Source organism: Stutzerimonas sp. LR2, assembly GCF_055755175.1.
Window position 1 is genome coordinate 605,741 of the sequence record NZ_JBVTRR010000002.1, and the last position, 56,569, is coordinate 662,309.

Genomic DNA, 56,569 nt, shown 5'->3' on the forward strand with positions numbered 1-56,569 from the left:
GTCGGACAGTTTTTCGCGAGGTGCCGGCACCTCACTGGAGTGCGTTACCTGATGATCGTCGATCTGCATTGCCACAGCACTGCCTCCGATGGCGTGCTGGCGCCAACCAAGCTGGTGGAGCGTGCCCATGGGCGCGGGGTCCAGCTGCTGGCGCTCACCGACCACGACACCGTCGATGGCCTCGCCGAGGCTCGGGCGGCTGCGTTGGCGCTGGGGTTGCAGCTGGTAAACGGCATCGAACTCTCGTGCCTGTGGAACGGGGCTACCATTCATGTACTGGGCTATGCCTTCGCCGCCGATGCGCCAGCGTTGCAGCAGGCGATCACGCAGCTGCACGAAGGGCGCTGGCGGCGGGCCGAACAGATCGCCCAGCGGCTCGAGGCCAAGGGCATGCCAGGCGCGCTGGAGGGCGCACGGGCGATCCAGCAGGAGCTGGGCGACAGCGGCAACGCGCCGGCTCGTCCCCACTTCGCGGAGTTCCTCGTGCGTGCCGGCCATGTCCGCGATCGTGCCGAGGCGTTTCGCAAGTGGCTCGGCTCCGGCAAGCTCGGTGACGTGAAGCAGCACTGGCCGAGCCTCGAGCAGACGGTTCGGACCTTGCGCGAGGCGGGTGCCTGGATCAGCCTGGCGCATCCATGGCAGTACGATTTCACCCGCAGCAAGCGCCGTCGCCTCGTCGTCGATTTCGTCGCGGCGGGCGGCCATGCGCTTGAAGTGGTCAACGGCATGCAGCCGCTGGAGCAGGTTGGCGGTCTGTCGATCCTGGCGCGCGAGTTCGGCCTCATGGCCACCGTGGGCAGCGACTTCCACGCACCGGGCGACTGGTCGGAGCTGGGGCTGTATCGCAACCTGCCGGAGGATCTGTCACCACTCTGGAGACATTTCGACCATGAGCGCCGCCTACCTGCTGCCAGCTGAACAGGGAGTTCCCATGAGCCAGTTCTTTCAGATCCATCCGGACAACCCGCAACCGCGCCTGATCAAGCAGGCCGTGGAGATCATCCGCAAGGGCGGGGTGGTGGTGTATCCCACCGATTCCAGTTATGCCATCGGCTGCTCGATGGGCAACAAGGCCGGCATCGAGCGCATCCGCCGGCTGCGTCAGCTCGACGACAAGCACAACTTCACCCTGGCCTGCCGCGACCTGTCGCAGCTGGGCCTGTTCGCCAAGGTCGACACCGCCGCCTTCCGCCTGCTCAAGGCGCATCTGCCCGGGCCCTACACGATCATTCTCACGGCGACGCGCGAAGTGCCGCGCATGCTGCTGCATCCCAAACGTCGCACCATCGGGCTGCGCGTACCGGCATTGCCGATCGCCCAGGCGTTGCTGGAAGAGCTCGGCGAGCCGCTGATGAGTGTCAGCCTGATCCTGCCGGGCGAAGACCTGCCGATGAGCGATCCGTACGAGATGCGCGACGCCCTGGAGCACCAGGTGGACCTGATCATCGATGGCGGGTACGGTGGCCTCGAGGCCTCGACCGTGGTCAGCCTGGTCGATGATCAGCCGGAGGTGGTGCGGGTCGGCTGCGGCGATCCCGAACCCTTCATGGCCTGAGCCTGAATGGCATGTATGCCGGTACAACATCATCTGGCCTGGGCGGTGAGTGGATTGAGGCAGGTTCGATGAACATGTCTCCGAGACCAGGCGCTGCGACGAGTCATGGCCGGCTATGGCAAGGTGCCGCGATGGGCTACGGGCGCGAGACTTGACCAACTGAACCTACCAAACAGGCCAATTAAGCAAGGACACTCTTTTGAGCTCCATGGATTCACAGCGGCGTGTGGTTTCCGGTATGCGCCCCAGCGGCCGACTGCACCTTGGCCACTACCACGGCGTATTGAAGAACTGGGTCAGGCTGCAGCACGAGTACGAATGCTTTTTCTGCATCGTCGACTGGCATGCGCTGACCACCGACTACGAGAGTTCCGGCGAAATCTCGCAGAACGTCATGAGCATGGCGGTGGACTGGCTGGCCGCCGGGGTCAGCCCGAGCTCGGCCACGCTGTTCATCCAGTCGCAGGTGCCCGAACACGCCGAGCTGCACCTCTTGCTGTCGATGATCTGTCCGTTGGGCTGGCTGGAGCGGGTGCCGTCGTACAAGGAACTGCAGCAGAACCTGCAGGACAAGAACCTCGACACCTACGGCTTTCTTGGCTATCCGCTGCTGCAGGCGGCGGACATTCTGCTGTACCGCGCCGGACTGGTGCCGGTCGGGGCCGACCAGCTGCCGCATATCGAATTCGCCCGCGACGTGGCGCGCCGCTTCAATCACCTCTACGGCCGTGAGGACGACTTCGAGAGCAAGGCGGAGGCGGCGATCCGCAAGCTTGGCAAGAAAACCTCCAGGCTCTATGTCAGCCTGCGCAAGAGCTATCAGGAGCAGGGCGACGTCGAGGCGCTGAATACCGCGCGCGCGGTGATCAAGGAGCAGCAGACCATCACCATCGGCGACCAGGAGCGGCTGTACGGCTACCTGGAGGGCTGCGGCAAGCTGCTGTTGCCCGAGCCGCAGGCGCTGCTCGGCGAGGCGCCTAAGCTGTCCGGGCTCGACGGCGGCAAGATGGCCAAGTCCAACAGCAACGCCATCTATCTGCGGGATACGCCGACCGAGATCGAGGAGAAGATCCGTCGCATGCCCACCGACCCGGCGCGCGTGCACCGCAGCGACCCCGGCGAGCCGACGCGCTGCCCGGTGTGGCAGATGCATCTGGCGCATTCCGAGGAGGCAGTGTGTCAGTGGGCCGAGCAGGGTTGTCGCAGCGCCGGCATCGGCTGCCTGGAATGCAAGGCACCGCTGATCGATTCGATCAAGGCCGATCTTGCGCCGCTGCAGGAACGCGCGCTGGATTACGAGCAGAACCCCGATCTGGTACGCAGCATCCTGGCCGAGGGAGCCGAGCGCGCCCGCGACGAAGCCCGTGAGACGCTGATCGACGTGCGTCAGGCGATGGGCCTGAATTACCGCTGACGCGCCCGCGCAGCTTCGAGGAAGACCATGCAGACCGAACCCCAGAGCCACGAAGCGACTCAGCCCGGCGAGCAGCTGCGCCTGGCGCTGGTCTATGGCGAGGCGGTTACCGAGCTGCCGCTGGACCTGTACATACCGCCGGATGCGCTGGAAGTCTTTCTCGAAGCGTTCGAAGGCCCGCTGGACCTGCTGCTCTATCTGATCCGCAAGCAGAACATCGACATCCTCGACATCCCGGTGGCGGAAATCACCCGCCAGTACATGGGCTACGTCGAGCTGATGAAGTCGGTGCGTCTGGAACTGGCCGCCGAATACCTGGTGATGGCCGCCATGCTCGCCGAGATCAAGTCGCGCATGTTGTTGCCGCGCTCGGCCGAAGCCGCCGAAGAGGAAGACGACCCGCGCGCCGAGCTGATCCGCCGGCTGCAGGAGTACGAGCGCTTCAAGGCCGCCGCCGAGGATCTGGACGAGCTGCCGCGGGTCGGTCGCGACCTGCAGGTGCCACGCCTCGATGCCCCGGATGCCAGGGCGCGCAAGCTGCTGCCGGATGTCAGCCTGGAGGAACTGCTGGTATCCATGGCCGAGGTGCTGCGCCGTGCCGACATGTTCGAGAGCCACCAGGTGACCCGCGAGGCGCTGTCGACCCGCGAGCGGATGAGCGAGGTGCTTGAGCGTCTGAAGGGGGGCGGTTTCGTCCCCTTCGTGGCGCTGTTCCATGTGGAAGAAGGGCGCCTTGGCGTGGTGGTGACCTTCATGGCCGTACTCGAGCTGATCAAGGAATCGCTGGTCGAGCTGGTGCAGAACGAGCCCTTCGCGCCTATCCATGTGCGCAGTCGAACCGAATAGATATTTGCAGGAGTCAACCGTGGACCTGTCCGATCCCAAGGATCTCGCTTCGCTGCTCGAAGCCTTTCTGCTCGCGTCCGGCAAGCCGCTCTCCCTGGAGCGCCTCGGCGAGCTGTTCGAGGAGCATGAACGACCCTCGTCGGCGCAGCTGAAGAAGGCCCTCGAAGTCCTGGACAAGTCCTGCAAGGGGCGCGCCTTCGAACTCAAGGAGGTGGCCAGCGGTTATCGTCTGCAGGTGCGCCAGCGCTTCTCGCCCTGGGTCGGGCGGCTCTGGGAGGAGCGTCCGCAGCGTTATTCCCGGGCGCTGCTGGAAACCCTGGCGCTGATCGCCTACCGCCAGCCCATCACCCGTGGCGAGATCGAGGACATTCGCGGCGTTGCGGTCAACAGCCAGATCGTCAAGACATTGCAGGAGCGCGAGTGGATTCGCGTGGTCGGTCATCGTGACGTGCCGGGGCGCCCGGCGATGTTCGCCACCACCCGACAATTCCTCGACCATTTCAATCTGAAGAACCTCGACGAACTGCCGCCGCTGGCCGTGCTGCGGGAAATGGAGCCCGAGCTGCGCCCGTTGCTCGACGACGATGCGGCCGTGCCGGTCGCCCTGCAGGCCCGCGCCGACGAGACGTTGGACGAGCCGCAGGCGCCCGCGCGCGAGCAGACCAGCTTCCGTAGCCTGCTGGCTGAACTCGATGGCATGGAACAGGGGCTCAAGACCGACTTCGACGACCTGCTCGAAGCGCAAGCCGCGGATATCGACTCCGACGAGGAGCAATCGACCCCCTGAGCCCAGGCATGTCGCCGGGGCGCCGGCGGCCTCGCTGCAGCCGGCCGCTGGGGGCATAGCTCTGCAGCTGCATGTCGTGCGCAACCATTGGCCTTGCGTCCTGTCCGAACGCCAACCGACTCCGGATGGTTTATGGTTGTCGAAGAACAAAATTCCGCAGCAGGAGAGACGCATGCACCCGCGAGTTCTGGAAGTCACCGAGCGCCTGGTCGAGCGCAGCCGCAAGACGCGTGAGCGTTACCTCGCGATGATGGCCGCCGCTGCCAGCGAGGGCCCTCAGCGAGGCGGGCTGCAATGCGCCAACTTCGCCCATGGCGTCGCCGGCTGCAATTCCACTCAGGACAAGCAGAGCCTGCGCCTGATGAACGCGGCGAACGTCGCGATCGTGTCGGCATACAACGATATGCTTTCGGCGCATCAGCCCTACGAGCATTTTCCGGAGATGATCCGCCAGGCGCTGCGCGAGATTGGTTCGGTCGGCCAGTTCGCCGGCGGCGTGCCGGCAATGTGCGACGGCGTGACCCAGGGCGAGGCGGGCATGGAGATGAGCCTGGCCAGTCGCGAAGTGATCGCCATGAGCACCGCGGTGGCGCTGTCGCACAACATGTTCGACGCCGCGCTGATGCTCGGCATCTGCGACAAGATCGTCCCCGGGCTGATGATCGGTGCGCTGCGCTTCGGCCATCTGCCGACGATCTTCGTACCGGGTGGGCCGATGCCATCGGGCATCCCCAACAAGGAAAAGGCCGCGGTGCGCCAGCGCTACGCCGAAGGCAAGGCGAGCCGCGAGGAGCTGCTGGAATCGGAAATGAAGTCCTACCACAGCCCGGGCACCTGCACCTTCTACGGCACCGCCAACACCAATCAGGTGGTGATGGAGATCATGGGCCTGCACCTGCCGGGCTCCTCGTTCGTAAATCCTTACACGCCGCTGCGCGATGCGCTGACCCGCGAAGCCGCGCAGCAGGTCACCCGCCTGACCCATCAGGCGGGCAATTACACGCCGCTGTGCCAGGTGGTCGACGAGAAGTCCATCGTCAACTCGGTGGTCGCGCTCAACGCCACCGGCGGTTCGACCAACCACACCCTGCATATTCCGGCATTCGCCCGCGCCGCCGGCATCCAGCTGACCTGGCAGGACATGGCCGACCTTTCCGAGGTGGTGCCGACCCTGGCCAAGGTCTACCCCAACGGTCAGGCCGATGTGAACCATTTCCATGCCTGCGGCGGCGTGCCCTTCATGGTGCGCACGCTGCTCGACGCCGGCTTGCTGCATGAGGATGTGCACACGGTGGTCGGCAAGGGCCTGCGCCGCTATATCCAGGAGCCGTTCCTCGACGGTGACAAGCTGGTCTGGCGCGATGGGCCCGCTCAGAGCCTGGACGAAACCATCCTGCGCCCGGCAGAGCGGCCCTTCTCGCCGGAGGGCGGCCTGCGTGTGCTGGAAGGCAACCTGGGACGCGGCGTGACCAAGATCTCGGCCGTGGCGCCGGAGCATCGTGTGGTCGAGGCGCCGGCACGGGTGTTCATCGACCAGAGCGAGCTGGCAGCCGCTTTCAAGGCCGGCGAGCTGGAGCGCGATTTCATCGCCGTGGTGCGTTTCCAGGGGCCGAAGGCCAATGGCATGCCGGAGTTGCACAAGCTCACGCCCTTCCTTGGCGTGCTGCAGGACCGCGGCTACAAGGTGGCGCTGGTTACCGACGGGCGCATGTCCGGCGCCTCCGGCAAGGTGCCGGCGGCCATCCATGTCTGCCCGGAGGCGCTGGACGGTGGGCCGCTGGCGCTGGTCCGTGATGGCGACATCATCCGCGTCGATGGCGAGACCGGCGAGCTGCGGGCGCTGGTCGACCCGGCCGAATGGGCGACGCGCCAGCCGGCCATCCGCCCGGAAGACATGGGTATCGGTTGCGGTCGCGAGCTGTTCGCCTTCATGCGCGCGTCCTTCAGCACGGCGGAGCAGGGCGCCAGCGCGTTCACCGAGAGTCTGGAGGCGCTCAAGTGAAGACAGCGCTGGTTGGCGACATCGGTGGTACCAATGCACGCTTCGCGCTGTGGCGCGATCAGCGGATCGAGCAGATTCGCGTGCTGCCCACGGCAGACCATGCGCGTCCGGAGCTGGCAATCCGCGCCTACCTCGACGAAGTGGGCCAGCCGCTGGATGCGCTGGAAGCAGTATGCCTGGCCTGTGCCGGGCCGGTGAGCGGCGATCACTTCCGCTTCACCAACAACCACTGGCAGCTGAGCCGACAGGCGTTCTGCCGCGAACTGGGCCTGAAGGATCTGCTGCTGATCAACGACTTCACCGCCATGGCTCTCGGTATGACCCGGCTGCGCGATGACGAGCGCGTCACGGTCCGCGAGGGCGAGCCTGAACCCGGCCGGCCGCGTCTGGTCATAGGCCCCGGCACCGGGTTGGGGGTCGCCGGGCTGCTGCCGCTGGTGGGCGGCGGCTGGCGCGCGTTGCCGGGCGAGGGCGGGCATATCTGTCTGCCGATCGGCAGCGAGCGCGAGGCGGCGATCTGGACGCAACTGCACCGCGCACAGGGCCACGTGAATGCCGAAGCCGTGCTCAGCGGGCCGGGTTTGCTGACGCTCTATCGTGCCTGTTGCGCGCTGGATGGCCGAGCGGCCGAACACGACTCTCCGGCCGGGATCACCAAGGCCGCGCTGGCTGGCGAGCCGTACGCCGTGGCCGTGCTGGAGCAGTTCTGCCGCTGGCTGGGGCGCATCGTCGGCGACAACGTGCTGACGCTCGGTGCACGCGGCGGGGTATATATCGTCGGCGGCGTGGTGCCGCGCTTCGCCGAGTTCTTCATGCACAGCGGCTTTTGCGAGGCCCTGTGCGAGAAAGGCCAAATGAGTGGCTATTTCGATCGCCTGCCGGTATGGCTGGTGACCGCGCCTTATCCGGGCCTGGAAGGCGCCGGCGTGGCGTTGCAATCGCTGCTGGAGGGCGTCTAGGCGACTGGCAGGGAAAGGCGACGGGCGATCGGATAACAACAAGAAAAGGGACGTGACGTGAGCCAAGCAGGTAAGAACATCCTTCTGGTCGACGACGATCAGGAAATCCGCGAACTGCTGCAGACCTATCTCAGCCGCTCGGGCTTTCAGGTCCGCGGCGTGCCGGACGGCGCGCAGTTTCGCAGCGCGCTGTGCGCCGAACCGGCCGATCTGGTGATACTCGACGTGATGCTGCCCGACGAGGACGGCTTCAGCCTCTGCCGCTGGATTCGCCAGCACGAGCGGCTGGCCTCGATGCCAATCATCATGCTCACCGCCAGTTCCGACGAGGCCGACCGGGTGGTCGGTCTTGAGCTGGGCGCCGACGATTACCTCGGCAAGCCGTTCAGCCCACGCGAGCTGCTGGCGCGGATCAAGGCCTTGCTGCGGCGGGTCAGCTTCGCCCAGGAGCGCGGCAGCGACGTGCTGGCCTTCGATGAATGGCGGCTGGACATGATCAGCCACCGTCTGTTTCACGCCGATGGCGAGGAAGTCTTTCTGTCCGGTGCCGATTTTGCGTTGCTCAAGCTGTTTCTCGATCATCCGCAGCAGATCCTCGACCGCGACACCATTGCCAACGCCACCCGCGGGCGCGAGGTGATGCCGCTGGAGCGCATCGTCGACATGGCGGTGAGCCGTCTGCGCCAGCGCCTGCGCGACACCGGCAAGTCGCCCCGGCTGATCCGCACCGTGCGCGGCTGCGGCTATCTGCTGGCAACCCAGGTGACGCCGCACCATGAATCTGCGCACTGAGCGGCGACGCCTGCGGCTGGTGCCGCGCTCACTGCTCGGACGCATGCTGTTGCTGACCCTGCTCGCGGTGCTGCTGGCGCAGGGCCTGTCGAGCCTGATCTGGTTGTCACAGCTGCGCGCCAGTCAGATGGAAGGCCTGCTCACCAGCGCCCGCAGCCTGGCGCAGTCGATGGCGGCCAGCGTCAGCTACTTCCGTTCGCTGCCGCTGGGCTACCGACCGCTGGTGCTCGACCAGCTGCGCAGTATGGGCGGCACGCGCTTCTTCGTCTCGCTCAACGACAAGCCGCTGGAGATGAAGATCCTGCCGGAGACGCCGCGCAAGCGTGCGGTGCTGCACGAGGTGGAGCAGGTGCTGCGCCAGCGTCTGGGTGGCGCAGTGGACCTGACCATCGAGTTCGTCAGCCCGGACGATCTGCGCATCTTCAACAGCGGCATCAAGCTCGAGGAGCTGCCGCGCTCCTGGGCCCACTACGCGCTGGGCTTCGAACCGCTGGCGCCACCGGTGCTGGTGACGCAGATCCAGATCGCGCCGCAGGAATGGCTCTATCTCGCCTCGCTGATGCCGGCACCCTACGTCAGCCTGGAAGACGAGGGGCTGCCGGTGCAGCAGCTGTGGTTCATCGTGCTGACCAGCGCCTTCCTGCTGCTGTTCATCGGCCTGCTGGTGCGCTGGCAGAGCCGGCCATTGAAGCGCCTGGCCAAGGCGGCGCGGGAGCTGTCGGTGGGAGGGGAAGTGCGGCCGCTGGCCGAGATCGGTGCCAGCGAGATCGTCGAGGTCAGCCGCGCCTTCAACAACATGCGCGAGCGCATCAGCCGCTATCTGACCGAGCGCGGCCAGTTGTTCAGTGCCATCTCCCACGACCTGCGTACGCCCATCACACGGCTGCGGCTGCGGGTCGAACTGCTGGAGGACGAGGCCCAGCAAGTCAAGTTCAACCGCGATCTCGACGAACTGGAGCTGCTGGTCAAGGGCGCCCTGCAGTGCGTGAAGGACACCGATATCCACGAGAACATCGAGGCCGTGGACCTCAATCTGCTGCTCGAACACATCGTCGAGCCCTACCAGGCCTGCGACCAGACCCGCGTGACCCTGGATGGACGCGCGCTGGCGACTTACCCCGGCAAACCGCTGGCACTCAAACGCTGCATCGGCAACCTGCTGGACAACGCCCTGAAGTATGGCGAGCGCGCCCACCTGCACGTCGAGGATGGCAAGGAGGCGCTGGTGCTGCACGTTGACGACGAGGGGCCAGGTGTTCCGGAGCAGCGCCTGGAGCACGTTTTCGAACCCCATGTACGGCTCTCCGGCCAGCAGCAGGGCTACGGCCTGGGGCTGGGTATCGCGCGCAACATCGCTCACGCCCACGGCGGCGAGCTGAGCATGCGCAACCTGCAGCAAGGAGGGCTGAGGGTGACCCTCACACTACCGCGCTGAAGCCTCCGGGCGTGCCTGTTACCTGTGGAGTGCCTTTGTAACCGGTTGGTGACCATCGGCCATCCCTTCGTTACCCAGTGTCCATTTTTCCGGGCATAGACTCGGTCCATCGCAAGCGACCCACGACTTGCCGGATAAAAACAAGAAGGTACTCCTCCATGAATGCGATCCATCGTCTCGCTCTTTCCGTTTCCCTTGCCCTGCCATTGCTCGCCCACGCCGGCGAGGTCGAAGTCCTGCACTGGTGGACCTCCGGCGGCGAGAAGCGCGCCGCCGACACCCTGCAGAAGATGGTCGAGCAGAAAGGCCACACCTGGAAGGACTTCGCCGTCGCCGGTGGTGGTGGCGAGGCCGCCATGACCGTGCTGAAGACCCGCGCGGTTTCCGGCAACCCGCCGTCCGCCGCGCAGATCAAGGGCCCGGACATCCAGGAATGGGGCGAACTTGGCCTGCTCGCCAACCTCGACGACACCGCCAAGGCCGAACGCTGGGACGAGCTGCTGCCCGAGCAGGTCAGCAAGATCATGCAGTACGACGGCTCCTACGTGGCCGTGCCGGTCAACGTGCACCGGGTCAACTGGCTGTGGATCAACCCGGAGGTATTCGAGAAGGCCGGTGCCACGCCGCCGAAGACCCTCGACGAGTTCTTTGCCGCTGCCGAGAAGCTCAAGGCAGCCGGTTTCGTGCCGGTCGCCCACGGTGGCCAGCCGTGGCAGGACGGCACCGTGTTCGAGGGCTTCGTGCTCAGCATTCTCGGGCCGGACGACTACCACAAGGCATTCGTCGAGCTGGACGAGGACACCCTGACCGGCGACAAGATGGTCCAGGCCTTCACCGCGCTGAAGAAGCTGCGTGATTACCTCGACGCCGATGCTGCAGGCCGTGAGTGGAACCGTGCCACTGGCATGGTCATCGACGGCAAGGCCGGCATGCAGATCATGGGTGACTGGGCCAAGAGCGAGTTCACGGCCGCCAACAAGGTCGCGGGCAAGGACTACCAGTGCCTGCCATTTCCCGGCACTCAGGGCAGCTTCACCTTCAACATCGATTCGCTGGCGATGTTCAAGCTGAGCAGCGATGAGAACCGCAAGGCCCAGGAAGACCTGGCGCGCGCGGTGCTGCAGCCGGAGTTCCAGACGTTCTTCAACCAGAACAAGGGCTCCATCCCGGTTCGCCAGGATCAGGACATGAGCGAGTTCGACGCCTGCGCCCAGCAGTCGATGAAGGACTTCAAGGCGGCGGCCCAGGGCAGCGGCCTGCAACCCAGCCTGACCCACGGCATGGCCGCTTCGAGCTACGTGCAGGGCGCGGTGTTCGATGTCGTGACCAACTTCTTCAACGACCCCAAGGCCGATCCGCAAAAGGCGGCCAGGCAGCTGGCGGCGGCGATCCAGGCCGTGCAGTGACGCCAAGGGCGGACCGCGTCCGCCCGATTTCCCGAACCGTTGTCCCGGTACAGGCCAAGGCCCGTGCCGAGGGCGACGACATCCCGGATTCTGACGAGGGATCACATCCATGAGCTCCATCGCGCTTCCCGCCAGGCCCGCCAAGGTCTCGCCGCTCGATGCCCTGCAGCGCTGGCTGCCCAAGCTGGTCCTGGCGCCGAGCATGCTGATCGTGCTGGTCGGCTTCTACGCCTACATCGGCTGGACCTTCCTGCTGTCGTTCACCAACTCGCGCTTCATGCCCAGCTACAAGTGGGTCGGTCTGCAGCAGTACCAGCGCCTGTGGGACAACGATCGCTGGTGGGTGGCCAGCCAGAACCTGCTGGTGTTCGGCGGCCTGTTCATCGCCATCAGCCTGATCATCGGTGTCGTGCTCGCCGTGCTGCTGGACCAGCGCATCCGCCGCGAGGGGCTGATCCGCACCATATACCTGTACCCCATGGCACTGTCGATGATCGTCACCGGTACCGCCTGGCAATGGCTGCTCAATCCCGGCCTGGGTCTGGACAAGCTGCTGCGCGACTGGGGCTGGGAAGGCTTTCGCTTCGACTGGCTGGTCGATCCGGACCGGGTCATCTACTGCCTGGTGATCGCTGCCGTATGGCAGGCCTCGGGCTTCGTCATGGCGCTGTTCCTGGCCGGTCTGCGCAGCGTCGATCAATCGATCATCCGCGCTGCCCAGGTGGACGGTGCGAGCCTGCCGACCATCTACCTGCGCATCGTGCTGCCGAGCCTGCGTCCGGTGTTCTTCAGTGCGTTGATGATCCTGGCCCATATCGCCATCAAGAGCTTCGACCTGGTGGCGGCGATGACCGCCGGTGGCCCGGGTTATTCCAGCGATCTGCCGGCGATGTTCATGTACGCCCACACCTTCACCCGCGGCCAGATGGGCCTGGGTGCGGCGAGCGCCATGCTGATGCTCGGCGCGGTGATGGCGATCATCGTGCCCTACCTGTACTCCGAGCTGAGGAGCAAGCGCCATGTCTGATTTCGCGCAACCGCGCCTGACGCTCGGGCGCCTGACCATCCACGCTACGCTGCTGCTGGCTTGCGCCGTCTACCTGGTGCCGCTGATCGTGATGTTGCTGACCAGCTTCAAGACACCGGAAGACATCCGTACCGGCAACCTGCTGAGCTGGCCGGAGGCGTTCACGGCCATGGGCTGGCTGACAGCCTGGGATGCCGTCGGTGGCTACTTCTGGAACTCGGTGAAGATCGTCATCCCGGCGGTGCTGATCTCCACCGCGCTGGGCGCCATCAATGGCTACGTGCTGTCGATGTGGCGCTTCCGCGGCTCGCAGCTGTTCTTCGGTCTGCTGTTGTTCGGCTGCTTCCTGCCGTTCCAGGTGATCCTGCTGCCGGCGTCCTTCACCCTCGGCAAGCTGGGCCTGGCCAATACCACCACCGGTCTGGTGCTGGTGCACGTGGTATACGGCCTGGCGTTCACCACACTGTTCTTCCGCAACTTCTACGTCAGCGTGCCGGAAGCGCTGGTGCGGGCGGCGCGGCTGGATGGCGCCGGTTTCTTCACCATCTTCGGGCGCATCCTGCTGCCGATGTCGGTACCGATCATCATGGTCTGCCTGATCTGGCAGTTCACCCAGATCTGGAACGACTTCCTCTTCGGCGTGGTGTTCGCCAGCGGCGATACCCAGCCGGTCACCGTGGCGCTGAACAACCTGGTCAATACCAGCACCGGCGCCAAGCAATACAACGTCGACATGGCCGCCGCGATGATTGCCGGCCTGCCCACGCTGGTGGTTTACGTGATCGCCGGCAAGTACTTCCTGCGCGGGCTCACTGCCGGCGCCGTCAAGGGTTGAGGAGAACAACGATGGCTTCCCTGGAACTGCGCAACGTTCAAAAGAGTTATGGCAACAGCCAGATCGCAACGCTCAAGGACATCGCGCTGAAGATCGACGCCGGTGAGTTCCTGATTCTCGTCGGCCCCTCCGGCTGCGGTAAATCCACCCTGATGAACTGCATCGCCGGGCTGGAGAACATCACCGGCGGCGAGATCCTCGTGGACGGCGAGGACATCAGTCAGGCCAGCCCGAAGGATCGGGACATTGCCATGGTGTTCCAGTCCTATGCGCTCTATCCGACCATGAGCGTGCGCGACAACATCGCCTTCGGCCTGAAGATGCGCAAGGTGCCGGCGACGAAGATCGAGGAGGAGGTGGCACGGGTCGCCAAGCTGCTGCAGATCGAACCGCTGCTGGAACGCAAGCCGTCGCAACTGTCTGGCGGTCAGCAGCAGCGCGTGGCCATGGGCCGGGCGCTGGCGCGGCGGCCGAAGATCTATCTGTTCGACGAGCCGTTGTCGAACCTCGACGCCAAGCTGCGGGTGGAGATGCGCACAGAGATCAAGCTGATGCACCAGCGGCTGAAAACCACCACGGTGTATGTCACCCATGACCAGATCGAGGCAATGACCCTCGGCGACAAGGTCGCGGTGATGAAGGACGGTGTGATCCAGCAGTTCGGTACCCCCCACGAGATCTACAACAACCCGGCCAACCTGTTCGTCGCGAGCTTCATCGGCTCGCCGCCGATGAACTTCGTGCCGCTGCGCATTCGTCAGCGTGACGGCCGCTGGGTGGGCGTGCTCAACAGCGAGCAGGGCAGTTGCGAGCTGCCGCTGCCGATCACCAGTGACGAAGGTCTGCGTGACCGGGAGCTCATTCTGGGCATTCGCCCCGAACAGATCGGCCTGTCGAATGGCTCTGCGGCGGACCTTTCGCTGCTGGTGGATATCGAAGTGGTGGAGCCGACCGGCCCCGATACGCTGGTCGTCTTCGCGCTCAATCAGGTCAAGGCCTGCTGCCGGCTGGCGCCGGATCAGGCGCCGCGGGTGGGGGAGACGCTCAACCTGCAGTTCGATCCGCGCAAGGTCCTGCTGTTCGACGCCCAGAGCGGCGAACGGCTGGGCCTGGCGCAGCCTGCAGCCACGCGCGAAAGCAAGGTCACCCGGCTGGTTTCCAACGGAGCGGGGCCGGTGCAGTGAGGTACCGGCCTGCCTTGCCAGCAGGCTGGGGATAACGGAGACAGGAACCAACGGAGCCGAACAGGCTCGATCCAGCGATCAATAACAACAAAAGCGGAGTGGATATGAAAAAAACACTGACAGCCCTGAGCGTTGCCAGCGCCATTGCGGGTCTGACGCTGCCTGTGGGCGCCCATGCACTGGAGTTCACCGGCTACATGCGCAGCGGGGTCGGCGAATCGGTCAACAGCGATTCGCAGTCCTGCTTCCAGTTGCCCGGCGCGCCGACCAAGTACCGCCTGGGTAACGAGTGCGAGCAGTACGCCGAGCTCGATCTGCGTCAGGACCTCTACACCTTCGCCGACGGCTCGGTACTGAGCCTGGAAGGCATGGCGGCGCTCTACAACCAGTACAACCACACCCCTGAGTTCACAGGCGATCACGGCTGGGCGCGAATGGTCCAGGCCTATGCCGAGTGGAGCAAGGTGCCGGCGTTGTACAACGGCTCGTTGTGGGCCGGGCGGCGCTTCTACAAGCGCAACGACATCCATATCTCCGACTTCTACTACTGGAACCAGAGCGCCACCGGTGCCGGCGTGGAGGACATGGAGATTGGCGGGCTGAAGTACAGCTATGCCTTCTCGCGCAAGGACAGCGTGTTCCAGAAGGACTACGTCACCCGCCACGACTTCAACGTTGGCGGCTTCGACAGCAACCCGGGCGGTGAGCTGGAGTTCGGCCTGAGCTACCTCGACAAGCCCAGCCGTGACGACGCCAACAGCGGTTGGGCCGTGACGGTGCAGCATGTGCAATCCGACTTCCTCGGCGGCAAGAACACCCTGGCGCTGCAGTATGGCGAGGGCCCGGGCACCGGCCTCGGCTATACCGGCGACGTCACCCTGGACAACAGCGCCAAGAGCTGGCGAGTGGTGGAGTATTTCGACTGGCAGCTGACGCCGCGCTTCGGCGGCCAGTTCCAGGTGGTATACCAGAAAGACAAGCGCGACGACGGCGGCGACCAGGACTGGTGGTCGGTGGGCGCGCGTCCGGTCTATGCGTTCAGCGAGCAGTTCAAGCTCGTCGCCGAGGTGGGTCACGACCAGATCGATACCACCGACGGCACGCGCAAGCTCAGCAAGTTCACCATCGCGCCGACCTGGTCACCCGCCGGTCCTGGCTTCTGGGCGCGGCCGGAGTTCCGCCTGTACTACACCTACGCCAGCTGGAACGACGCGGCGCAACGGGCGGCCAACGTGATGGCCGAAGGCTCGGCGCTGTCGGATACCGGTGCGTTCGGCAACGCTCGCCACGGTTCGAACTTCGGCGTGCAGGTCGAGCACTGGTGGTAAGCGGCTAGCGGGTCGCCATCCAGATCAGCAGGCCGGCCTGGAACAGCGCCAGCGCAATCAGGCAAACAATGGTGAATCGCAGCGCACCGTCCTCGCGGCGGAAGCGGGCGATACGCTCCTGCAGGTCGCGGATCTGGTTTTCCTGCGCCTGCAGGTTGCGGTCGGCCTGTTCCAGCATCGCCGCCGCATCCTGCAGCTCCACAATCTGGACCTTCTCGCTGTTCCAGTCCGGCCTCAGGCTGCTGGCGCGCGGCGCGCCGTAGGTCGCCTTGCCCGCCTGGTCCTTTGGGTAGTCCACATCGAACCCCTGGGTGCGCAGGCAGTGGTCACGCCGTAGGCGCTGGTCGTCGCTCGTCACATCCTTGGGCAGCGATCCGCCCTCGACCAGATAATGTCCCCAACGCTTCTGCGCCCAGGCCGCGCCTTGTGCCAGCAGGAAACGGCCGAGGCCACGGTTGGCGGGTTCCAGATGCAAGCCGCTGTCCGGGCCGAAGCGCAGTTCCTTGCTGCGATGGTCGGCCCATACCTCCAGCACGTTGTACTTGCGCGAGCGCGCCTGCCCCGGGATGTTGACGAACATCCGCAGTAGGCTCTGCTCGGGCGTGTGGCGTTCCAGCTGCGCCAGCTCGACGAAGCGCAGTGGCCGCGCGCCGCCGTCGCGTTCGGTGGGCAGCGGCGCCAGGCGCAGCAGGCGGAAACGATCGGGGCGAAGTTCGGCCCACGGATGCTTCGGCGGCGCCGGTGGCTCTTTCTCTGTGCTCTGGGTGATTTCGGTGTCGGTCATCTGCGCGTTCCTGGGCCTGCGCGGCGGCTCGTTCAGAACTGGTCTCGGCCATCGTCACGGGGCTATCGGCGGCGCGGCGCCTAACTGGAGGCTGGCAGCATGCCATTATCGTTCAGGAAGCGCTGGATGCGTTCGAGCAGGCCGCGGGCCAACGGCAGATCGGGATCGTCGTAAGACGCGAGCTGCGCAGCGCTGGCCGGCACGATGCGCAGCACATGATTCATGCCGTCGATCAGCGCGAGTTCGGCGTCGGGCTTGGCACGGTGCAAGGCCTCGGCGTCATCGATGCCCACCTGGATATCGTGCCGGCCCTGAACGATCAGCGCCGGAACGTTCACCGCCGCGAAGGCCTCGGCCGGATCATAGGCGAAGAGGGAGATCAGATATGGCTGCACGCTGGGGCGGAACAGCACCTGCAGAGGCTCTGGAATGTCCGCGTGGGTGCGACCGGCCTTCAGTTCGTCGATCAGATAATGGCTGGTGGCGAGCAATGCCGGTGGCAGGCGTCCGTGCAGCTGCTCGCGCAGCACCGCGTCGATCGGCCGGCCGCTGCCGGCGATGCTGATCAGCGCCGCGGCACCTGAGCGAGGCGCCGCAAGGCTGGCGATCAGCGCACCTTCGCTGTGGCCGACGAGGATCAGCTCGCCGAAGCGCGGGTCACCCTTGAGCCGTTCGCTCCAGGCCAACGCATCGCTGACGTAGGCTTCGACGCTGAGGTCGCGCTCGTCCGGTGCGGCGGCCAGGCTCGCGCCGACGCCGCGCTTGTCGTAGCGCAGGCTGGCCACGCCCTGCCTGGCCAGGCCCTGGGCCAACCGCTTGAGGCTGTCGTTGTGGCCGGCCGGGTTGTTGCCGTTGCGGTCGGTCGGCCCGGAGCCGGCGATGAGCAGGGCGACCGGCAACGGCCGCTCGCTTTTCGGCAGCAGCAATGTGCCCTGCAGCAGGCCATGGCCGGTGTCGAGGTTCAGCGTCTGCGTGAGCAGGGTCTGCGCATGTACGAATGAGAGGGGCATGGTCAGCAGCAGTAGGATCAGCAGGGCACGCATGGAAGGCTTCGCCGGTTACGGAGCGGGTTTGACGCGAGGATCGGTGCGAGGTTCGCCGCTGCGCCAGTATGCGCGCCGAAGACAGGCAGTGAAACCGCGGCGCCCTCAGGTATACTTCCGGCCCCTGTTTTTTCGGTCGATCGCGGAGCGTCCTGCATGTCCGGCAATACCTACGGCAAGCTGTTCACCGTCACCACTGCCGGCGAAAGCCACGGGCCTGCGCTGGTGGCCATCGTCGATGGCTGCCCGCCTGGGCTGGAGCTGTCGCTGGACGATCTGCAGCGCGATCTCGACCGTCGCAAGCCCGGCACCAGCCGGCACACCACGCAGCGCCAGGAAGCCGACGAGGTGGAAATCCTTTCCGGCGTGTTCGAAGGCAGAACCACCGGTTGCCCGATCGGCCTGCTGATCCGCAATACCGACCAGAAGTCCAAGGACTACTCGGCGATCAAGGACCTGTTCCGCCCGGCCCACGCCGACTACACCTATCACCACAAGTACGGTCTGCGCGACTACCGCGGCGGTGGCCGCTCCTCGGCGCGCGAGACCGCCATGCGTGTCGCCGCCGGTGCCATCGCCAAGAAGTACCTGGCGACGCTGGGCATTCAGGTGCGCGGCTACATGAGCCAGCTCGGGCCGATCGAGATTCCGTTCAAGACCTGGGACAGCGTCGAGCAGAACGCCTTTTTCAGTCCGGACCCGGACAAGGTGCCGGAGCTGGAGGCCTACATGGACCAGCTGCGCCGTGACCAGGATTCGGTGGGCGCAAAGATCACCGTGGTCGCCGAGGGTGTGCCGCCGGGCCTCGGTGAGCCGATCTTCGACCGCCTGGACGCGGAGCTTGCCCACGCGCTGATGAGCATCAACGCGGTCAAGGGCGTGGAGATCGGTGCCGGTTTCGCGTCGGTGGCCCAGCGCGGTACCGAGCACCGCGACGAGCTGACCCCGCAGGGCTTTCTGTCCAACAATGCCGGCGGCATCCTCGGTGGCATCTCCTCGGGTCAGCCGATCGTCGCCCATCTGGCGCTCAAGCCGACGTCCAGCATCACCACGCCCGGTCGCTCCATCGACGTGAATGGCGAGGCGGTGGACGTGATCACCAAGGGTCGCCACGACCCCTGCGTCGGCATCCGCGCCACCCCGATCGCCGAAGCGATGATGGCCATCGTGCTGCTGGATCACCTGCTGCGCCACCGCGCACAGAATGCCGATGTGCAGGTGACGACGCCGGTGCTGGGTCAGCTTTGAGCGGCCATTCGGAGCGCGGCGCGCCGGCGTTGACGCCGCGCGCTGCAACCTGAACGCCTGTTGCCATGACCGCTTCGCTCCCTTACTGGCGCCTCTCCGGGTTCTATTTCTTCTACTTCGCGCTGCTCGGTTCGACGGCGCCGTTTCTCGGCCTGTACTTCGCCCATCTGGGGTTCTCGCCGGAGCGCATCGGCGAGCTGATCGCCATTCCGATGTTGATGCGCTGTCTGGCGCCGAATCTCTGGGGCTGGCTGGGCGACGTCAGCGGCCGCCGGCTGGAGATCGTCCGCCTCGGCGCCCTGTGCACGCTGCTGTCCTTCGGCCTGATCTTCTTCGACAAGAGCTTCGCCTGGCTGGCGCTGGTGATGGCCCTGCATGCGTTCTTCTGGCATGCCGTGCTGCATCACCCTGGCGCATCTGCACGAGCAGCCCGAGCGCTACAGCCAGGTACGGTTGTGGGGCAGCATCGGCTTCATCCTGGCGGTGGTGGGGCTTGGGCTGCTGTTCCAGCGGTTGAGTCTGGACCTGTATCCGACCGCTGTCGCTGCGGTGATGCTGGGCATCGTGCTGAGCAGTGTCTGGGTCCCGAACGCGCAGCCGCGCCAGCGCGCCGAGTCGGCCGGGCAGGGCGGCTTTCTCGCCCAGCTGCGGCGCCCCGGCGTACTGGCCTTCTACGGTTGCGTGGCCCTGATGCAACTGGCTCACGGCCCGTACTACACCTTCTTCAGCATCCACCTGGAAGCGCTCGGCTACAGCCGCAGCTTTATCGGTCTGATGTGGGCGCTGGGCGTCGTCGCGGAGATTCTGCTGTTTCTGGTCATGGCGCGTCTGCTGGAGCGTTTCTCGCTGCGCCAGGTGCTCCTGGCGAGCTTCCTGATCGCCGCGCTGCGCTGGCTACTGCTCGGGCAGCTGGCCGATCATCTCGGCGTACTGCTGATCGCGCAGCTGATGCACGCGGCGACCTTCGGCAGCTTCCATGCGGCGGCCATCCATTTCGTCCAGCGCAGCTTCGGCCATCGCCAGCAGGGTCAGGGGCAGGCGCTGTATGCCAGCCTGTCCGGAATCGGCGGCGCGCTGGGGGCGTTGTATGCCGGATATGCCTGGTCCGGGCTCGGCCCGGGCTGGTCGTTTGCCATCGCCAGCCTGGCGGCGCTGGCAGCAGCCGTTATCATTGCCTTCCGTTTGCAGGAGGATCGCGCGTGACCGCCACGCAGCGCTGGCTTCGAGGCGGCAATCCTGGCTTGACCGGCACCGCTATTGCGTCGGCTGGCTGATCCGCGGCCACGGGTCTGTACACCCGGGGCGAGAAGACGAGCGACGCGCTGCGTCAGATCGAGGCGTTCGAGTTCCTTTTCGAATGCGAACTGAAGATGCGCGCCCTGCACAACAGATGAATTTCTGCCTGGCCGGCAGTGATCGGCCGGGCGATCCTTCGGAGAGCCGAACATGAGTGTCCTCAGTGTCTATCACGAATCCCGCCCCGAGCAGCCGCTCAAGGTCCTGACCCACCTCGAGGACATCGCCGCGACCCTGGCCGAGGTCGGTGTGCAACTGGAGCGTTGGGACGCCAGCGCGCCGGTCGCCGCAGGCGCCAGCCAGGAGGACGTGATCGCCGCCTACCGGCCGCAGATCGATCGGCTGATGGCCGAGCGCGGCTACGTGACCGTCGATGTCATCAGTGTGTCCCGCGATCATCCGCAGAAGGACGAACTGCGCGCCAAATTCCTTGACGAGCATCGTCACGCCGAGGACGAGGTGCGCTTCTTCGTCGCTGGCCGCGGGCTGTTCACCCTGCATATCGAGGACATGGTCTACGCGGTGTTGTGCGAGAAGAACGACCTGATCTCCGTGCCTGCCGGCACCCGCCACTGGTTCGACATGGGCGAGCAGCCGAGCTTCGTCGCCATTCGCCTGTTCAACAATCCGGACGGCTGGACGGCGCAGTTCACCGGCGAACGCATCGCCGATCAGTTCCCGCGCCTGGACGACTGAGCGGCCGATCCAGCGCTCACCCTCACCGAACATACAGCCAGCGAGCACTAGCAGGAGCTGGCCTCCTGCCAGCCCGCGCCAGCGGCGTGCTCGGTAACCGTGAACAATCAGCTAGTCCCTGATCGCTCCAAGGCGCTGCTGAGCCGCTCTGGCACGGGAACTGAACCCTGCCGCCGCGCCGGCATCCTAATTTAGGTACCCACCCAAACAGGAGCGTACCCATGGGAGATGCATTCGGCGGAATTTTCGGCCTGCTCATCCTGATACTGGATATCTGGGCAATCATCAGCATCGTTCGCAGCGACAGTACCAGCGGCAAGAAAGTGCTCTGGGTTCTTTTGATCGTCATCCTGCCCGTGCTCGGTCTTATCATCTGGGGAATCATGGGACCGCGCGGCAATCGCCCCGACGACCGTGGGCCCTTGCGGTAAACACCGATGGAAAGCCTCAGCGCTCCGTTGGCCCTGGTGGTGCTGGTGCTGGATGTGCTCGCCATCGCGCATGTCTGGCGCAGCCCCATCGAGGCTGGTCGCAAAATCATCTGGACGCTGGTGATCGTACTGCTGCCGGTGGTCGGCCTGATCATGTGGGCGGTCGCGGCCGGGCCGTTTGGCAAGGCGCGGCTGTGAAGCATGCGTGGCATCGGCCTGGCGCTCGTCGCGCTGCTCTTCGTCGTAGGCCCGCTGCAGGCCGATGATGGTGACGCCTGGCAGGCATTACGCGAAGGGCGGGCACTACTGCTCCTGCGCCACGCGAATGCGCCGGGGCTGGGCGACCCGCCTGGCTTCGTCCTCGATGACTGCAGCACCCAACGCAATCTTGATGAGCACGGCAGGGCGCAAGCCCGACGCTGGGGCGAGCTGCTGCGCGAGAAAGGCCTGACCAGGGTACGTCTGTTGAGCAGTCGCTGGTGCCGTGCACTGGACACGGCGCAGCAGATGGCACTAGCGCCGGTCGAGCCGCTACCGGCGCTGGACTCCTTTTTCGCCTCGCCGACCAGCGAGCGACTGCAGACCGCCGCGCTGCGCGAAGCCCTCACCGAACTGGAACCCGGCGAGGTAGCGGTGCTGGTCACCCATCAGGTCAATATCACCGCGCTGACCGGCATCTTTCCGCAGTCGGGCGAGGGGCTGATCCTGGCTCGGCCGCTGGCCGTTGCGCCGAAGGTGCTGGCGCGCGTCGCGCCGCCGTAACCGTTTCCTCAGCCGCCCCGGGCGTAGTTATCCCAGATGTGGATGGCTGCGTAGGCCCGCCATGGGCGCCAGGCTTCGGCACGTTCGGCCAGCGCCTTGGCGGTCAGGCCATCCGCTCCCCAAAGCGGCGCCTTGAGCAAACCCAGATCGGCACTGGGAAAGGCGTCCGCCACGCCAAAACCGCGCAGCGCGATGTATTCGGCCGTCCAGGGGCCGATGCCGGGCACCTCGCACAGCCGACGGACCAGCGTATCGGCGCCATCCTCCACATGCAGGTGCAACGCGCCCTCGGCCACCGCGCCGGACAGGCGGCGCAGCGCCTGAGCGCGCTTGGCCGGCATGCCGATGTTCTCCAGCGGGTCGTCGGCGATCGCCCGCGCGGTGGGAAACAGCACCTCCAACCCGATCGGAGCCTGTGCCAACGGCTCGCCGAGACGCTCCACCAGGCGGCGGGTGATGGTCACCGCCGCCTTCACCGTGACCTGCTGGCCGACCACCGCGCGCACGGCCTGCTCGAACGGGTCGTACGCCGCCGGCAGACGCAGGCCGGGTTGTGCCGAGACCAGCGGGCCGAGTGCCGGGTCGCCGGCGAAATGCGCCGCGATCGCCTGTGGGTCGGCATCCAGGTCGAACATCTTGCGCACCCGGGCCACCAGCGGTTGGCTGGCGTGCCGCAGCGAGTCGCTGAGGGTCAGCTCGAGCGCCGGCCGGTCGTGCGCCGCGCTCACACCGAGCCAGCCGCGGGCATCACCCAGGCGCAGCGTACGGGCATAGCCGCGCAGGTCCAGGCGCTCCACGCCCGGCAGCAGACGCAGGGCGAAGTGGCGGTGGAACTGTTGCCAGTCCCAGGGTTCGAGGTAGGGCAGGTGGATGGTTTCGGTCATTTCCAGACCCTAGCGCCTGGGCGCCGCTTTGTCGCCCCGAAGTGTGCTTTCAAACCCTCGCGGTTCCCCCTGTCATCTTGGCCAACGTAGAATGCGCCTCTTTTCGGTGGGCGATTCGATCGCCCGTCCTCAGCCAGCCTGCAGACGTCGCGGCCTTGCGCGCGATGGCTGCCAAGGGAGACACCCATGAGCGACTTTCAGGAAACTCTCTACGATGGATACGGGCAGCGGTTCCAGATCGACAAGCTGCTGCATGAAGTGCGCACCGAACGCCAGCATCTGGTGATCTTCGAAAATGCCCGCATGGGCCGCGTCATGGCCCTCGACGGCGTGATCCAGACCACCGAAGCCGACGAGTTCATCTACCACGAAATGCTTGCCCATGTGCCGATCCTGGCCCATGGCCTGGCACGCCGGGTGTTGATCATCGGTGGCGGCGACGGCGGCATCCTGCGTGAGGTGGCGCGCCATCGTGATATCGAGAGCATCACCATGGTCGAGACCGACCGCACCCTGGTGGAGCTGTGCAAGGAATTCCTGCCGAACCACTCGGCCGGCACCTTCGATGATCCGCGATTGAACCTGGTGTTCGATGACGGCATGCACTTCGTGGCGACCACTGAAGAGCGGTTCGATGTCATCATCTGCGATTCCACCGATCCCATCGGCTCGGGCGAGGCGCTGTTCTCCGAGCACTTCTACCAGGCTTGCCGCCGTTGCCTGAACGAGGGCGGCATCCTGGTCGCGCAGAACGGCACGCCATTCATGCAGCTGGGCGAGCTGCAGACCACCGCCAAACGCATGCAGGGGCTGTTCGCCGACTGGCACTTCTACCTGGCCGCGGTGCCGACCTACGTTGGCGGCGCGATGAGCTTCGCCTGGGGTGCCTGTAACGCCGAGAGTCGCAAGTTGCCGCTGGAAACCCTGATGCAGCGCTATAGCGGCAGCGGGATTGTGACCCGTTATTACAATCCGCACGTGCACATTGGCGCCTTTGCGCTGCCGCAATACCTGCTGCACGCGATTGCCAAGCCCAGCAACGACTGAGCGGGCACGGCCGCATCGCCCTGAACGGCCCGCCCGGCAACGGCGCGGGCCGTTTTGCATTGCCGGCCCGGTTGAACTGCTGCAGGTTCGGCGGGTTCTACTGATGGAGCCCGCGACTCTGGCGCGCGGTGGCGTCGAGCCATCCAGCCCGTGCAGTCAGACGCGTGGCCTGCTAGCTTGTCACTGTGGACACCGTCCACCGCGTCTCTTCGACTAGCTGTTGCGACTCCCGTTTGCCCGATGTCTCGACGACGGAGCCGATCTCCCGCTGAGCTCGTGGCAACTTCATCCAGGTATGAGAGGAGGTTGAATCATGAGCACCACCTTCCATGAGGATGTCAGCAGCACCGTTCTGCGCCGGATGAAAGAGGGCGGTTTCGATTTCGCCCGCGTGCATCCCATCGAGTTCTATGCGGTCTTCCCCGAGCGGGACCGCGCCCAGACCGCCGCCGAGAATTTTCGCGGTGAAACCATCAACACCCAGGTCTTTCCGCGTGAGGACGGAAGCTGGAATCTGCAGGTCAGCAAAGTGATGTATGCGACGTTCGACGGCATCGGCGACTTCGAGCAGGATCTTGAGGATCTTGTCGAACCCCTGGGTGGGGTACTCGATGGCTGGGGCGTCACCCAGGAAATCGAAAGCCAGAGCCTGTGACCGTCACTCCCTTTTCAGACCGCTGTTGAGCGCCTGGTCCCACGGCGGGACCGGGCCGAAGCGGGACTTGAGAAACTCCAGCAGCAGTCGGGTCCGCGAGTCGGCCTCGCGCGTCAGGCGCAGGGCATAGATGCCGCTGGCTTCCGGCTGCGGCAACCCGCCTTCGCAGAACAACGGCAACAGCTCGCCGCGCAGCAGGTACTCGCTGATCAGCCAGGTCGGCAGGTGGGCGATTCCGAGCCCGGCCAGCGCTCCCGCCAGCAGCGCTTCAGCATTGTTGGCCACCATCCGCAGACGCCCCGGGCGCAACAGCTGCGATCGCCCGTTTCGTTCGAAGCGCCAGGCGTGCGGCGGGGCCAGCGCATCCCAGTCGAGGCCATCATGTTCAGGCAACTGCTCGGGGGTCAGCGGCACGCCGCGACGCTCCAGGTAGGCCGGGCTGGCGCAGACGATGCGCACCATCGGCGCCAGGGGCGTGGCGACCAGGCGCGTATCGGCGAGTGGGCCGATGCGCAGCACCAGATCGACCTCGCCGAGGTGCTCGCCATGCAGATCGACGAAGCTGTCGATCAGCCGCAACTGGATATCCACACCGGGATAGGCCTGCAGAAACTCGGCGAGGGCCGGCGCCAGATGTCGCCGCCCGAACGGCGCCGGTGCGTCGATGCGGATGCGGCCTTCCGGTGCACTGTCCAGGGATGTCGCCTCGGCCCGGGCCAGGTGCAGTTCCTGAACGATGCGCCGGGCGCGCTCGGCGAAGGCAAGGGCGGCAGGCATTGCCCGCACGGCATGGGTGCTGCGGCTGAACAGCTGGCAGCCCAGCGCCGCTTCCAGCGCATCGATTCGCCGCGCCACGGCGGAGGGCGTCAGGCCATGCCGGCGCGCGGCAGCGGAAAAGCTGCCGTATTCGAGCACGTCGATGAAGAGTTCGAGCTGAGCGGAAAGGGCGTCTGGCAGCATCGGGTTACCGGCTTGTGCGTAATAGGCAAAGCCATTGTGCGCGGCTGTGCGTATCGACGCCAGCGGCGGCGGCGTAGCATGGGCGCCTCATTGAGGCTGGAGCGCGAACATGCTGTTGGACATCGGGTTGAACGTATTGCTGGGTCTGGCCCTGGGCACGCTCGGCGGACTGTTCGGCATCGGTGGCGGGCTGATCGCGATCCCGGTACTGGGCGTGCTGTTCGGGCTGGATCAGCAACTGGCGCAGGGCACGGCACTGGTGATGGTGGTGCCCAACGTGCTGCTCGCCATCTGGCGTTATCACCAGCGCAATCGCATCGATTGGAGCCACGCGGCGGCGCTGGCTGGCGCCAGCTTCGTCTTCGCGATCGTCGGTGCCGCTGTGGCGGTGTCGCTGGACGCCGGGCGCATGCGCCTGGCCTTCGTCGGCTTTCTCCTGGCGCTGGCAGCCTACACGCTGTTGCGCGTGTTTCTGCGCCCGGCGCCTGGAGATGGCCAGCTGCGTCATTCCTGGCCATGGCTCAGCGTGCTCGGTGCGGGGGCCGGGGCGGCGGGCGGGCTGTTCGGCGTGGGCGGTGCGGTGATTGCCACGCCGATCCTGACCAGCGTATTCGGCACCTCGCAGGTGGTCGCCCAGGGGCTTTCGCTGGCGCTGGCTGCGCCGAGCACTGGCGTTACCCTGGTGACCTATGCGCTGCATCAGCAGGTCAACTGGCTGCTGGGCTTGCCGCTGGCGGTCGGCGGCCTGCTCAGCATCAGCCTGGGCGTGCGCCTTGCTCACGCATTACCGGAGCGCCTGCTGCGCCTGCTGTTCAGCGGTTTTCTGGTGGCCAGTGCGGTGCTGCTGGCGATGGAAAGCTGAGCGGTTTCAGCTCGTCAGGCCGAGCAGGCCGCCGCCGAGCGCACCGGCGATCACCACCAACCACGGTGGCAGCTTCCAGTAGCTCAGCGCCGCGAACGCCAGCACGGCCAGCATGAAGTGTTCCGCGGCCTTGATCGCACTGGTCCAGACCGGGTCGTACAGCGCCGCCAGCAGCAACCCGACCACGGCGGCATTGACGCCCGTCAGCGCCGCCTGGCTGCGGCGATTGCCGCGCAGGCGCTCCCAGAACGGCAATGCGCCGAACACCAGCAGGAAGGAGGGCGCGAACACCGCGAGCAGGCAGATGGTTGCGCCGAGCCAGCCGCTTGGGCCGCTGTTCATCGAGGCCCCGAGAAAGGCCGCGAAGGTGAACAGCGGTCCAGGTACGGCCTGGGCGGCGCCATAGCCGGCGAGGAAGGCGTCGTTGTCGACCCAGCCGGACGGCACGACCTCGGCCTGCAGTAGCGGCAACACCACGTGTCCGCCACCGAACACCAGCGCACCGGTGCGATAGAACGCATCGACCTGCGCCAGCGCTTGGCTGCCGCTGACGCCGGCCAGCACGGGAAGCAGGATCAGCAGGGCAAAGAACGCAGCCAAGGCAGACAGCGCGGTGCGCATCTTGATGCGTACGGGCAGGTCGGGGTGCACCTCGCCTGACGCCGGGCGGAACGCCAGCAATCCGATCAAGCCCGCCACGACGATGATCGCCACCTGGCTCCAGACGAAAGGCAGCAGCAAGACGGCGCTCGCCGCGGCGAGCATGATGGCCAGCCGCGGGCCATCGCTGCACAGCGTTCGCGCCATGCCCCAAACCGCCTGGGCGACGACCGCCACTGCCACGATTTTCAGACCCTGGATGAACCCGCCGGGCAGGGCGTCGCCCCAGCGGGCAATGCCCAGAGCGAACAGCGTCAGCGCGACGGCCGAGGGCAGCGTGAAGCCGGCCCAGGCCGCCAGCGAACCTCGGTAGCCGCCGCGCAGCAGCCCGATTGCCAGGCCGACCTGGCTGCTGGCCGGGCCCGGAAGGAACTGGCAGAGCGCAACCAGATCGGCGTAGCCGCGCTCGTCCAACCAGCGGCGGCGCTGGACGAATTCGTCACGAAAATAGCCCAGATGCGCCACCGGGCCGCCAAAGGACGTCAGCCCCAGGCGCAGGAATATCAGGAAGATGCTCCAGGCTCTCAGAGGCTCGCCGGACGATGGGCGTTGGGCGTCGATGGGCATGCGAATTCGTGCTGGTCTGCAAGGGTGAATCGAGCGGAAATCCTAGCCGGCAATTGTGTCACGCCGATGACGCGCGTGCCGACTCACCGTTGTGCGGCCAGTCGTCCGCCACCAGGAACAGCCGCTCCTGCTCCAGCCAGTCGCCGGATGCGTGGGGTTCGAGACGCACCAGCAGTTGCGCCCGCGCGCGTGCCGGATCTCCGGCCAGCCACTCGGCAAGGCGGTCCGAGGTCCACAGGTCCGGTTGCGGCACGCGGGCAGCAGCCAGCCAGGCGGCACGCGGAAGTGGCTGCCAGATGGTGCCGGCCGCCGCGGCCTGATACACCGGCCAGTCGGCCTGGCGCAGCCAGCGGCCGCTCAGGTGGTGCGGGTTGGCACCATGGGGCGGGGCGCAGCCGTCTGGCCAGGGTTGAAACAGGTAGCCGCTGAGCCAGAAGCTGCTTTGCACCTCCCGCCCGGTAAGCTCGGCGAGCACGGCGCGGGCGGCCGGCTGGTTGCACAAGGGCAGCTGGTGTTGGCGCAGGTGGGCGAGCTTCAGGTCCAGGCGATCGTGGTTGCCGGGGCCGAGCCAGTGGTCGTGCTGGCTGCCGTCTCCGGGCCCGAAGCCCAGATAGAGCTTTATCGCCAGCTCCAGATGGTGCACGCCCTGGTCATCGCAGAACAGCAGGTCCAGCTCGCCGAGGGTGCTGCCGTTCTGCCGGATCGGCAGGTTGGCCGCGATCAGCTGCAGGTCGGGCGCCTGGCACAGCGCGTACTGCCAGAGCCGTTCGTAGTACAACCCCAGGCGCCGATTGCTGCGCTGCGACAGCCAGGCCTCGAGGACCGAAGGCTCGGCATCCTGGCACAGCAGCCAGTCGGCCAGCAGCCCCGGCTCGCTGTGCCAGCGGCTTGCGCTCAGGGGGTGACGCTGGCGGGGAGGTGTTTCGCTCAGCAGGGGCGGCGACAGCAGCGTCCAGGCGAGATCACGCACCTGCGGATGGCGAAGGACGCTGGACAGCTCGGCAAGACTGATAGGGTTCATGTCAGCAGCATAGCCGTCGGTTTGCCGCCGGTTCGACGTTTCGCCGATAATCCGGTGCCGCTGAACACCCGCGCCTGACCGAGGCTCTAAGCACAGTCGGTGCAGGCCGCGTCGATCCGCTGCGGCGGCCTCGCAAGTGCATGTTGGTGTTCAAGCGCTGCGAACGCCTGCAACTTCTGCCAGCCACACCAGGGAACTTCAATGGAGCAATTCCGCAATATCGGCATCATTGGCCGCCTGGGCAGCTCCCAGGTGCTGGATACCATCCGCCGGCTGAAGCGATTTCTCGTCGAACGCCATCTGCATGTGATCCTCGAGGAGAACATCGCCGAGGTGCTCCCCGGGCACGGCATGCAGACTTCGTCGCGGCAGCGACTGGGCGAATCCTGCGACTTGGTGATCGTGGTCGGCGGTGATGGCAGCCTGCTCGGCGCCGCCCGGGCAATGGCCCGGCACCGCGTGCCGGTGCTGGGCATCAACCGCGGCAGCCTTGGCTTTCTCACCGACATCCGCCCGGATGAGTTGGAAGAGAAGGTTGCCGAGGTGCTCAACGGCCAGTACACCCTTGAGAACCGCTTCCTGCTCGAGGCCCAGGCGCGTCGCTTCGACGAGCCGATCGGCGAGGGCGATGCCCTCAACGACGTGGTGCTGCACCCGGGCAAGTCGACGCGCATGATCGAGTTCGAGCTGTACATCGACGGTCAGTTCGTCTGCAGCCAGAAGGCCGACGGCCTGATCGTGGCGACGCCCACCGGTTCCACCGCCTACTCGCTGTCCGCCGGCGGGCCGATCATGCATCCGCGCCTGGATGCCATCGTCATCGTGCCGATGTACCCGCACACGTTGTCGAGCCGGCCCATCGTGGTGGACGGCAACAGCGAGCTGAAGATCGTGGTGTCGCCGAACATGCAGATCTACCCGCAGGTGTCCTGCGATGGCCAGAACCACTTCACCTGCGCGCCTGGCGACACCGTGACCGTGCGCAAGAAGCCGCAGAAGCTGCACCTGATCCACCCGCTGGATCACAACTACTACGAAGTCTGCCGGACCAAGCTGGGCTGGGGCAGTCGCCTCGGCGGAGGCGATTGATGCAGCTGGATCCCGAGCGTGGCTACGACCTGATCGGCGATATCCACGGCTGTGGCCATGCGCTGGCGCGGCTGCTGGATCAGCTGGGCTATCGCCTCCAGGGCGGTGTCTGGCGTCATCCGCGCCGGCAGGTGATCTTCCTCGGCGACATCATCGACCGTGGGCCGCACATCCGCGAGGCACTGCACCTGGTGCATGCGATGGTCGACCACGGCCAGGCCCATTGCATCATGGGCAACCACGAGTTCAACGCGCTGGGCTGGTACATGCCGGCCCCGCCGGGCAGCGGTCGCGATTTCGTGCGCGAACACTCGCCACGCTTCGCTCGGCTGCTGCAGGAAACCTTCCAGCAGTTCGAGCACTACCCCGAGGAGTGGAAGGCCTTTCGCGAGTGGTTCTACGACTTGCCGCTGTTTCTCGAAACCGAGCGTTTTCGCGTGGTACACGCCTGCTGGGACAGCCGCGTGATCGCGCGCCTGCGTCCGTTGCTGAACGATGGCCGGATCAACCCGGCGATCCTGCGCGAGGCCGGCCTGCCGGGCACCTTCATCTGCCAGGCGCTGGATCGGCTGCTGCGCGGCACCGACATGCCGCTGCCGGAGGGGATGACCCTGACCAGCGAGGAAGGGTTCGTGCGGACCTTCTTCCGCACCAAGTTCTGGGAAGAGAACCCGCAGACCTACGGTGACGTGGTGTTCCAGCCCGATGGGCTGCCGGAGCACGCGGCGCGCCTGCCGTTGTCGCCGCAGCAGAAGAACCGCCTGTTTCTCTATGGGCCGGATGAGCCGCTCCTGTTCGTCGGCCACTACTGGCGCCGCGGTCGCCCGGGGCCGATCCGCGACAACCTGGCCTGCCTGGATTACAGCGCGGTGAAGAACGGCAAGCTGGTGGCCTATCGGCTGGACCAGGAAACGCGCCTGGACCCGACCAAGTTCGCCTGGGTGGACGTGCAGGCGGTGTTCCGATGAGTTCGGTGAGCGAGGCCCTGCGCCTGCCGCTGTCCGAAGACCTCAGCGGCTTCATCGCCCTGTTGCGTCGCCTGCGGGTGCCTTGCCGGGTCTCGGAGGAGGGCGACCAGCAGGTGCTGCGGGTGCCGAGCGAGGTGGTCGAGCAGGTGCGCGACCTGTATGCGCGCTACCCCCAGGGCGACGACAGTGTGCTGGTCGAACAGCCCCGGCGGCGCGGCGGCTTCGTCGCTGCCCTGCGTGCCAGCCCGCTCACCGCGGCGGTGCTGCTGATCACCCTGGCGGTGGCGGGGATCACCCTGCTCGGTGAGAACTTTGCCACGATCCGCTGGCTGAACTTCGTCGACTTTCGCATCGACGGCGAGTACGCCTACTTTGCCACGCTGGAGCAGAGTCTCGCGGCCGGTCAGTGGTGGCGGCTGATCATGCCGATTTTCGTGCACTTCGGCATCCTTCACCTGGCCATGAACAGCATGTGGTACTGGGAGTTGGGCCGGCGCATCGAGGCTCGTCAGCGTGCGCCAATGCTGCTGGCGCTGACGCTGCTGTTCGGGCTGATCTCCAATTTCGCGCAGTATCTGTTCGGTGGGCCGGGCATCTTCGGTGGTTTGTCCGGCGTGCTCTACGGCCTGCTGGGGCATTGCTGGCTGTATCAGAAGCTCGCCCCCAACGAAACCTACCGGCTGCCCCCTGGGGTGGTGGTGCTGATGCTGGTGTGGTTGGTGATCTGTCTGACCGGCGTCATCGAGGTGCTCAGCTTCGGCGCGCTGGCCATCGCCAACGCGGCGCATGTCGGCGGGCTGGTCGCAGGCTGCGTGACCGGCGTGATCGGCGGCACCCTGGCGCGGCGTCGTTAGCGGGCTGTCGCGCTTTTCCCTAAAGCGCGACAGCCCGGTAGAATGGCCGCTCGTTTCCCTCGGAGCTGGCCATGTCGACCTTTATCCAAACCGCCGAAAGCATCACCCCCGAAATCTACGCGAGCCTCAAGCAGGCCCTCGAACTGGGCAAATGGGCTGACGGCCGCAAGCTGACCCCCGAGCAGAAGGAAACCTGCATGCAGGCGGTGATCGCCTGGGAGATGAAGAATCTTCCCGAAGAAGAGCGCACCGGCTACATGGGTGGCCAGGAATGCGGCTCCAAGAGCAAGAAGGCCGAGGCCGCCATCGACACCAGCCTGTTCGCACCGGCTTCCGGAACCCGCCACTGATGCTGGAGCTCGGACGCGGCGCGCTGGAGAAGATGTCGGTTCAGCTCGAGTCGGGCGTGCCGGTGCAGTACGCCTTTCGCCTCGGTGAAGGGCTGGTGCCGGTCAATCCGCTGATCGGCAGGACGCTGCGGCTGGAATACCTGGGCGCCATCCACTGCACCCATTGCGGGCGCAAGACCAACAAGAGCTTCAGCCAGGGTTACTGCTATCCCTGCTTCAAGAAACTGCCGCAGTGCGATGTCTGCATCATGAGCCCGGAGAAGTGCCACCACGATTTCGGCACCTGTCGCGATCCGCAGTGGGGCCTGGATTTCTGCATGACCGATCATGTGGTCTATCTGGCCAACTCGTCTGGCATCAAGGTGGGCATCACTCGCGCCACTCAGCTGCCGACGCGTTGGCTCGACCAGGGCGCGAGCCAGGCGCTGCCGATCATGCGTGTCGCTACCCGCCAGCAGTCGGGCATGGTCGAAGACCTGCTGCGCAGCCAGGTTGCCGATCGCACCAACTGGCGAGCATTGCTCAAGGGTGACGCCGAGCCCATTGACCTGGTCGAGATGCGCGAGCGGATCTTCGATGCCTGCGCCGACGGGGTGCGGGATCTGCAGCAGCGCTATGGTCTGCAGGCGATCCAGCCGGTGGCCGACGCCGAGGTGGTGGAGATCCGCTATCCGGTGGAGGCCTATCCGACGAAGGTCGTGAGCCTGGATCTGGACAAGACCCCGGTGGTCGAGGGCACGCTCCTGGGCATCAAGGGTCAATACCTGATCTTGGATACCGGCGTGATCAATATCCGCAAGTTCACCGCCTATCAGGTGGCCGCCAGCGCCGCCGCGTAGGGTGGATGACGTTTCGCTTGCCCGCGGTCATGGGGCGCCAGGCTCAATGACGAGCGGCCTGGAGCAAGGGGTGGAGCAGGCTTCGCTGTTCTCCACCCTACAAGTCCGCCGCGACAGACGCTAAGCTCGAACTCATTCGCACGCCGGCCCCCGAGCTGGCAGTCCATCGCCATATCCCGCTTGAAGCTTGCCGCTTGAAGCTCAGTCGACGAGGTTTCCATGCGCACCGAACAACCGAAAGTCATTCATCTGAAGGATTACCAGGCCCCCGAGTACCTGATTGATGAAACCCACCTGACCTTCGAGCTGTACGAGGATCGCACGCTGGTGCACGCCCAGTTGGTGATGCGCCGCAACCCCGAGCGCCCGGCAGGCAAGCTGCCGCCGCTGGAGCTGCATGGCCAGCAGCTCGAGCTGCTGTCCATTGCGCTGAATGACCGCGCCCTGAGTCTGGGCGACTATCAGCTCAGCGAAGACTGCCTGACCCTGCAGCCGGACAGCGACAGCTTCGTCATCGACAGTTCGGTGGTCATCCATCCGGAAAGCAACACCGCGCTCGAGGGGCTGTACAAGTCCGGCAGCATGTTCTGCACCCAGTGCGAGGCCGAGGGCTTTCGCAAGATCACCTACTACCTCGACCGCCCGGATGTGATGAGCAAGTTCACCACCACCGTCAGCGCCGAGCAGAAGGCCTATCCGGTGCTGCTTTCCAACGGCAACCCGATCGCCAGTGGCAGCGAGGACAACGGCCGTCACTGGACGACCTGGGAAGACCCGTTCAAGAAGCCGGCCTATCTGTTCGCTCTGGTGGCCGGTGACCTCTGGTGTGTCGAGGACAGCTTCACCACCATGAGCGGACGCGAGGTGGCGCTGCGCATCTATGTCGAGCCGGAAAACATCGACAAATGCCAGCACGCCATGGACAGCCTGAAGAAGTCGATGAAGTGGGACGAAGAGGCCTACGGTCGCGAGTACGACCTGGACATCTTCATGATCGTCGCCGTGAACGACTTCAATATGGGCGCCATGGAGAACAAGGGCCTCAACATCTTCAACTCCAGCGCCGTGCTGGCCCGCGCCGAAACCGCCACCGATGCCGCGCACCAACGGGTCGAGGCGATCGTGGCCCACGAGTATTTCCATAACTGGTCCGGCAACCGCGTGACCTGCCGCGACTGGTTCCAGCTGTCGCTCAAGGAAGGCTTCACCGTTTTCCGCGATGCGCAGTTCAGCGCCGACATGAATTCGCCGACGGTCAAGCGCATCGAGGACGTCGCCTACCTGCGCACCCACCAGTTCGCCGAGGATGCCGGCCCCATGGCTCACTCGGTGCGCCCGGAGTCATTCATCGAGATCTCCAACTTCTACACCCTGACTGTCTACGAAAAGGGTGCCGAAGTGGTGCGCATGATCCAGACGCTGCTCGGCAAGGAAGGCTTCCGCAAGGGCAGCGACCTGTACTTCGAGCGACACGATGGCCAGGCCGTGACCGTCGATGATTTCGTCAAGGCGATGGAAGATGCCAACGGCGCCGATCTGTCGCAGTTCAAGCGCTGGTACAGCCAGGCCGGCACCCCGCGCCTGTCGGTAAGCGAGCAGTACGACGAGGCGGCGCAGACCTATCGCCTGACATTCCGCCAGAGCTGCCCGCCGACGCCCGGCCAGCCGACCAAGGAGCCATTCGTGATTCCCGTGGAGCTGGGCCTGCTGGCTGCCGATGGCAGCGATTTGCCGCTGCGCCTGCAAGGTGAGGCGCAGGCCCAGGGCACCAGCCGGGTACTGGCGGTCACCGAGGCCGAGCAGAGCTTCACCTTCGTCGACGTACCCGAGCGTCCGCAGCCGTCTCTGCTGCGCGGCTTCTCCGCACCGGTGAAGCTGGACTATCCGTACAGCCGCGATCAGCTGATGTTCTTCATGCAGCACGATTCCGACGGCTTCAATCGCTGGGAAGCGGGTCAGCAGCTGTCGGTGCAGGTGTTGCAGGAGCTGATCGGCCAGCAACAGCGCGGTGAAGCACTGGCGCTGGACGAGCGTCTGATCGAGGCAATGCGCAGTCTGCTGCAGAACGAGACGCTGGATGCAGCGATGGTTGCCGAGATGCTCTCGCTGCCAGGCGAAGCCTACCTCACCGAGATCAGCGAAGTGGCCGACGTGGATGCCATTCATGCCGCCCGAGAGTTTGCCCGCAAGCGTATCGCCGATGCGTTGTTCGAGCCGCTGTGGCACCGCTATCAGGCCAATCGCGAGACCTCCCGCAACACGGCCTATGTCGCCTCCGCGGAGCACTTCGCGCGCCGCGCCCTGCAGAACATCGCGCTGTCCTACCTGATGCTGAGCGAGAAGACCGAGGTGCTCGAAGCCTGCCTGGAGCAGTTCGAGCATGCCGACAACATGACCGAGCGTCTGACGGCCCTGGCGGTGCTGGTCAACTCGCCATTCGAGGCCGAGCGCGACAAGGCGTTGCAGGCCTTCGCCGAGCACTTCAAGGACAACCCGCTGGTGATGGACCAGTGGTTCAGCGTGCAAGCCGGCAGCCCGCTGCCCGGCGGGCTGGAGCGCGTGCAGCAGCTGATGCAGCATCCGGCGTTCACCCTGAAGAACCCGAACAAGGTGCGTGCGCTGATCGGTGCCTTTGCCAATCAGAACCTGGTCAACTTCCACCGCGCCGATGGCGCCGGTTACCGCTTCCTGGCCGATCAGGTGATCACCCTCAACGCCCTGAACCCGCAGATCGCTTCGCGTCTGCTGGCGCCGCTGACCCGCTGGCGCAAGTACGACGGCGCCCGTCAGGCGCTGATGAAGGGTGAGCTGGAGCGCATCCTGGCCTCCGGCGAACTGTCCAGCGATGTCTATGAAGTGGTGAGCAAGAGCCTCGCCTGAGTCCGAAGGCCGATCGTGCCCGCGATCGGCCGTCTTTGCCCGGTAGGGTGGCGCTTCAGCCCCACCCGCTCCCCATGGCCCGCTCAAGACTCGGCAGCGCAATCGACGTATCGCATCCCCGTTGTCGTGACCATCCCCTGGCGCGCCGCGTCCGATCGTCACTTCGACGGCGACCCAGTCAGTCGCCATACTGGCCACTGGCCCAATCAGCCTGAGTGATCACGCGTCAATCATTGCGCGAGAGTTAACAATTCATAACGTCCGGCCAATTGTGCCTGTCTGCGGAAGCTGGCTAGGATGGCTGCGCCTGTAGTGCAGGCCTTACCTAATAAGAATAAAGGGGGTATGTATGAGTGAGCCCGTTCAGCGGCGCACACTATTCGGCCGCGCCGTGGTTCCATGCCAGGCGAGGGCGTCGCGTTTTCACTCATCGGTTGCCGGCATGCTCTCGCTATGCGGCGCCGTTTCGCTCCTGTTGCTGTCGGCAACGGCGCCGGTCCAGGCTGCTACCGATGGCCAGACCCGCTATTCCATCGAGTCGGCGAAAGCCGCATCCAACCTTCTGCTCGATGTCACTGAAGCCGGTGATCGCCTGGTCGTGGCCGGTGATCGTGGCCATATCCTCTATTCCGACGATGGCGGCAACAGCTGGACCCAGGCCAAGGTGCCGACCCGTCAGCTGCTGACGGCCATCGATTTCGTCGACGACAAGCATGGCTGGGCGGTCGGCCATGATGCCCTGGTCCTGTCGACCAGCGACGGCGGACAAAGCTGGCAAGTGCAGTACGAAGATCGCGAGCGTGAAGCACCCCTGCTCGACGTGTGGTTCGAAGACACCCAGCACGGCATTGCGGTCGGTGCCTATGGTGCGCTGATCGAAACCATCGACGGCGGCCAGAGCTGGGACGACATCAGCGACCGGCTCGAGAACGAAGACGGCTTCCACCTGAATGCCATTGCCCATATCGAAGGCTCCGGCCTGTTCGTGGTTGGCGAAATGGGCGGCATGTTCCGCTCCGCCGACATGGGCGAAACCTGGGAGAAGGTCGAGTCGCCTTATCAGGGCTCGTTCTTCGGCGTGGTCGGCGGCTCGGAGCCCGGTGTTGTGATCGCCTTCGGCCTGCGTGGCCACCTGTTCCGCTCCGCCGATTTCGGCGACAGCTGGGAGGGCATTGAACTGCGCAACGGCAACGGCCATGCGCTGGAGTCCGGGCTCGCCGATGGCAGCCTGTTGCGCGATGGCCGTATCGCGGTGGTCGGCCATGGCGGAGCTGTGCTCACCAGCGATGACCAGGGTCGCAGCTTCAAGCTCGTCAACCGTCCCGATCGCCGTTCGCTGTCGGGCGTCACCTCCGATTCCCAAGGCAACCTGATCCTGGTAGGGCAGGGCGGTGTTCGCATCGCCTCGCCATCGGGCGCGGATCTGGCCCCAAAACAATAAAGCCGGGAGAGTCTGCATGACCAAGCACCAACAGAAGCCGGCGTCGTTCCTCGAGCGCCTGATCTTCAACAACCGGCCGGCAGTGGTCGTCCTCTGCCTGCTGATCAGCGCGTTCCTGTTCTACCAGGCGGCCCAGGTTCGGCCGCAGACCAGCTTCGAAAAGATGATTCCGCTGGGGCATCCGTATATCCAGAAGATGCTCGAGCACCAGAACGACCTGGCCAACCTCGGCAACACCGTGCGGATTTCCGTGGAAGCGGTGGAGGGCGACATTTTCTCCAAGGAATACATGGAGACGTTGCGGCAGATCCACGACGAGGTGTTCTACATCCACGGCGTCGACCGTTCCAACATGAAGTCGCTGTGGAGCCCCAGCGTGCGCTGGACCGAGGTCACCGAGGAAGGCTTCGCCGGTGGCGAGGTGATCCCGCAGACCTACGACGGCTCGCCCGAGAGCCTCGAGGACCTGCGCGACAACATCCTCAAGTCCGGGCAGATCGGCCGCCTGGTGGCGAACAACTTCAAGTCCAGCATCATCGACGTGCCGCTGCTCGAGTCCTATCCGGATCCGGAAGACCAGGGGCGGCAGATCAAGCTGGATTACCAGAAGTTCTCCCACGAGCTGGAAGAGAAAATCCGCGAGAAGTACCAGGCGCAGAACCCGAACGTGAAGGTGCACATCATCGGCTTCGCCAAGAAGGTCGGTGACCTGATCGACGGGCTGGTGGGCGTGGCGCTGTTCTTCATCGTCGCCATCGGTATCACCTTCGTCCTGCTGCTGTGGTTCACCCGTTGCCTGAAGAGCACCATCGCGGTGTTGATCACCACGCTGATCGCGGTGGTCTGGCAGCTCGGCCTGCTGCACACCCTCGGCTTCGGGCTTGACCCGTATTCGATGCTGGTGCCGTTCCTGGTGTTCGCCATCGGCATTTCCCACGGCGTGCAGAAGATCAACGGCATCGCCATGGCCTCCGGTTTCACCGAAGACCCGGTGACGGCAGCGCGCATGGCGTTCCGCCAGCTGTTCATCCCAGGCATGGTGGCGTTGCTGTCGGATGCGGTGGGCTTCGTTACCTTGCTGCTGATCGACATCGGCGTGATCCGCGAGCTGGCCATCGGTGCGTCGCTGGGCGTGGCGGTGATCATCCTGACCAACTTGATCCTGCTGCCGGTGGCGATTTCCTACATGGGCATCAGCCAGAAGGCGATCAAGCAGGCCCGTGAAGAGGCCTCGCGCGACCATCCGTTCTGGCGTGCGCTGTCGAACTTCGCCAGCCCGACCGTGGCACCGATTTCCATCACCATCGCCGTGGTGGCGCTGGCTGGCGGGCTCTGGTACGGCCAGAACCTTAAGATCGGCGATCTCGACCAGGGCGCGCCGGAGCTGCACCCGGATTCGCGCTACAACCTGGACAACGATTTCGTCATCCGCAACTACTCGACCAGTTCCGACGTGCTGGTTGTGATGGTCAAGACCGCACCGGAAGGCTGTTCGCACTACGACACGCTCGCCGCCATGGACGAGCTGATGTGGAAGATGCAGAACACCGAGGGCGTGCAGTCGGCAGTGTCGATGGTGTCGGTGGCGCGCCAGGGCATCAAGGGCATGAACGAGGGCAGCCTGAAATGGGAAACGCTGTCGCGTAACCAGCACGTGCTGAACAACTCCATCGCCCGCGCCGAAGGCATGTACAACAGCGACTGCTCGCTGGCGCCGGTACTGGTATTCCTCAACGACCACAAGGCCGAGACGCTGGAGCACGTGGTCGCCGCGGCCAAGGATTTCGCCGAGGAGAACAACCGCGAGGGCCTGGAGTTCGTACTGGCAGCCGGCAACGCCGGGATCGAGGCGGCGACCAACGAGGTGATCGCGGCATCGGAAACCACCATGCTGATCGCCGTCTACCTGGCCGTGAGCATCATGTGCCTGCTGACCTTCCGCTCGCTGGCCGCGACGCTCTGCGTGATCCTGCCGCTGGTGCTGACCTCGATCCTCGGCAACGCGCTGATGGCGTTCATGGGCATCGGCGTGAAGGTCGCCACGCTGCCGGTGATCGCGCTGGGCGTGGGTATCGGTGTGGACTACGGCATCTACATCTACAGCCGCCTGGAGTCCTTCCTGCGTCAGGGTCTGACCCTGCAGGAGGCGTACTATCAGACGTTGAAGTCCACCGGCAAGGCGGTGATCTTCACCGGCGTCTGCCTGGCGATCGGTGTGGTGACCTGGGTGTTCTCGGCGATCAAGTTCCAGGCCGACATGGGTCTGATGCTGACCTTCATGTTCCTCTGGAACATGGTCGGGGCGATCTGGCTGCTGCCTGCCCTGGCGCGCTTCCTGATCAAACCGGAGAAGCTGCGTCAGCAGGGGTGAGCCGGGATGTAGCGAAGAACCGCGGCCCTTGGGCCGCGGTTTTTTTTGAGTGGAAGTAAAGGGAAGGGGGCCAACGCTCCGGGGCCCGGAGGATCAGGCCCAGGCCGTCTGGCTCAGCATTTGCGCAACGGCCTGCGCGGCCACGTCACCGATCACCAGGATGGCCGGGCTCTTCAGCTCGAAGGCGTGGGCGTCGCGACACATGCCGGCGAGACTGGAGCGGCACTCGCGCTGCTGGGGCAGCGAGGCGTTCTCGATCATGGCCACCGGCGTGCTGGCGTTCATCCCGCCTTCCAGCAGCCCGGCCTGCACCTGCTCCAGCTTGCTTACACCCATGTACACCACCAGCGTGGTGCCGCTTTTGGCCAGCGCCTGCCATTCGAGGCTGCTGTCATCCTGGGTGTGCGCGGTGACCAATGTTACGCCACGCGCTACGCCGCGCTGGGTCAGCGAGATGCCGCATTGCGTGGCGCCGGCCAGGCCGGCGGTGATGCCGTTGACCAGCTCGACCTCAATGCCGCGCGCCGCCAGCCATTCGGCCTCCTCGCCGCCACGGCCGAAGATGCACGGATCGCCACCCTTGAGGCGCACCACACACTTGCCCTGACGGGCGTAGCGCAGCATCAGGCGGTGGATGAAGGCCTGCGGCGTCGAGCGGCAGCCGCCGCGCTTGCCCACCGGGATGATGCGAGCGTTCGGGCAGTGTTCGAGCACGGCGGGGTTGACCAGGTCATCGATCATCACCACCTGTGCCTCGCCCAGCGCGCGCACGGCCTTGAGGGTCAGCAGCTCCGGGTCGCCAGGGCCGGCGCCTACCAGCCAGACTTTTGCGCTCATGGGGTAATCCTCGTCTTGGTTGGTATCAGAGAAGTGCGCGTTCCGGCTGGTGGGCCAGCAGGCGCTTGAGTTCGGGCACGCAGGAGCCGCAGCTGGTGCCACAGCCGAGTTCCTGCTTGAGGCCGGCCAGATCGAGACCGCGCTCGATGCCAGCGCAGATCGCGCTCTGGCTGACGTTCAGGCAGTTGCACAGCGTGCGGTCGGTTCCGACCTTGGCATTGCCCGGTGGCGCACTGAGCGGCGCCAGCAGCCAGCGGCGCAGTTCGGCGTCCGCACTGCCGCTTTCCCAGAGCCCGCGCAGCCACTGCCGGGCGGCGGTTTCGCCGGCCAGGCGCAGGGCGACGATACGGCCGTCCTCGATGCGTACGCGCTTGCCGACAGCACGGCGGGGATCGTCATAGGCCAGCACCGGACCTTCATCGAGGCCGAGCAGGTGGTCGACGGCAACCAGCTCGACTGCCGTTGGCGCCGCTTTCCGGGCGGCGCGGATCAGCAGTGCCGAACGCTCGCGCCCGCCGAGGCTGAAGCTGGCGTAGTCGAACGTTTCGAACAATGGCCGCAGCGCCTCGAAACGTCGCTGCACGTCGCCCTCGACCAGCGCAAAGAACTGCCACGGCAGTTCGACTCGTTCCACTTCGATGCCGGCATGCTTGAGTTCCGGTTGCTTCGACAGGGAGTCGACGCTGGCCAGGGTCAGGACGTTGCTGCCCAGCCCCTTGAGGAAGCGATCGCCCCAGTGCATCGGCAGGAACGCCTGGCCGGCGCGCAAGCTGTCGTCCTTCTGCACCGGCAGGATCAGGCTGCCGCGCCGGCTCTTCACCTCTACCAGCTGGCCGTCCAGCAGACGCCGGCGACGCATGTCCTCGGCGTTCATGCCAAGCAGCGCCTCTTCGACATGGCCGAACAGCCGCGCCGCGGTGCCGGTGCGGCTCATGCCGTGCCACTGGTCGCGCAGCCGACCGGTGTTGAGCGTCAGCGGATAGCGTGCCTCGCGCTTTTCCTTCGGCGCCTGGTAGTGCTCGGCAACGAAGCGCGCGCGGCCATTGGCAGTGGGGAACACACCGTCGCCATACAGCCGCGCGGTGCCCAGTTCGCTGCCTGGCGGAAACGGCCATTGCTGCGGACCGAGGGTGTCGATCAGTGCGTAGCTCAGGCCGCTGTAGTCCAGATCGCGGGCGGCGGTGAGCGGCTTGTACTCCTCGAACAGCGCTTCGGCACTCTCGAACGCGAACAGGCTCGGCGCGCCGGGACGCAGGTGACGTTCCAGCCGTCGGGCAAAATCGCAAGTGATCGCCCAGTCCGCGCGGGCTTCGCCGGGCGCCGGCACGGCGCGACGTACATGGCTGATGCGGCGCTCGGAGTTGGTCACCGTGCCTTCTTTCTCGCCCCAGCTCGCGGCCGGCAGCAGAAGGTCGGCGTGGCGGCAGGTTTCGGTGGTGAAGAAGGCTTCCTGCACCACGACGAAGGGGCAGGTGGCCAGGGCCTCATGCACTTTCTGCTGGTCCGGCAGCGACTGCGCCGGGTTGGTACAGGCGATCCACAGCGCCTTGATCTTGCCTGCACGCACCGCCTCGAACAGCCCAATGGCGGGCAATCCAGGCTGTTCGGGCAGCGGCTCGACACCCCAGTAGGCCGCCACTTCTGCACGGTGTTCGGCATTGGCCGCGTCGCGGTGGCCGGGCAAGAGGTTGGACAGGCTGCCGGTTTCGCGGCCGCCCATGGCATTCGGTTGACCGGTGAGCGAGAAGGGCCCGGCGCCCGGCTTGCCGATCTGTCCGGTGGCCAGGTGCAGGTTGATCAGCGCGCTGTTCTTCGCGCTGCCGGCGGTAGACTGATTCAGACCCATGCACCACAGGGAGAGAAAGGCTGGCGCGCTTCCGATCAGCCGTGCGCAGGTTTGCAGATCATCTACCGAGATGCCGCAGAGGTCGGCGACCATCGCCGGGGTGTAGTCGCGCACCAGGCTTTTCAGCGCATCGAAGCCCTCGGTATGCGCATCGATGAAGCGGCGGTCGATCCAGCCTTCCCACATGAGGATATGCAGCAGGCCGTGGAACAGCGCGACATCGGTGCCGGGCAGGATCGGCAGGTGCAGATCGGCCAGTTCGCTGGTGTCGGTGCGCCGCGGGTCGACGACGATGATGGTCATCTCCGGCCGCTTCGCCTTGGCTTCCTCCAGCCGGCGGAACAGCACCGGATGCGCGTAGGCCATGTTGCTGCCGGCGATCAGCAGGCAGTCGGCCTGCTCGATATCTTCGTAGGAGCAGGGCGGGGCGTCGGCGCCCAGGCTGCGCTTGTAGCCGACCACCGCCGAGGACATGCACAGCCGCGAGTTGGAATCCAGGTTGTTGGTACCGACCAGGGCGCGGGCCAGTTTGTTGAAGGCGTAGTAGTCCTCGGTCAGCAGCTGGCCGGAGACATAGAAGGCGACGCTGTCCGGCCCGTGTTCGCGGATGGTCTCGGCGAATACGCTGGCCGCATGCTCCAGCGCGCTGTCCCAGTCGGTGCGACCGCGGGCCAGGCCCTTGCCCAGACGCAGCTCAGGGTAGAGCGCGCGGGCCCCCAGGTCGCCGGTCAGGTGCAGGGTCGAGCCCTTGCTGCACAGCTTGCCGAGGTTGGCCGGATGGCTGGGGTCGCCGGCCACATCGAGGATGCGCTCGCCGTCGTGCTCGATCAGCACGCCACAGCCGACTCCGCAGTAGCAGCAGGTCGAGGCGGTTGTCATACGCATGGCGTCGTCTCCTGGAAAAAGGTGCTGGTCAATTGCGCGTGTTCAGGCCGCGCATTCCTTGCGTGGGTTCAGCGAAAGCTGTACACGCCCGTTCTCGACGCGCGCCGCGTGACGATGGGCGCAGCCGACGTCCGGGGCCAGGGCCTCGCCGCTGGCCAGATCGATCTGCCAGTTGTGCAGCGGGCAGGCGACCTGCTTGCCGTAGACGATCCCCTGCGACAGCGGCCCGCCCTTGTGCGGGCAGCGATCGTCGAGGGCGAAGACCTGATCGTCCGCGGTGCGGAATATCGCAATGTCACCCTTGGGGCCGGCGACGATGCGCGAGCCGAGCGGGTTGATCTCATCCAGTGCGCAGATATCGAGCCAGTTCATGCGGTGTCCCTCCAGGTCGGTGCTCAGGCGTTTTCCAGCTGCTTGACGGCGATGCGGTCGAATTCCTTCTTCAGCTGCGGCTTGGAAAGCTGCTCCTGCCACGGGTCCTGCTCGAAGGAAAGCGAGAACAGCAGCCGCTGGTGCAGCGCCTTGCGCCGCTCGGCATCGTTCAGCACGGCCTGTTTGATGTGATCCATGCCGACGCGCTGCAGGTAGTGCACGGTGCGTTCGAGGTAGAAGGCTTCCTCGCGGTAGAGCTGGAGGAACGCCAGGCTGTATTCCATGACCTCCTCGGCGCTCTTCACCTTGACGAAGAACTCGCCGGCCTCGGTCTTGATGCCGCCGTTGCCGCCGATGTACAGCTCCCAGCCGGAGTCCACACCGATGATGCCCACGTCCTTGATGCCGGATTCGGCGCAATTGCGCGGGCAGCCGGAGACGGCCAGCTTGACCTTGTGCGGCGACCACATGTTGAACAGCGCGTGTTCCAGGTCGATGCCCATCTGCGTCGAGTTCTGCGTGCCGAAGCGGCAGAACTCGCTGCCGACGCAGGTCTTCACGGTGCGGATGGATTTGCCGTAGGCGTGGCCGGAAGGCATGTCCAGGTCTTTCCAGACGCCCGGCAGGTCTTCCTTGCGGATACCCAGCAGGTCGATGCGCTGGCCGCCGGTGACCTTGACCATCGGCACCTGGTACTTGTCCGCCACATCGGCGATGCGTCGCAGCTCGGCGGCATTGGTGACGCCACCCCACATCCGCGGCACCACGGAGTAGGTGCCATCCTTCTGGATGTTGGCGTGGGCGCGCTCGTTGATGAAACGTGACTGCGGATCGTCCTTGGCCTCGCCCGGCCAGGTGGAGATCAGGTAGTAGTTCAGCGCCGGACGGCAGGTGGCGCAGCCGTTCGGCGTGCGCCATTCCATGAAGGCCATGGCCGCCGGGATGCTGATCAGGTGGTGCTCGCGAATGGCCTTGCGCACCTGGCCATGGTTGAGGTCGCTGCAGCCGCAGATGGCCTTCTCGCTCTTCGGCTTGACGTCGGCCGCGCCGCCCACGGTGTTGATCAGAATCTGTTCGACCAGCCCGGTGCAGGAACCACAGGAACTGGCGGCCTTGGTGTGCTTTTTCACCTCGTCCACCGAGAACAGCCCGTGCTCCTGGATCGCCTTGACGATGGTGCCCTTGCACACCCCGTTGCAGCCGCAGACTTCCATGTCGTCCGGCATGGACATGGCCTTGCTCTGGCCCTGATGGCCGGCATCGCCGATGGCGCCCTCGCCAAACATCAGATGGTCGCGGATCTGCGCGACGTTCTGGCCCTCGCGCACCTGGCGGAAGTACCAGCCGCCGTCGGCGGTGTCGCCGTAGAGGCAGGCACCGACCAGCACGTCATCCTTGATCACCAGTTTCTTGTATACGCCGCCGATGGGGTCGGAGAGGGTGATGGTCTCTGTGCCTTCGCCGCCGATGAAATCGCCGGCCGAGAACAGGTCGATGCCGGTAACCTTGAGCTTGGTCGAAGTCACCGAGCCGAGATAGCGGGAAAAGCCGAGCATGGCCAGGTGGTTGGCGCAGACCTTGGCCTGTTCGAACAGCGGGGCGACCAGGCCATAGGCGGTGCCGCGGTGATTGGCACATTCGCCGACGGCGTAGATGCGCGGATCGTAGGTCTGCAGGGTGTCGTTGACCAGTATGCCGCGGTTGCACGGCAGGCCGGCCTGCTCGGCAAGCTCGCTGTTGGGGCGGATGCCGGCGGCCATCACCACCAGGTCAGCGGGAATCACCTCGCCATCGGCGAAGCGTACGGCCTTGACGCGGCCTTCGTCGTTGCCGATCAGCTCGGCTGTCTGCTTTGGCAGCAGGAACTTCAGGCCGCGGCTCTCCAGGGCGCTCTGCAGCAGGGTGCCAGCGGTCTTGTCCAGCTGGCGCTCCATCAGCCAGTCACCGATGTGCACCACGGTCACATCCATCCCGCGCAGCTTGAGGCCATTGGCCGCCTCCAGGCCGAGCAGGCCGCCGCCGATGACCACCGCGTGCTTGTGGGTCTTGGCGGTTTCCATCATCACCTGGGTATCGGCGATGTCGCGGTAACCGATCACTCCCTGAAGGTCGTTACCGGGAATGGGCAGGATGAACGGATTGGAGCCGGTGGCGATAAGGAGGCGGTCATATTCGGCCTCGCTGCCGTCGTCGGCGATGACCCGGCGACGGGCGCGATCGATCTTCACCACCTTGCGCTTGAGCATCAGGCGAATGCCGTTCTCGGCATACCAGTCCAGGTCGTTGAGCACGATCTCTTCGAACTGCTGCTCGCCGGCCAGCACGGGGGAGAGCAGGATGCGGTTGTAGTTGGGATGCGGCTCGGCGCCGAACACCGTGATGTCGTAGAGCTCGTTGGTCAGCTTGAGCAGCTCTTCGAGGGTTCGCACGCCGGCCATGCCGTTGCCGATCATCACCAGTTTGAGTTTCTTCATGCCCGTTCTCCGTGCCATCCGGTTCGCCGTCTGGCCTGCTCGAATTCTTTTCAGCAACAAAAAAGGCGTCCCACCGGTTCTCCGGTGAGGACGCCTTTGTCCGTGTCCCGCTCAGTCGGGAAACCTGCCGCTCCACGTTGAGGGTCAGGTCGTATGTCATCTTCGACGTTTGCTTTGCAGAGCCTGTGCCAATTCTGAAATACGCCGCCTTTCAACGCTTTGCGCGAACTTATGGCTGCCCTGAGCGGGTGAATGCTGCACCGATATGCGGCAGCTTGCGCTGTCATGGTGCGGGTAGCCCTGGCTCGTTCCGGGGACGGAGCGTTGACAGGGGGTGGCCGGCTTTTCTAAAGTCTTGCCCATGCGCCGATTTAGTCAGCTACTTGCGGGGCGCCTGGAGCCGATGGCTTCGAAATACCGCTAAAGCGCTGGTTCCGGTGTCGCCTCCCACCGCTGCCCAGCGGAATCCTCGAGGCGGAAGTCGAATCAATGAATGCAAAGCACGCTCAGCTGCGCCTGGCCCCTATCACCAGCGGCCTCACTCCCAGCAATCCCGAGATCCTCCTGGGCGGTTCTCACCAGCCCTCCTTGTTGCGCTACCTGGAAGGCTGGCCGCGACGCCATCGCAAATCCCGCGCCCTGCTTATCCAGTTCGCCTCGGCCGACGAGTCGCTGGCGCGTTTTGCCACCGACAGCTTCGACCTGGCCGTGATCCAGGCGCCGACAGCAGAGCGCCTGGAAGAATGCGTGCGTGAGCTGACCCGCGTCGCGCGGCAGGGCCTGATCACCCGGCGCTAAATCAGGCGCTCTTCATCAGCAGTACGACCAGCAACAGGTTGAGCAGCAGCGACAGCAGCGCCATGCCGCGCCAGACCTTCAGCGGCTCGCGTTCGAGCAGCGGGCGGGGTTGCAGACTGGCGCTGCGCTGTTCGCCCTGTTCCAGTTCCAGCAACCACTGCTCGGCGGTTTCGAAGCGCTGGCGTGGATCGACCGCCACCGCGCGGCTCAGGCTTTCCTCCAGCCAGCTCGGCAGGTCGGGGCGATAGCGGCTGGCTGCCGTCGGCTGGCCGAATCGTGGACGCTGAAACGCCTCGATCTCGCCGTAGGGGTAGTGCCCGGTCAGCAGGTAATAGAGCGTCACGCCAGTCGCATAGAGGTCTTGCGCGGGGCTTGGCTCGGCACCGGCGAAAGCCTCCGGGGCTATGAAGCTGGGCGTGCCCGGCAGGTGGTTGGGCAGGTCGCGGGATAATCCGGGACAGAACGCCAGGCCGAAATCCAGCAGACGCAGTTCCCCGTCTTCGCCCAGCAGCAGGTTTTCCGGCTTGATGTCGCGGTGCAGGATGTTGCGCCGATGCAGCATCCCGACCGCGCGGATCAGCCGGGGGGCGATCTGCAATAGATCGGCAAGTGGCAGCGGACCGTCTTCTGCGAAGCGTCGCGCCAGGGTGCAGCCGGGGTACTCGCGCTGCACGTAATAGAGATGCTGGCGCTGTGGCAGGGGATGCAGCTCGGCGAAGTACCGCCCGGCGACGCGGCGCATGAACCACTCTTCCTGCAGCAGGGCGGGGCCGGCGTCCAACTCGTCCTGCCGGCTGGGCGGCAGCGTCTTCAACAGCCACGGTTGGCCCTGACCATCCAGTACGCGGTAGATCAGCGACTGCCGCGACTCATGCAGCAGCGCGGTTACCCGCCAGCCCTCGAAGGTCTGCCCGGCGCGCAGCTTCGGCGGCAACGGCCAATGATCGAGCTGGGCGAGGGCGTCCGCCAGCACCGCCTCGGGCAGCGCATCCACTCGTAGCAGCAGGGCGCTGGCGTTGTCCTGGCTGCCGCTCTGGTGCGCCAGATTGACCAGCGCCCGGGCGGCGGCACCGAGGTCGGGTTGATCGTGCAGGATATGCGCGATGTCGCGCTCGGGGACGCACGACCAGACCCCGTCGCTCAGCAGCAGGTAGCTTTCGCCTTCCTGCAGCTCGCCGTCGAGGTAGTCCATCACCAGGTGTTGATCCAGCCCCAGGGCACGCTTGAGGACATGCTGCATGCCCGACTGTTCCCAGACGTGGTCTTCGCTGAGTCGCTCCAGTTCGGCGCCGTTCCAGCGATAGGCGCGGCAGTCGCCGACATGCGCCAGGGTGAAGCGTCGGCCGCGCAGTACCAGCGCTGTGAGTGTGGTCAGCAGCGGCTGGTTGCCACCGTTGGCCTGCAGCCAGCGGTTGTGCGCCACCAGCACTCGGTCCAGCGACTGTGCGACGGCCCAGGTTTCCGGCGTCGCGTAGTAGTCGAAGGCCAGCGTCTGGAGCGTCGCACGCGCGGCGAGGCCGCCATCGGCGCACTGGCTGACGCCATCGGCCAGCGCGAACAGATAGCCCTTGCCGGTGGCCAGCGCCGGGGCCGGCGTGACGACGCGCAGCGCATCCTGGTTTTCCGGCCGCGGGCCGGCGGCGCTGGCCTCGCCGTAACTCAATCGCAGGGGCATGATCGTTCTCGAAAGGCTCGGTACGGCGGTGCAGCAATAATCGCGCCCTGCGGCATCGGCATCAGACCCGCGCGGCGGTGACGGCGGCCGAACCCCAGGTGGTGCGCCAGCGACGCTTGACACCATGCAGGCCGAACCAGGCGAGCACACCGAGGCTGGCGAAAAGCCAGAGGCCGAGCTGGTAATCGCCGGTGGACTGCTTGACCGCGCCCAGCCCGGCGGTGAGCAGGAAGCCACCGATACCGCCAGCCATGCCGACCAACCCGGTCATCACGCCGATTTCCTTGTTGAAACGCTGCGGCACCAGCTGGAACACCGCACCGTTTCCGGCACCGAGGCTGAGCATGGCGACCACGAACAGCGCCAGGGCGGCCGTGGAACTGGGCAGGTTGAAGCCAACCGCGGCGATACAGATGGCCGCGACCGTGTACATCACCAGCAGCGCGCGAATGCCGCCGATGCGGTCGGCCAGGGCACCGCCGAGTGGGCGCAGCAGGCTGCCAGCGAACACGCAGGCGGCGGTGTAATAGCCGGCCTTGACCGGGTCGAAGGCGTACTGGTCGTGGAAATAGCCGGGCAGGGTGCTGGCCAGGCCGAGGAAGCCGCCAAATGTCACGCTGTAGAAGAACATGAACCACCAGCTGTCGCGGTCGCCCAATGCCTTCATGTAGTCGGCCAACGACTTGGGCGCCGGGCGGTTGGGCGCGTTCTTCGCCACGCTGGCGAAGATGATGAGGGTGAGTACCAGCGGGATCAGGGCCAGGCCGAACACATTGTTCCAGCCGAAGATCGCCGCCAGCACCGGGGCGAACAGGGCCGCCAGCACGGTGCCGGAGTTGCCCGCGCCGGCGATGCCCATGGCCTTGCCCTGATGTTCCGCCGGATACCACTGCGAGGCCAGCGGTAGCGCCACGGCGAAGGAGGCGCCAGCCATGCCGAGGAACAGGCCTAGCAGCAGCGCCTGCTCATAGCTGTTGATGCCGTGCAACCAGGCCACCAGCAGGGCAACGATGACCACGCTCTGGCCGAACAGCCCGGCGGTCTTCGGTGAGGTGCGGTCGGCGAGGATGCCAAGCGCCAGTCGTAGCACGGCGCCGGCGAGGATCGGCGTCGCCACCATGAACGCGCGTTGCTGGGTGGTCAGGCCCAGGTCGGCGGCGATCTGCACGCCGAGCGGGCCGAGCACGTACCAGACCATGAAGCTCAGGTCGAAATAGAGAAAGGAGGCAAATAGGGTAGGCGCGTGGCCGGCTTTCCAGAAACTTGTGCTCATTGGATCGACTCCAGGGCGTTACGTGGCGCGGCGTTGGCCGCCAGGGCTGCTCGATCCGCCCCATCGGCGAGGCGGAAAACAAAAAGGCGCCGCAGCACGCCTGCCGGAGCAGGAATGTTGCGACGCCTTTGTCGTATGGGCAGACCGCCGTTGGCCTGCGTGCCAGAACAAAGCATCTAGCGTGCCAGCCATCGCGAAGGCCCGTCGCGCGTGGCTCCCGGCGGTCCGGTTGCACGTGGCGGTGCGGCAGCTGCACAACGAGTGCGCAGCGGTGGGCCAAATCGGGGCAGGGCGGTGCAGTCGCCGCGGTTGCTGGTAGGCTTGGGCAGCACTTGCCAAGGAGCGAGCGATGCCCCTGATTGCGACCCTGACCCTCAACCCGGCGATGGACCTTTCGGTCAGCACCGCCCGGGTCACCGATACCCAGAAGCTGCGCTGTTCTGCGCCTCGCCATGACCCTGGCGGTGGCGGCATCAACGTGGCGCGGGTGGTGAAGACCCTCGGTGGCAAGGCGGTCGCCGTCTACCCGGCCGGGGGGCCGTTCGGCGATCTGCTGCGGCGGTCGCTCGACGAACTCGGACTGGTGCATCGCCCCGTGCCCATCGCCGGCGATACGCGGGAGAGTTTCACCGTCGATGAGCTGCAATCGGGCCTGCAGTACCGCTTCGTGCTACCTGGTCCGGTGCTGTCGGCGCAGGAGCTGGAGCGCTGCCTGCAGACGCTGGCGGCGCTGCGTCCGGCGCCAGAATATGTCGTGCTGAGCGGCAGCTTTCCGCCCGGCACGGACCTGGCCTTCTTCGATGACCTGCGCGCCCTGACCCTGCGGCTCGGTGCCCGGCTGGTGGTCGACCTCTCCGGTGAGCCGCTATGCCATGCGGCCCGGCATGGCGGTGTGTACCTGATGAAGCCCAGTCTCGAGGAGCTTTCCACCCTGATGGGCGGCGCCGTGACCAGCGAGGCCGAGCAGCAAGAGGCCCTGCGCAGCCTGATCGCCCGGGGCTGCGCCGAGATCGTCGTACTGTCTCTGGGGGCCGAGGGTGCGCTGTATGCCTATGGCGAACGGCTGGAGCGTCTGCGCTCGCCGCAGGTGCCTGTGGTCAGCGCAGTGGGGGCGGGCGACAGCATGTTGGGTGCCATCGTGCAGGCACTGGCGGATGGGCGTTCGGTAGACGCGGCGGTGCGCCAGGGCATCGCGGCCGGTGCCGCGACGGTGATGCGGCCTGGCACCGAGCTGTGCCATCGCGAGGATGTGCAGCGCTTGCTCGAGGCGCTGGAGCGCGCCTAGTCGATCCGGTTGACCCGTGGAAACTTGGCGGCGAATGCCTCGGGCATCGCTACCACCCGTGCCTGCCCATAGTCGTAGAACACGAAGCCGGACTTGGCCATGGCGATCAGCACGCCGTCGGCCGGCCGGGTGATGCGGAAGATGATGTCACCGCCGTACTTGTTGAAATCCATCACGCCGACCTCGAACAGCAGCGCATCGCGGGCGTGGGCTTCGGCCTTGTAGGTGGTGGCAAGGTCGGTGACGATGATGCCGCTGCCGTCCTGGCGCGTCTCCGGCACCCCGTAGGCGAACAGAAAGCGCGCCCGCGCTTCGGAGATCATCGAAATCATCGAGTCGTTGGCCAGATGGTTGGCTGCGTTGATATCGGTGATCCGCACCGTGAGTTGGGTGGAAAAGCAGTACTGGTCTTCCGGAAACTGAAGGTTGAGGCGCGCCATGAGGTGCTCGGTCGTCGAATGAAGGCGGGCATTCTAGCGCTGCGTCACTTGCCCGGGGCAGGCGCGGGAACGGTATTGACTGCGAATGGACCAGCTAAAGGCGGTACTTCATGGACAAGGCCGTTTTACAGAAGACCACCGCTCATGGCCTGGGCCGGTTCCACGGCCACCGCCACGAGTGTGGTCATGATTCCATCATCCCGGCTTATGCGCGGCTGGCAGCCCCTTCAGGCTGTCATGCTGCAGACGTTGCTGGATCGAGCGCAGGCGCGCGTCGATCAACGGCGTGATCAGTGCGAAGCACTGCGGCGGGCTGAGCCTCGGCTGTTGGGCGTGGATCACGCCGCGCTCCAGTTTGCCGATCAGGCGTTTCAGCTCCACGTCCGGGTCACTGCCGAGGCGTCGGCACAGAGACATGAGGCGGGCTTGCAGGCCCGGTGTGCAACCGCCCTGGTTCGAGGCAAGCACGCACAACCCTCGCAGGCGCGCCACATCCTCCAGCGTACGGCAGGCCTGACCCAGCGGCTCGCGCTCGTCGATGGCGGCGATCAGGCTATCGATCAGGCGGCTATGGCCATCGAAATCGGCCGGCGTGTCGCGCAGTTGCGCCCAGTCAGCGGCGACCGCGTGTGGATCGGGCATAGCGCTGCGCTGTTGCAGCCGCTGGGTCAGACTGGCGGCCACGGCATCGCGCAGTGCAACGGCGGCGGCCTCGTGCTGCGCGCCGAGGCCGCGGTGTTGTTGCAGCAGGCGCAGAATTTCCAGGTCTTCCAGCAGTGCCCGTACGCGCAGATCGCGCACGCGCTGGGCGTGGCTGGCAGTGGCCATGCGGTTCAGGTAACGGCCGAGCAGCAGCAGGGCGCAGGCGATCGCCACGGTCGCGGTTATGGTCATCTTGAAACTCCCCAGCCTTGGGCGCGAAGCGCGCAACAAAAAAGGCGTCCGACCCGCATGCGCACATGCAGTCGAGGACGCCTTTGTCTGTGCCGACACCTTCGTTGGTTCGACCTATCCAGCCAAGCAAGCGGCTTGCCAGTTCCGCGCTTGACGCTCGCCGGCCAGGGCGATGCCACTAGGTCGGGGCGCAGCGGCGTTTCTCGGCAGCGGTGGCGCACGACAATTCGCTGTAGCGCCTGCCCGCCGCTGGTGCAGTGGCCTGCCTGGCGCACCGTGACCGGGCGCGGTCATTCGCCGAGCAACTCGTTCATCGCGATGATCTGCTCGGCGACCTGGATCAGCTTCTGCTGCCGGCTCATCGCCTGGCGGCGCATCAGGGTGTAGGCCTCTTCTTCCTTGCAGTTTCGCATCTTCATCAGCATGCCCTTGGCCAGCTCGATGCGCTTGCGTTCGGCCAGCTGCTGCTCCCGGGCCTGCAGTTGCGCACGTATTGCCTGGTCACTTTCGAAGCGGGCCATTGCCACGTCGAGGATCGGCTTGAGGCGCTGGGCCTGGATGCCTTCGACGATATAGGCACTGACCCCGGCGCGAATGGCCTGACGCATGGCGTCCGGGTCGCTGTCATCGGTGAACATGACGATGGGGCGTGGCTGATCGCGGCTGACCAGCACCACCTGCTCGAGCACATCGCGGCCGGGTGAGTCGGTGTCGATCAGCACCACGTCGGGACGGATCGCCTCGACCCGCTCGGGCAGGTCGATGGTCAGGCCGGATTCGTCGATGACCTCGAAGCCGGCTTCGATCAGCGCACTCTTCAGGCGGCCGATCTTCCGCGGGGTGTCGTCGATCAGGAGGATACGCAGCATGCCGGAGTCCTTCTCAAAGCGCAGCCATGGCAGGGCTTGCCATGGCATGCAGCGCGAAACTGCGGGCATAGGTGGCCGGATCGCTGCCGTCCCAGTGTTTGCCATCCATCAGCGTGGCGCTGCGCATGGCTGTGTCAGGCAGGGCGATGCCCAGCGCGCCGGCGGCCTGGCGATACAGTTCGATTTGCTGCACCTGGTTGGCCACCTGCAGGTAGTCCGGGTCTTCGCGCAGCAGGCCCCAGCGGCGCAGCTGGGTCATGAACCAGAGGCCGTCGGAAAGATAGGGCAGGTTCGCCGCTCCCTCACCGAAGAAGCGCAGCGGATGCTCGTCCTGCCAGGCATTGCCGAGGCCATCCTGGTAGAGGCCGAGAAAGCGTGACTCGATGGCCGCCAGCGGTGCATCGACGTAGTCGCGCCCGGCGATCAGCTGTGCGGTGCTGCGGCGATTCTCCTGGCTCTGGTCGATGAAGCGGCTCGCCTCCAGCACGGCCATGACCAGTGCTCGGGCGGTGTTGGGGTATTCCTCGACGAACGCGCGGGTGCAGCCGAGCACCTTTTCCGGGTGGTCAGGCCAGATCGACTGGCTGGTCGCCAGGGTGAAGCCGACGCCTTCGGTAATGGCCTGTGCTCCCCAGGGTTCGCCGGCGCAGAAGCCATCGATGCGACCGGCGCGCAGGTGCGCCACCATCTGCGAAGGCGGCAGCACGAGCGTCTTCACGTCCCGCAGCGGATCGATGCCATGGGCGGCCAGCCAGTAATAGAGCCAGAGCGAGTGGGTGCCGGTGGGGAAGGTATGTGCCAGGGTCAGGCGTGCACCGCTATGGCGCACGCTGGCGCGCAGTGCCTCGGCATCGGTCACGCCTGCGGCCTTCAACGGGGCGGACAGGTTGATGCTCTGGCCGTTCTGCGCCAGGCCCATGAGCACGGCCATGTCCACTGCCGGGCTGCCGCCGATGCCCAGATGCACCGCATAGATCAGGCCGTACAGCCCGTGGGCTGCGTCCAGCTCGCCGCCGATCAGCTTGTCGCGCAGGGCCGACCAGGAGTTCTGCCGCTGCAGGTTGAGCGTCAGTCCGAACGGCTGGGCGAAACCCTGGGTGGCGGCGACGATCAGCGAGGCGGCATCGGTGAGCGGCAGAAAGCCGAGGTTGATCGAGCTCTTTTCCGGTGCATCGCTGCCGGCGACCCAGGTCAGTGCATCGTGTCGGGGCGGCGAGAGAGGGTCGGTCATGCTTGATGGCCTTTTTCCGGTGGCGCGGTGCGCAAGATTGGTTATGTCAACCCTGAAGCAAGCCATATGCCAGCGAGAAAATGGTGCATGCCGCGAGCGGTCACTGGGGTTCGCCAGTGCCGCCCAAAGACGGCCATCAGCGTGGATAGAGCGGCGGCAATGCACCCTGTTCCTGGTCGAGATCCGGGCTGCTGGCCGGTGGCAGCGCCTGGATCGCCTGCCACAGCGCATCGCCCTGCCAGCGTTGGCCGGCTTCGCTATACAGCGCGCCATTCAGGCCGTCCAGGGCGTCGGAAAGCGGCACGAAACGCGCGGCCATGTCCGCCAGTGTTTCCGGTTGCTGCCGCGCCCAGGCGTCCAGTGCCTGGCGGGTGGCCTGTGTATCGTTGGCCTGGCAGGCGCGGCGCAGATCGTCGAGCAGGCTGCGCGGAGTAGGGCCGGGTTGCAGCGCGCGCTGCACCGCAGGCTGGCGCCGTGCATGCAGCCACAGACCGAAGCCGATCAGCGTGCTGAGTGCCAGCAGCGCTGTGCTCAGCTGCCACGGCCAGAGCACGGCCTGTTCGGCGGGTACTGCTGACAGCACCGGTGGTTCGGCCGCTGGCGGGGCGAGATTCGGATTGTCCGCGACATCCAGCGTACGCGCCTCAAGCGTGGTGCGCTCCAGGCGATCTTCGACCGTGTTCCACCAGACGACTTCGAGAGCAGGCAGCTGCAATGGCCCGCTGCGGGTGGGGATCAAGGCTTCGCGCTGTTCGCGACTGCCGACCAGGCCGGCTGAGCTGACCTCGTTGGCCAGGCTGGGCTGGTCCGGGTAACGGCGCAGTTCGGCGCTCGGTGTGGAGCCGATCGCCGGCAGCTGCGTGCTGGTCAGCCCCTCGGCCTTGAGCAGCAGGCTGCGGGTGAGCGATTCGCCGGCCTGGGCCTGCTGCGGCTCCGGGCTCCAGGCTTCGACCAGCGTCAGGCTGCGCGCTGGCAGCCAGGGCGCGCCGACTGGATAGTCGGCCGGTTTGGCCTTGACCGTCAGCGGGATGCTCGGCGAGCGGACCTGGGTGGACCGGCCGCCGCGCGAGCCGAACACCGAGCTGCTGCCGTTGGTGACGGTGGTGGCGCTGAACAGCTGAGCGGGGATGGTCAGTTCACCGGATTTCTGCGGGAACAGCGCATAGCGCACCTCTATGACGCCGTGGCGGATGCCGTTGATGGTCTTCTCGTAGGTGCGCGGCTCGCCGAGGCGCTCCACAAGCGCTTCGGGCATCTGCAGCGGAGAAAGCGTGCTGTCGTCGTACAGCGAGACCGAATGGTAGATGCGCAGCGTGAGAATTACCTGGGCCTGCACGTAGACGCTTTCCTGATCGACGCTGGAGTCGATGAAGATGGGCGCCAGCTGATCGCCTTCGCTGCTTTTGAGCGACTCCTGGACCAGCAGGGTAATCGGCTCGCTGCGCCAGTCGCCCAGCTGCAGCGGCGGAATGACGACGTAGCCGGTCTGGCGTGGGCGCAGGGTGATCAGCCAGCGGGTGATCGCCCGGGCTTCGCCGTTGCTGCTGGACAGCTGGTTGACCTGGCGGGTGTCGAAGACCTCGAACAGTTCCTCCAGCGGCTCCAGATCGGGTTTGCCGAAGACGGCGCCGCCCTGGCTTTCCAGGCTGAGTTCGAGGGTTTCGTCGATGCTCAGCTGGGTGCGATCCACACGGGCGAACAGGCCGGCGGCGGTCGCCTGGCCGGCCAGGATGCAGAGCAGGAGAAAAGCCATCAGGCGCTTCATCGATTGGTTCCCTGGCGCTTGCGTTGTTCGTAGAGAAACTTTCGCCGCAACAGCTCGCCGGGATCGTCCGGAATCTGCCGCAGCCATTGTTCGGTGGCCTGTTGCCGTTCCAGATCGGGCAGGCCCTCGTGCTGTGCCTGAGCGGACGATTCGCCGGTTTCGTCCGTCGCTTCGCTTGTGGATGCCTGCGGGGCGGCACTGGCTTCGCTGGCCGGCTCTCCCTGTGCGTCCTCTGTCGACGGACTGCTGGCCGAGCCGGACTCCGGTGGTTGCGACTGTGGCTGCGGCTCATCCGGCTCCGTCTGTTCCTGTACCTGCTGCTCAGGCTCTGGCTCGGACTGCTCCTGACGGCGGCGCAGCAGCTCCTCCACCAATGCCTTGTTGCGCTGCGCCGCTTGCAGGTCGGGCTGCAGCTCCAGCGCCTGTTCATAGGCTTCGATGGCGGCTTCCAGGGCCTCGTCGCGTGCCAGGGCGTTGCCGCGATTGTAGTGGTCGGCGGCCGTATTGCCTTCGGCAAAGCGTTCGGCGGCACCGGCGTAGTCACCGGCCTCATACAGCGCCATCGCCTGCCAGCGCCGGTCGGCAAAGCGCTCGGCGGCCTTCGCCGGTTGTTCCGCCTCCAGCAGGCGTTGGCCTTGCTGGTCGCG

At 65.8% G+C, this 56,569-nt stretch carries 50 protein-coding genes and 2 pseudogenes (1 of these 52 only partly in view); 34 read left to right on the top strand and 18 right to left on the bottom strand.

The window, feature by feature from the left end:
• The first annotated feature begins 51 nt into the window (after positions 1 to 51).
• The 14 genes from ACVRRC_RS09390 (at position 52) to ACVRRC_RS09455 (ending at position 15,570) form a co-directional block, all read left to right on the top strand.
• Positions 52 to 918 (top strand): PHP domain-containing protein, encoded by an 867-nt coding sequence (locus ACVRRC_RS09390; protein WP_079328829.1) that lies wholly within the window; start codon positions 52 to 54, stop codon positions 916 to 918.
• A gap of 13 nt (positions 919 to 931) precedes the next feature.
• Positions 932 to 1,555: an L-threonylcarbamoyladenylate synthase gene (locus ACVRRC_RS09395; RefSeq protein ID WP_011913563.1), complete on the top strand. Its 624-nt coding sequence runs from the start codon at positions 932 to 934 to the stop codon at positions 1,553 to 1,555.
• A gap of 208 nt (positions 1,556 to 1,763) precedes the next feature.
• Positions 1,764 to 2,969 (top strand): tryptophan--tRNA ligase, encoded by a 1,206-nt coding sequence (locus ACVRRC_RS09400; protein ID WP_170934300.1) that lies wholly within the window; start codon positions 1,764 to 1,766, stop codon positions 2,967 to 2,969.
• Positions 2,970 to 2,996: 27 nt separating this feature from the next.
• Positions 2,997 to 3,815, top strand: coding sequence for a segregation and condensation protein A (locus ACVRRC_RS09405; RefSeq protein ID WP_336316363.1), 819 nt, complete (start codon positions 2,997 to 2,999; stop codon positions 3,813 to 3,815).
• A 19-nt stretch (positions 3,816 to 3,834) separates the two neighbouring features.
• Complete coding sequence (gene scpB, locus ACVRRC_RS09410) at positions 3,835 to 4,602, top strand: SMC-Scp complex subunit ScpB (protein ID WP_013983056.1); 768 nt, start codon at positions 3,835 to 3,837, stop codon at positions 4,600 to 4,602.
• Positions 4,603 to 4,774: 172 nt separating this feature from the next.
• The gene (gene edd, locus ACVRRC_RS09415) at positions 4,775 to 6,604 is read left to right on the top strand and encodes a phosphogluconate dehydratase (protein ID WP_011913559.1); all 1,830 of its coding nucleotides are present in this window, start codon (positions 4,775 to 4,777) and stop codon (positions 6,602 to 6,604) included.
• Positions 6,601 to 7,563 (top strand): glucokinase, encoded by a 963-nt coding sequence (locus tag ACVRRC_RS09420; RefSeq protein ID WP_019406092.1) that lies wholly within the window; start codon positions 6,601 to 6,603, stop codon positions 7,561 to 7,563. The genes edd and ACVRRC_RS09420 overlap by 4 nt, the downstream gene beginning before the upstream one ends.
• Positions 7,564 to 7,620: 57 nt before the next feature.
• Positions 7,621 to 8,355: a response regulator gene (locus tag ACVRRC_RS09425; RefSeq protein ID WP_011913557.1), complete on the top strand. Its 735-nt coding sequence runs from the start codon at positions 7,621 to 7,623 to the stop codon at positions 8,353 to 8,355.
• Complete coding sequence (locus ACVRRC_RS09430) at positions 8,339 to 9,790, top strand: ATP-binding protein (protein ID WP_242630798.1); 1,452 nt, start codon at positions 8,339 to 8,341, stop codon at positions 9,788 to 9,790. Before ACVRRC_RS09425 ends, ACVRRC_RS09430 begins: the two co-directional genes overlap by 17 nt.
• A gap of 158 nt (positions 9,791 to 9,948) precedes the next feature.
• Entirely contained in the window at positions 9,949 to 11,196 is a 1,248-nt protein-coding gene (locus ACVRRC_RS09435; RefSeq protein WP_017245222.1) for an ABC transporter substrate-binding protein, read from the top strand.
• Between the two features lie 109 nt (positions 11,197 to 11,305).
• Positions 11,306 to 12,223 (top strand): carbohydrate ABC transporter permease, encoded by a 918-nt coding sequence (locus tag ACVRRC_RS09440; RefSeq protein ID WP_011913554.1) that lies wholly within the window; start codon positions 11,306 to 11,308, stop codon positions 12,221 to 12,223.
• A complete protein-coding gene (locus tag ACVRRC_RS09445; RefSeq protein WP_013983051.1) occupies positions 12,216 to 13,058 on the top strand; it encodes a carbohydrate ABC transporter permease in 843 nt (280 codons plus the stop codon). The genes ACVRRC_RS09440 and ACVRRC_RS09445 overlap by 8 nt, the downstream gene beginning before the upstream one ends.
• A gap of 11 nt (positions 13,059 to 13,069) precedes the next feature.
• On the top strand, positions 13,070 to 14,242 hold the full coding sequence (locus ACVRRC_RS09450; RefSeq protein ID WP_472996902.1) for an ABC transporter ATP-binding protein: 1,173 nt from the start codon (positions 13,070 to 13,072) through the stop codon (positions 14,240 to 14,242).
• A gap of 104 nt (positions 14,243 to 14,346) precedes the next feature.
• Complete coding sequence (locus tag ACVRRC_RS09455; RefSeq protein WP_472996903.1) at positions 14,347 to 15,570, top strand: carbohydrate porin; 1,224 nt, start codon at positions 14,347 to 14,349, stop codon at positions 15,568 to 15,570.
• 4 nt (positions 15,571 to 15,574) lie between these two features.
• Here ACVRRC_RS09455 and ACVRRC_RS09460 read toward each other — a convergent pair whose 3' ends face one another.
• Together ACVRRC_RS09460 and ACVRRC_RS09465 are read right to left on the bottom strand one after the other, a co-directional pair.
• Positions 15,575 to 16,354, bottom strand: coding sequence for a hypothetical protein (locus ACVRRC_RS09460; protein ID WP_011913550.1), 780 nt, complete (start codon positions 16,352 to 16,354; stop codon positions 15,575 to 15,577).
• Between the two features lie 80 nt (positions 16,355 to 16,434).
• On the bottom strand, positions 16,435 to 17,397 hold the full coding sequence (locus tag ACVRRC_RS09465) for an alpha/beta hydrolase (RefSeq protein ID WP_014596973.1): 963 nt from the start codon (positions 17,395 to 17,397) through the stop codon (positions 16,435 to 16,437).
• Positions 17,398 to 17,553: 156 nt separating this feature from the next.
• Between ACVRRC_RS09465 and aroC the strand changes: the two genes are divergently transcribed.
• From aroC to ACVRRC_RS09500, 7 genes and pseudogenes are all read left to right on the top strand, one after another.
• Positions 17,554 to 18,645, top strand: coding sequence for a chorismate synthase (aroC, locus tag ACVRRC_RS09470; protein WP_013983046.1), 1,092 nt, complete (start codon positions 17,554 to 17,556; stop codon positions 18,643 to 18,645).
• 65 nt (positions 18,646 to 18,710) lie between these two features.
• Positions 18,711 to 19,848: pseudogene (locus ACVRRC_RS09475) on the top strand (MFS transporter).
• Positions 19,849 to 19,855: 7 nt separating this feature from the next.
• Positions 19,856 to 20,039, top strand: a pseudogene (locus ACVRRC_RS09480) (methylthioribulose 1-phosphate dehydratase); the annotation flags it as partial.
• A gap of 52 nt (positions 20,040 to 20,091) precedes the next feature.
• Positions 20,092 to 20,637: a 1,2-dihydroxy-3-keto-5-methylthiopentene dioxygenase gene (locus tag ACVRRC_RS09485; protein ID WP_011913546.1), complete on the top strand. Its 546-nt coding sequence runs from the start codon at positions 20,092 to 20,094 to the stop codon at positions 20,635 to 20,637.
• Between the two features lie 221 nt (positions 20,638 to 20,858).
• Positions 20,859 to 21,068: a PLD nuclease N-terminal domain-containing protein gene (locus tag ACVRRC_RS09490; protein WP_011913545.1), complete on the top strand. Its 210-nt coding sequence runs from the start codon at positions 20,859 to 20,861 to the stop codon at positions 21,066 to 21,068.
• A gap of 6 nt (positions 21,069 to 21,074) precedes the next feature.
• Positions 21,075 to 21,266, top strand: a complete 192-nt coding sequence (locus ACVRRC_RS09495) for a PLDc N-terminal domain-containing protein (RefSeq protein ID WP_011913544.1) — start codon at positions 21,075 to 21,077, stop codon at positions 21,264 to 21,266.
• A gap of 3 nt (positions 21,267 to 21,269) precedes the next feature.
• The gene (locus tag ACVRRC_RS09500; protein ID WP_048328902.1) at positions 21,270 to 21,830 is read left to right on the top strand and encodes a histidine phosphatase family protein; all 561 of its coding nucleotides are present in this window, start codon (positions 21,270 to 21,272) and stop codon (positions 21,828 to 21,830) included.
• Between the two features lie 8 nt (positions 21,831 to 21,838).
• Here ACVRRC_RS09500 and ACVRRC_RS09505 read toward each other — a convergent pair whose 3' ends face one another.
• On the bottom strand, positions 21,839 to 22,714 hold the full coding sequence (locus ACVRRC_RS09505; RefSeq protein WP_472996904.1) for a DNA-3-methyladenine glycosylase family protein: 876 nt from the start codon (positions 22,712 to 22,714) through the stop codon (positions 21,839 to 21,841).
• Positions 22,715 to 22,900: 186 nt separating this feature from the next.
• Between ACVRRC_RS09505 and speE the strand changes: the two genes are divergently transcribed.
• Entirely contained in the window at positions 22,901 to 23,761 is an 861-nt protein-coding gene (gene speE / locus ACVRRC_RS09510; RefSeq protein ID WP_472996905.1) for a polyamine aminopropyltransferase, read from the top strand.
• 313 nt (positions 23,762 to 24,074) lie between these two features.
• Positions 24,075 to 24,416 carry a ribonuclease E inhibitor RraB gene (locus tag ACVRRC_RS09515; RefSeq protein ID WP_011913540.1) on the top strand — a complete coding sequence of 114 codons (342 nt, stop codon included), beginning with the start codon at positions 24,075 to 24,077 and terminating at the stop codon, positions 24,414 to 24,416.
• A 3-nt stretch (positions 24,417 to 24,419) separates the two neighbouring features.
• Here the strand turns inward: ACVRRC_RS09515 and ACVRRC_RS09520 are convergent, their stop codons facing one another.
• Complete coding sequence (locus ACVRRC_RS09520) at positions 24,420 to 25,376, bottom strand: LysR family transcriptional regulator (protein WP_472996906.1); 957 nt, start codon at positions 25,374 to 25,376, stop codon at positions 24,420 to 24,422.
• A gap of 109 nt (positions 25,377 to 25,485) precedes the next feature.
• On the opposite strand from ACVRRC_RS09520, the gene ACVRRC_RS09525 reads away from it, so the two are divergent.
• Positions 25,486 to 26,238, top strand: a complete 753-nt coding sequence (locus ACVRRC_RS09525; protein WP_472996907.1) for a sulfite exporter TauE/SafE family protein — start codon at positions 25,486 to 25,488, stop codon at positions 26,236 to 26,238.
• Between the two features lie 6 nt (positions 26,239 to 26,244).
• Here ACVRRC_RS09525 and chrA read toward each other — a convergent pair whose 3' ends face one another.
• Both chrA and ACVRRC_RS09535 read right to left on the bottom strand, forming a co-directional pair.
• Entirely contained in the window at positions 26,245 to 27,465 is a 1,221-nt protein-coding gene (gene chrA / locus ACVRRC_RS09530; RefSeq protein WP_472996908.1) for a chromate efflux transporter, read from the bottom strand.
• A 58-nt stretch (positions 27,466 to 27,523) separates the two neighbouring features.
• The gene (locus ACVRRC_RS09535; protein WP_221293231.1) at positions 27,524 to 28,486 is read right to left on the bottom strand and encodes a DUF1853 family protein; all 963 of its coding nucleotides are present in this window, start codon (positions 28,484 to 28,486) and stop codon (positions 27,524 to 27,526) included.
• A 201-nt stretch (positions 28,487 to 28,687) separates the two neighbouring features.
• On the opposite strand from ACVRRC_RS09535, the gene ACVRRC_RS09540 reads away from it, so the two are divergent.
• From ACVRRC_RS09540 to ACVRRC_RS09575, 8 genes are all read left to right on the top strand, one after another.
• A complete protein-coding gene (locus ACVRRC_RS09540) occupies positions 28,688 to 29,575 on the top strand; it encodes an NAD(+) kinase (RefSeq protein ID WP_013983038.1) in 888 nt (295 codons plus the stop codon).
• Complete coding sequence (locus ACVRRC_RS09545; protein ID WP_011913534.1) at positions 29,575 to 30,543, top strand: metallophosphoesterase; 969 nt, start codon at positions 29,575 to 29,577, stop codon at positions 30,541 to 30,543. Before ACVRRC_RS09540 ends, ACVRRC_RS09545 begins: the two co-directional genes overlap by 1 nt.
• A complete protein-coding gene (locus tag ACVRRC_RS09550) occupies positions 30,540 to 31,397 on the top strand; it encodes a rhomboid family intramembrane serine protease (RefSeq protein WP_125920841.1) in 858 nt (285 codons plus the stop codon). The genes ACVRRC_RS09545 and ACVRRC_RS09550 overlap by 4 nt, the downstream gene beginning before the upstream one ends.
• 71 nt (positions 31,398 to 31,468) lie before the next feature.
• Positions 31,469 to 31,747 (top strand): YeaC family protein, encoded by a 279-nt coding sequence (locus ACVRRC_RS09555; RefSeq protein WP_011913532.1) that lies wholly within the window; start codon positions 31,469 to 31,471, stop codon positions 31,745 to 31,747.
• A complete protein-coding gene (locus ACVRRC_RS09560) occupies positions 31,747 to 32,586 on the top strand; it encodes a DUF2797 domain-containing protein (protein WP_014596961.1) in 840 nt (279 codons plus the stop codon). Before ACVRRC_RS09555 ends, ACVRRC_RS09560 begins: the two co-directional genes overlap by 1 nt.
• Before the next feature lie 219 nt (positions 32,587 to 32,805).
• Complete coding sequence (pepN, locus tag ACVRRC_RS09565; protein WP_200631763.1) at positions 32,806 to 35,466, top strand: aminopeptidase N; 2,661 nt, start codon at positions 32,806 to 32,808, stop codon at positions 35,464 to 35,466.
• Positions 35,467 to 35,908: 442 nt separating this feature from the next.
• Positions 35,909 to 36,907: a WD40/YVTN/BNR-like repeat-containing protein gene (locus ACVRRC_RS09570; RefSeq protein ID WP_472996909.1), complete on the top strand. Its 999-nt coding sequence runs from the start codon at positions 35,909 to 35,911 to the stop codon at positions 36,905 to 36,907.
• Positions 36,908 to 36,923: 16 nt separating this feature from the next.
• Positions 36,924 to 39,278: an efflux RND transporter permease subunit gene (locus tag ACVRRC_RS09575; RefSeq protein ID WP_014596958.1), complete on the top strand. Its 2,355-nt coding sequence runs from the start codon at positions 36,924 to 36,926 to the stop codon at positions 39,276 to 39,278.
• 93 nt (positions 39,279 to 39,371) lie between these two features.
• On the opposite strand, the gene cobA is transcribed toward ACVRRC_RS09575, so the two are convergent.
• From cobA to nirB, 4 genes are read right to left on the bottom strand one after another with little or no spacing between them, the layout of a single operon-like run.
• Positions 39,372 to 40,115 (bottom strand): uroporphyrinogen-III C-methyltransferase, encoded by a 744-nt coding sequence (gene cobA / locus ACVRRC_RS09580; RefSeq protein WP_125920843.1) that lies wholly within the window; start codon positions 40,113 to 40,115, stop codon positions 39,372 to 39,374.
• 25 nt (positions 40,116 to 40,140) lie between these two features.
• Positions 40,141 to 42,846, bottom strand: a complete 2,706-nt coding sequence (locus ACVRRC_RS09585) for a nitrate reductase (RefSeq protein ID WP_472996910.1) — start codon at positions 42,844 to 42,846, stop codon at positions 40,141 to 40,143.
• Positions 42,847 to 42,888: 42 nt separating this feature from the next.
• A complete protein-coding gene (gene nirD / locus ACVRRC_RS09590; RefSeq protein WP_013983030.1) occupies positions 42,889 to 43,218 on the bottom strand; it encodes a nitrite reductase small subunit NirD in 330 nt (109 codons plus the stop codon).
• A gap of 23 nt (positions 43,219 to 43,241) precedes the next feature.
• Positions 43,242 to 45,692: a nitrite reductase large subunit NirB gene (nirB, locus tag ACVRRC_RS09595; protein ID WP_048328913.1), complete on the bottom strand. Its 2,451-nt coding sequence runs from the start codon at positions 45,690 to 45,692 to the stop codon at positions 43,242 to 43,244.
• Between the two features lie 489 nt (positions 45,693 to 46,181).
• On the opposite strand from nirB, the gene ACVRRC_RS09600 reads away from it, so the two are divergent.
• Entirely contained in the window at positions 46,182 to 46,490 is a 309-nt protein-coding gene (locus tag ACVRRC_RS09600; RefSeq protein ID WP_472996911.1) for a class I SAM-dependent methyltransferase, read from the top strand.
• A 1-nt stretch (position 46,491) separates the two neighbouring features.
• On the opposite strand, the gene ACVRRC_RS09605 is transcribed toward ACVRRC_RS09600, so the two are convergent.
• On the bottom strand, positions 46,492 to 48,165 hold the full coding sequence (locus tag ACVRRC_RS09605; RefSeq protein ID WP_472996912.1) for a bifunctional protein-serine/threonine kinase/phosphatase: 1,674 nt from the start codon (positions 48,163 to 48,165) through the stop codon (positions 46,492 to 46,494).
• A gap of 61 nt (positions 48,166 to 48,226) precedes the next feature.
• On the bottom strand, positions 48,227 to 49,438 hold the full coding sequence (locus ACVRRC_RS09610) for a nitrate/nitrite transporter (RefSeq protein WP_019406073.1): 1,212 nt from the start codon (positions 49,436 to 49,438) through the stop codon (positions 48,227 to 48,229).
• Positions 49,439 to 49,787: 349 nt separating this feature from the next.
• On the opposite strand from ACVRRC_RS09610, the gene ACVRRC_RS09615 reads away from it, so the two are divergent.
• Positions 49,788 to 50,723 (top strand): 1-phosphofructokinase family hexose kinase, encoded by a 936-nt coding sequence (locus tag ACVRRC_RS09615; RefSeq protein ID WP_125871769.1) that lies wholly within the window; start codon positions 49,788 to 49,790, stop codon positions 50,721 to 50,723.
• On the opposite strand, the gene ACVRRC_RS09620 is transcribed toward ACVRRC_RS09615, so the two are convergent.
• The 6 genes from ACVRRC_RS09620 to ACVRRC_RS09645 form a co-directional block, all read right to left on the bottom strand.
• Positions 50,720 to 51,163 (bottom strand): thioesterase family protein, encoded by a 444-nt coding sequence (locus ACVRRC_RS09620; protein WP_011913518.1) that lies wholly within the window; start codon positions 51,161 to 51,163, stop codon positions 50,720 to 50,722. The two genes, ACVRRC_RS09615 and ACVRRC_RS09620, sit on opposite strands and share 4 nt — an antisense overlap.
• Positions 51,164 to 51,358: 195 nt before the next feature.
• Positions 51,359 to 52,057 (bottom strand): hypothetical protein, encoded by a 699-nt coding sequence (locus tag ACVRRC_RS09625; protein WP_265661599.1) that lies wholly within the window; start codon positions 52,055 to 52,057, stop codon positions 51,359 to 51,361.
• Positions 52,058 to 52,347: 290 nt separating this feature from the next.
• Positions 52,348 to 52,926 (bottom strand): ANTAR domain-containing response regulator, encoded by a 579-nt coding sequence (locus ACVRRC_RS09630; RefSeq protein WP_013983023.1) that lies wholly within the window; start codon positions 52,924 to 52,926, stop codon positions 52,348 to 52,350.
• A gap of 13 nt (positions 52,927 to 52,939) precedes the next feature.
• The gene (locus ACVRRC_RS09635; RefSeq protein ID WP_472996913.1) at positions 52,940 to 54,157 is read right to left on the bottom strand and encodes a CmpA/NrtA family ABC transporter substrate-binding protein; all 1,218 of its coding nucleotides are present in this window, start codon (positions 54,155 to 54,157) and stop codon (positions 52,940 to 52,942) included.
• 136 nt (positions 54,158 to 54,293) lie between these two features.
• Positions 54,294 to 55,922 carry a BatD family protein gene (locus tag ACVRRC_RS09640; protein WP_017245197.1) on the bottom strand — a complete coding sequence of 543 codons (1,629 nt, stop codon included), beginning with the start codon at positions 55,920 to 55,922 and terminating at the stop codon, positions 54,294 to 54,296.
• Positions 55,919 to 56,569, bottom strand: partial view of a VWA domain-containing protein gene (locus tag ACVRRC_RS09645; protein WP_472996914.1) — the 3' end only. The gene runs 1,059 nt beyond the window's last position; 651 of the gene's 1,710 nt are visible here — the last part of the coding sequence; its start codon lies off the right edge, out of view; the stop codon is at positions 55,919 to 55,921. Before ACVRRC_RS09645 ends, ACVRRC_RS09640 begins: the two co-directional genes overlap by 4 nt.

Coding starts and splice junctions, on each gene's coding strand:
- ACVRRC_RS09605 (WP_472996912.1), bottom strand. CDS start 48,165: ATGCCCCTGCGATTGAGTTACGGCGAGGCCAGCGCCGCCGGCCCGCGG.
- ACVRRC_RS09395 (WP_011913563.1), top strand. CDS start 932: ATGAGCCAGTTCTTTCAGATCCATCCGGACAACCCGCAACCGCGCCTG.
- ACVRRC_RS09570 (WP_472996909.1), top strand. CDS start 35,909: ATGCTCTCGCTATGCGGCGCCGTTTCGCTCCTGTTGCTGTCGGCAACG.
- pepN (WP_200631763.1), top strand. CDS start 32,806: ATGCGCACCGAACAACCGAAAGTCATTCATCTGAAGGATTACCAGGCC.
- aroC (WP_013983046.1), top strand. CDS start 17,554: ATGTCCGGCAATACCTACGGCAAGCTGTTCACCGTCACCACTGCCGGC.
- nirB (WP_048328913.1), bottom strand. CDS start 45,692: ATGAAGAAACTCAAACTGGTGATGATCGGCAACGGCATGGCCGGCGTG.
- ACVRRC_RS09615 (WP_125871769.1), top strand. CDS start 49,788: ATGCCCCTGATTGCGACCCTGACCCTCAACCCGGCGATGGACCTTTCG.
- ACVRRC_RS09560 (WP_014596961.1), top strand. CDS start 31,747: ATGCTGGAGCTCGGACGCGGCGCGCTGGAGAAGATGTCGGTTCAGCTC.
- ACVRRC_RS09465 (WP_014596973.1), bottom strand. CDS start 17,397: ATGCGTGCCCTGCTGATCCTACTGCTGCTGACCATGCCCCTCTCATTC.
- ACVRRC_RS09620 (WP_011913518.1), bottom strand. CDS start 51,163: ATGGCGCGCCTCAACCTTCAGTTTCCGGAAGACCAGTACTGCTTTTCC.
- ACVRRC_RS09400 (WP_170934300.1), top strand. CDS start 1,764: ATGGATTCACAGCGGCGTGTGGTTTCCGGTATGCGCCCCAGCGGCCGA.
- ACVRRC_RS09445 (WP_013983051.1), top strand. CDS start 12,216: ATGTCTGATTTCGCGCAACCGCGCCTGACGCTCGGGCGCCTGACCATC.
- ACVRRC_RS09625 (WP_265661599.1), bottom strand. CDS start 52,057: ATGACCATAACCGCGACCGTGGCGATCGCCTGCGCCCTGCTGCTGCTC.
- ACVRRC_RS09455 (WP_472996903.1), top strand. CDS start 14,347: ATGAAAAAAACACTGACAGCCCTGAGCGTTGCCAGCGCCATTGCGGGT.
- ACVRRC_RS09435 (WP_017245222.1), top strand. CDS start 9,949: ATGAATGCGATCCATCGTCTCGCTCTTTCCGTTTCCCTTGCCCTGCCA.
- nirD (WP_013983030.1), bottom strand. CDS start 43,218: ATGAACTGGCTCGATATCTGCGCACTGGATGAGATCAACCCGCTCGGC.
- edd (WP_011913559.1), top strand. CDS start 4,775: ATGCACCCGCGAGTTCTGGAAGTCACCGAGCGCCTGGTCGAGCGCAGC.
- ACVRRC_RS09540 (WP_013983038.1), top strand. CDS start 28,688: ATGGAGCAATTCCGCAATATCGGCATCATTGGCCGCCTGGGCAGCTCC.
- ACVRRC_RS09550 (WP_125920841.1), top strand. CDS start 30,540: ATGAGTTCGGTGAGCGAGGCCCTGCGCCTGCCGCTGTCCGAAGACCTC.
- ACVRRC_RS09390 (WP_079328829.1), top strand. CDS start 52: ATGATCGTCGATCTGCATTGCCACAGCACTGCCTCCGATGGCGTGCTG.
- ACVRRC_RS09525 (WP_472996907.1), top strand. CDS start 25,486: ATGCTGTTGGACATCGGGTTGAACGTATTGCTGGGTCTGGCCCTGGGC.
- ACVRRC_RS09520 (WP_472996906.1), bottom strand. CDS start 25,376: ATGCTGCCAGACGCCCTTTCCGCTCAGCTCGAACTCTTCATCGACGTG.
- ACVRRC_RS09495 (WP_011913544.1), top strand. CDS start 21,075: ATGGAAAGCCTCAGCGCTCCGTTGGCCCTGGTGGTGCTGGTGCTGGAT.
- ACVRRC_RS09405 (WP_336316363.1), top strand. CDS start 2,997: ATGCAGACCGAACCCCAGAGCCACGAAGCGACTCAGCCCGGCGAGCAG.
- ACVRRC_RS09535 (WP_221293231.1), bottom strand. CDS start 28,486: ATGAACCCTATCAGTCTTGCCGAGCTGTCCAGCGTCCTTCGCCATCCG.
- ACVRRC_RS09545 (WP_011913534.1), top strand. CDS start 29,575: ATGCAGCTGGATCCCGAGCGTGGCTACGACCTGATCGGCGATATCCAC.
- ACVRRC_RS09640 (WP_017245197.1), bottom strand. CDS start 55,922: ATGAAGCGCCTGATGGCTTTTCTCCTGCTCTGCATCCTGGCCGGCCAG.
- ACVRRC_RS09490 (WP_011913545.1), top strand. CDS start 20,859: ATGGGAGATGCATTCGGCGGAATTTTCGGCCTGCTCATCCTGATACTG.
- ACVRRC_RS09555 (WP_011913532.1), top strand. CDS start 31,469: ATGTCGACCTTTATCCAAACCGCCGAAAGCATCACCCCCGAAATCTAC.
- ACVRRC_RS09485 (WP_011913546.1), top strand. CDS start 20,092: ATGAGTGTCCTCAGTGTCTATCACGAATCCCGCCCCGAGCAGCCGCTC.
- ACVRRC_RS09515 (WP_011913540.1), top strand. CDS start 24,075: ATGAGCACCACCTTCCATGAGGATGTCAGCAGCACCGTTCTGCGCCGG.
- ACVRRC_RS09600 (WP_472996911.1), top strand. CDS start 46,182: ATGAATGCAAAGCACGCTCAGCTGCGCCTGGCCCCTATCACCAGCGGC.
- ACVRRC_RS09635 (WP_472996913.1), bottom strand. CDS start 54,157: ATGACCGACCCTCTCTCGCCGCCCCGACACGATGCACTGACCTGGGTC.
- ACVRRC_RS09575 (WP_014596958.1), top strand. CDS start 36,924: ATGACCAAGCACCAACAGAAGCCGGCGTCGTTCCTCGAGCGCCTGATC.
- ACVRRC_RS09585 (WP_472996910.1), bottom strand. CDS start 42,846: ATGCGTATGACAACCGCCTCGACCTGCTGCTACTGCGGAGTCGGCTGT.
- ACVRRC_RS09460 (WP_011913550.1), bottom strand. CDS start 16,354: ATGACCGACACCGAAATCACCCAGAGCACAGAGAAAGAGCCACCGGCG.
- ACVRRC_RS09430 (WP_242630798.1), top strand. CDS start 8,339: ATGAATCTGCGCACTGAGCGGCGACGCCTGCGGCTGGTGCCGCGCTCA.
- ACVRRC_RS09610 (WP_019406073.1), bottom strand. CDS start 49,438: ATGAGCACAAGTTTCTGGAAAGCCGGCCACGCGCCTACCCTATTTGCC.
- ACVRRC_RS09505 (WP_472996904.1), bottom strand. CDS start 22,714: ATGACCGAAACCATCCACCTGCCCTACCTCGAACCCTGGGACTGGCAA.
- ACVRRC_RS09500 (WP_048328902.1), top strand. CDS start 21,270: ATGCGTGGCATCGGCCTGGCGCTCGTCGCGCTGCTCTTCGTCGTAGGC.
- chrA (WP_472996908.1), bottom strand. CDS start 27,465: ATGCCCATCGACGCCCAACGCCCATCGTCCGGCGAGCCTCTGAGAGCC.
- speE (WP_472996905.1), top strand. CDS start 22,901: ATGAGCGACTTTCAGGAAACTCTCTACGATGGATACGGGCAGCGGTTC.
- ACVRRC_RS09440 (WP_011913554.1), top strand. CDS start 11,306: ATGAGCTCCATCGCGCTTCCCGCCAGGCCCGCCAAGGTCTCGCCGCTC.
- ACVRRC_RS09450 (WP_472996902.1), top strand. CDS start 13,070: ATGGCTTCCCTGGAACTGCGCAACGTTCAAAAGAGTTATGGCAACAGC.
- ACVRRC_RS09630 (WP_013983023.1), bottom strand. CDS start 52,926: ATGCTGCGTATCCTCCTGATCGACGACACCCCGCGGAAGATCGGCCGC.
- cobA (WP_125920843.1), bottom strand. CDS start 40,115: ATGAGCGCAAAAGTCTGGCTGGTAGGCGCCGGCCCTGGCGACCCGGAG.